Source organism: Salmonella sp. SAL4457 (genome assembly GCF_046548235.1).
In the GTDB taxonomy this organism is placed as follows: domain Bacteria; phylum Pseudomonadota; class Gammaproteobacteria; order Enterobacterales; family Enterobacteriaceae; genus Salmonella; species Salmonella enterica.
Window position 1 is genome coordinate 173,015 of record NZ_JBGDZO010000006.1, and the last position, 54,107, is coordinate 227,121.

The following is a 54,107-nucleotide window of genomic DNA, read 5'->3' on the forward strand; positions in this document are numbered from 1 at the left end:
TGGATGGGGTGAATTACCGGCAGGCGGTGGGCTATCGCCTGAGCTGTAACGGCAGAGTGAGCGATTACCTGAAGTTACAGATTCAGGGGAATGCGGTGACTATCAATGGCGAGTCGGTATTGCAAACCGATGTCGATGGATTGGGGATCCGTCTGCAAACCGCCACGGATGGCGCGCTGATTTCACCCGGCAATACGCAATGGTTGTCATTTCAATACAGCGGTGGCAGCGGTCCGGCCATCGAGGCGATTCCCGTCAAAAATAATGGCGTAACGTTAACAGGTGGCGCGTTTAACGCAGGCGCCACGTTGGTGGTGGATTACCAATGAAAAAAATAGTTTTGACGATGTTAATGGGGGGCAGCCTTGCCGCACAGGCAGCCGATAATCTTAAGTTTCACGGCACATTAATTTCACCGCCGAATTGTACGATTAACAATGATCAGACGATCGACGTTGAGTTCGGTAACCTGCTGATTAATAAAATAGATGGTACGCGTTATGCGCAGAATGTTCCGTATGAGATCACCTGTGATTCAACGGTGCGCGATGAGACGATGGCGATGACCCTGACGCTAAGCGGTTCCGTGAGTGATTTTAATCCGGCGGCGGTAAACACCAGCGTGGCGGGGCTGGGGATTGAACTCAGGCAGAACGACCAACCCTTTACGTTGGGGTCCACCATTACGGTGAATGAACAATCGATACCTGTTCTGAAAGCCATACCGGTTAAAAAGAGCGGTGCTTCGCTGAAAGAAGGCGGCTTCGATGCGACGGCAACATTACAGGTGGATTATCAGTAATGGCTAAAAGACAGGCGTTATTACACGGCGCGGCCTGCATCCTCTGTGGGGCGCTGATATTGCCGGTCTCAGCGGCAGATAACCTGCATTTTTCCGGTAGCCTGGTGGCCAGTCCTTGCACGCTCACGATGCAGGGGACGGGGATTGCCGAAGTCGATTTTTCGTCGCTTGACAGTTCTGATTTCACTCCCGACGGCCAGTCTGCTCGTAAGCCTTTGGTGTTTGAACTCACGGATTGCGATTCGGCGCTGAGTAACGGGGTGCAGGTGACTTTCACTGGAACCGAAGCGACCGGAATGCGCGGTATCCTGGCCATCGATAGCCATTCAGGTGCTTTTGGGATCGGGATTGGTATTGAAACGCTATCCGGCGTTCCCGTGGGCATGAACGATAAAGAGGGTGCGATATTCACGCTGGTGACGGGGAATAACGCGCTAAACCTGAATGCCTGGGTACAACGCCTTCCTGGCGAAGATCTGGTTCCGGGAACGTTCTTCGCAAGCGCACTAGTTACATTTGAGTATTTATGATGAAAATAATACGGACTTTATTTTTGCTGCTGATTGCCGTTTATGGCAGTTCGGTAGTGGCTAAACCCATGCTGAAAGCGACGTTTTCAAGTACCACGCTCTATTACGGCATAGGTCCGAGTACCTTCGATCGCTCGATTCTGCTGAATGTGATGGTGGATACGCATGACGGAGTATACTATGGCACCTGGCAGCTAGGAGGGGTTTTTAAAAATCGTCCGGTACCCTTACAATCCTGGTCGGGGCCAGAGCCCGCGCCGACGGTTGTGTTACGCGATTTCGATAACAGCGTTGCGCGCTCCAGTTGCCAGAATATGCCAGCGAGTTGGCACGATTGTGGCTCTTTTACCGTGGATATTACGGTACAAAGCGATGACTATGGTTGCCCCTGGCTGGCAACGAGTCGTGTCACTGCTGCTGATGGTATCTCTGGCGAAACGTATTCCCCGCCGGATACGCGCAGCTCAGTTTGCCCGAAAGTTCCCGTTGATACTTTTGATATCTCCTGGGATGCGAACGTTTCGAAACAGAAAACAACCCTCATGCTTGATGCCACCGGTGGCACGGTGAATCGCACGTTACATACCTATTTGATGGAGGGGGGGAAACTGTGCGATGGCAGCAAATTTGACAACCGTGGCGCTTATTGCCGTTTTGTCTCATCGGGTATTACGCTCAATGTGCTGGGCTGCGACCAGTCGAGCGTCACGACCAGCGCCGTTGATCATCCGATAACCGATGTTGAGCTTCATGACATTAATGTAGCGGTGAACACCCGCAACATTGGCTCCGGGCAGTTCACGTCGACCTGTAGCTTCCAGTATATTATTGATGAGCTTTAGGGGGGCTGGGTGTTTGGCGAAGATTCACGCTAACCTGGTATGAACCAAAAAAAAGCCGGGTGGCGGCTTCGCCTTACCCGGCCTACGTTGTTTCTGGACGTTCTCTTTTACAGTTTCGCAAACACCCGACGCGCGGCGTCGATGGTGTTATTGATATCTTCTTCACTGTGCGCCACGGACATAAAGCCTGCTTCGAACGCGGACGGCGCCAGATATACGCCTTCCTCCAGCATCAGGTGGAAGAAACGCTTAAAGCGTTCCACGTCGCACGCCATCACGTCCTGATAGCAGGTTACGCTCTCAGCGTCGGTGAAGAAAATCCCGAACATGCCGCCGACATGGTTAACCACCAGCGGAATATTCGCGTCTTCGGCAGCTTCCAGCAAACCTTCCGCCAGACGGGTGGTGAGCTCATCCAGCGTTTCATGAATGCCGGGCTGGGCGACTTCATTCAGGCAGGCGAAACCGGCCGCCATCGCAATCGGGTTGCCGGAAAGGGTGCCCGCCTGGTAAACCGGGCCCGTCGGCGCCAGCGCATCCATTACATCTCGACGACCGCCAAACGCGCCTACCGGCATCCCGCCGCCGATGATTTTACCCAGACAGGTCAGGTCAGGCACGACGCCGTAGTAATCCTGGGCTCCGGCCAGCGCTACGCGAAAACCGGTCATCACTTCGTCGATAATCAGCAGCGCGCCGAACTCATCGCACAAGGCGCGCAGACCTGGCAGAAATTCCGGCAGCGGCGGGACGCAGTTCATATTGCCCGCTACGGGTTCGACGATGATACAGGCGATTTCCTGCGGATATTGTTCAAACGCCGCGCGTACTGACGCCAGATCGTTATAAGTGCAGGTCAGCGTATGTTTCGCGAAATCTGCCGGCACGCCCGGCGAGTTCGGCTGACCAAGCGTCAGCGCGCCAGAACCGGCTTTGACCAGCAGACAGTCTGCGTGGCCGTGGTAGCAGCCTTCGAATTTGATAATCTTATCGCGGCCAGTAAAACCACGCGCCAGGCGAATAGCGCTCATCGTCGCTTCGGTGCCGGAGTTCACCATGCGCACCATGTCCATGGTCGGCACCAGGTTGGTGACCAGTTCCGCCATTTTCACTTCCATTTCGGTTGGCGCGCCGAAGCTTAAACCGCGCTCCGCAGCTTCGATCACCGCATTGCGGATAGCCGGATGGTTATGCCCCAGTACCATTGGTCCCCAGGAACCGACATAGTCGATATATGCTTTGCCATCGACATCGTACAGATACGCGCCGTCCGCTTTTTCGATAAACAGCGGGGTGCCGCCCACGCCAGTGAAGGCGCGAACAGGGGAGTTCACGCCACCGGGGATCAGCTCGCGGGCCGCGCTATAGAGATTTTCAGACTTACTCATGGAAAGATTCCTGGTTCGTAGAAAAAGTGAATACCCGCTATTCTAAGTTATTCAGAGAAGGTTATGAAAGTTTTACGCATTTGAAACAATACGATTTGCAGGGGATTTTCACGGCGTTGGCGAGTAGAATGCCGACTTTAGATTTGTATTACCAATTAATGATCTTCTGATGAAAACAGACACTTCCACCTTTTTAGCTCAGCAAATTGTGCGTTTACGGCGCAGAGATCAGATTCGCCGGTTAATGCAGCGGGATAAAACGCCGCTGGCCATCCTGTTAATGGCGGCCGTTGTCGGCACGCTTACCGGACTGGTTGGCGTCGCCTTTGAAAAGGCGGTTTCCTGGGTACAAAACATGCGCATTGGCGCGCTGGTTCAGGTCGCGGACCATGCGTTTTTGCTTTGGCCGCTGGCCTTTATCCTTTCGGCGTTACTGGCGATGGTCGGCTACTTTTTGGTGCGAAAATTTGCGCCGGAAGCTGGCGGCTCGGGTATCCCGGAAATTGAAGGCGCGCTGGAGGAGCTACGTCCGGTGCGCTGGTGGCGCGTGTTGCCGGTGAAGTTTATCGGCGGGATGGGAACGTTGGGCGCAGGAATGGTGTTAGGGCGCGAAGGGCCAACGGTGCAAATCGGGGGCAACCTGGGGCGCATGGTGCTGGATGTTTTTCGTATGCGCAGCGCCGAAGCGCGGCATACGTTGCTGGCGACCGGCGCGGCGGCGGGGCTCTCTGCGGCGTTTAACGCGCCGCTGGCGGGTATCCTGTTTATTATTGAAGAGATGCGCCCGCAGTTTCGCTACAACCTGATTTCGATTAAAGCGGTGTTTACCGGCGTCATCATGTCGAGCATTGTGTTCCGCATATTTAACGGCGAAGCGCCGATTATTGAAGTCGGCAAACTGTCTGATGCGCCGGTTAACACACTGTGGTTATACCTTATCCTCGGCATTATTTTTGGCTGCGTCGGGCCGGTATTTAATTCGTTGGTGCTACGTACCCAGGATATGTTTCAGCGCTTTCATGGCGGCGAAATTAAAAAATGGGTGCTTATGGGCGGCGCGATCGGCGGCCTGTGCGGTATTCTGGGGTTGATTGAGCCGGAAGCGGCAGGCGGCGGATTTAACCTTATTCCTATCGCCGCGGCAGGTAATTTTAGCGTCGGGCTACTGCTGTTCATCTTTATTGCCCGGGTTGTCACGACGCTGCTTTGCTTTTCTTCCGGCGCGCCGGGGGGCATTTTCGCCCCGATGCTGGCGCTGGGAACGCTGCTTGGTACGGCCTTCGGTATGGCGGCGGCAGTGCTTTTCCCGCAGTATCACCTGGAGGCCGGTACCTTTGCGATTGCCGGGATGGGGGCGCTGATGGCGGCGTCGGTGCGCGCCCCGCTGACGGGGATTGTGCTGGTGCTGGAGATGACCGATAACTACCAGCTCATTTTGCCAATGATTATCACCTGTCTTGGCGCGACACTATTAGCCCAGTTTTTGGGCGGGAAACCGTTATACTCAACCATCCTGGCGCGCACTCTGGCGAAGCAGGATGCGGAACAGGCGGCGAAAAGCCAGAATGCGCCTGCGGGCGAGAATACTTGAACGAATTACCAGGGTATTAGATAATGACTGCCAATATTGGGTGAAAATTTATCCAATTACCGATGTCGTTTGGAGCAAAATATGAGTGATGACGTAGCGCTGCCGCTGCAGTTTACCGACGCAGCAGCGAATAAAGTAAAAAGTCTTATCGCTGACGAAGATAACCCGAATCTGAAACTGCGCGTGTATATCACCGGCGGTGGTTGCAGCGGCTTCCAGTATGGTTTTACCTTTGACGATCAGGTTAACGAAGGGGATATGACCATCGAAAAACAGGGCGTTGGCCTGGTGGTTGACCCGATGAGTTTGCAGTATCTGGTGGGTGGTTCGGTAGATTATACCGAAGGTCTGGAAGGTTCCCGCTTCATTGTAACCAACCCGAATGCGAAAAGTACCTGCGGGTGTGGCTCTTCCTTCAGCATTTGATTGCTGTTCGTTGTGCCGGATGGCGACGCGAGCGTCTTATCCGGCCTACAGGAAAGATGTTCCAGGCCCGATAAGCGTAGCGCCATCGGGCAAAACAATATCAACGTCCGTTTTCATCCAGGGCAAACGTCGGCAATTTCAAATGCCAGCGAATGGCCGCCAGCCGAATGAACAGCGTGACCACCATACCCATCATGCTGGCGCTTTCCAGCGGTACTGAAAACGTATAAAACGCGGTGGCGTGAACAATCCCGCCGATAATACAGGCCGTGGCATAGATTTCGGTGCGTAGGATCATGGGGATCTCGCGTGCCAGAACATCGCGAATAATCCCGCCGCCGACGCCGGTAATCACGCCCATACAGACAGCCACTAATGGCCCCGTTTCAGCGAGGAAGGCTTTATTCACCCCAATGCCGACAAACACCGCCAGCCCGACCGCATCCAGTACCGGCAACATCCATTTCGGTAGACGTCTTGGCTGGCGAACCAGTAGGATGGTCAGCATACTGGTGACCATGGCGACGACCAGATCGGTAGGATCTTTAACCCAGAATACCGGGCCGTTATCCAGCGCCATATCGCGGATTGTCCCGCCGCCGACGGCAGTAACGACGCCGAGCACCAGGACGCCGAACGGGTCCATACGTAATTTCCCGGCCAGCAACACGCCAGAGATAGCAAATACAGCCGTGCCTACAATATCCAGCCAATAGACGAGCATTGTCGAATCCCCACTGGGAGCCTGGTAAGACAGGCTCTAATTCACCTGTGAAAGCGCATTACAGAGTTGTTTTGCGGCGAGGATAATACGCGGGCTTGCGCGTTCAAACCAGTCGCTGTTAAGCGGAATAACCGGAATTTTTAACAGGTTTCCCCAGTATTGTTCAATTTTGAGAATTTCGCCCGCTTTTCCGGCCACGATAATGGCCTGAGGATGCCTTGCCAGCACCTGCTCACGGCTGACTTGCGGCCACGGCACGCGGCTGTCAGCAAAGACGTTTTCTCCGCCGCAGGTCGTCAAAACCTGATGTTGAATAGACCCTTTACCACTGGTAAACAGAGGATTCATGCCAAACTGAAGAAAGACGCGCTTTTTAGCTTTACCGGCATACTCGGCGTTGAGCGCGGCGTACTCGTTTAGCAATGTCTGCGCTGCCTGCTGAGCCTTTTCCGGCTGCGGGCTCCAGGCGGCCAGTTGACGGAGCGTGTCGGCGATCTGTTCGATGGTTACCGCGTCTACCCACATGACCTTAATACCTAATGACGTCAGTTGGTTTACCTGGCGTTCCGCATTACCGCCGCGCCAGGCGACGACCAGATCCGGCTTCAGCGCCACAATGCGTTCCAGATTCATTCCCTGCCAGGTAGAGACTTGTTCTATTTTTTGCGCTTCGGGCGGGTAGTCGGAATAGCTGCTGACGCCAACGGGCGTAATCCCGGCGGCAAAAGCGAGCTCCGTATTGGCGGGAGAGAGGGTAATGACGCGCGGCGCAGCGTAAAGCCACACCGGGAGCGTAAGCAGCAGGGCGACCAGCGCCCTGAACATTTGCTTAGCCATGCGCCAGTTTCTGTACCAGCGTTTCGACCATCAGAGTCGACTGTTTCGCCGCCACCGCGAGGAATTCGTCAAAGCTGAGGTGCGATTGCTGATCGGCCACGTCAGAAATAGCGCGAACCACCACGAACGGCACGTTGAAGTTATAGCAGACGTGTGCGATAGCGGTGGCTTCCATCTCTACGGCGACCGCGTCGGGGAAGTTATGCCGGATTTTCGCCAGCCCGACGGAACCGTTAATAAACGCGTCGCCGCTAACAATAAGGCCGCGTACCGCGTTCAGATTCAGCTCTCTGATGCAGGATTCCGCGGCGGCGATCAGTTTGTCATCGGCCTTAAATCCGGCCGGACAGCCCGGTAATTGCCCGTATTCATAGCCGAAAGCGGTCACATCAGCGTCGTGGTAACGCGCTTCGTCAGAGACGACGATATCGCCGACCTTCAGCGTGGACGCCAGACCGCCTGCGGAACCGGTATTGATGATCACGTCCGGCTTGCAGTGCTCCAGAAGCAACGTTGCGCCCAGCGCCGCCGCGACTTTACCGATACCGGATTTCAGCAACGCCACTTCGGTGCCGTTCAACTGGCCAGTGTAAATTTCGCAGCCGCCCAGCGTAGTCGTCTGACGGTTGTCAATTTTGTCACGCAGCAGCGTAACTTCTTCTTCCATTGCGCCAATGATGCCGATTTTCATAGATTTACTCGCGATAAGTCAGTTTTGGGGGCATAGTTTATCATGCGCTTATGGGGAAGCGCATTTCTCAGGCGGGGAGAGGATATGGCATCGATCGATTTCCGAAATAAAATTAACTGGCATCGTCGTTATCGTTCACCGCAGGGCGTAAAGACGGAACATGAGATCCTGCGGATTTTTGAAAGCGATCGCGGGCGGATTATCAACTCTCCGGCTATACGCCGTTTGCAGCAAAAAACGCAGGTTTTCCCGCTGGAGCGCAATGCCGCGGTGCGTACTCGCCTGACGCATTCGATGGAGGTGCAGCAGGTAGGGCGTTATATCGCGAAAGAGATTTTAAGCCGTCTGAAAGAGCAAGACCGACTGGAGGAGTACGGCCTGGACGCGCTGACCGGTCCCTTTGAAAGTATTGTGGAAATGGCCTGCCTGATGCACGACATCGGTAATCCGCCGTTCGGTCATTTTGGCGAGGCGGCGATCAATGACTGGTTTCGTCAGCGGCTGCATCCGGAAGATGCGGAAAGTCAGCCGCTCACGCATGATCGCTGTGTGGTTTCCTCGCTACGGTTACAGGAAGGCGAAGAAAATCTGAACGATATTCGCCGCAAGGTACGTCAGGATATCTGCCATTTTGAAGGCAATGCACAGGGAATTCGTCTGGTACATACGCTCATGCGGATGAATCTTACCTGGGCGCAGGTCGGCGGAATTTTAAAATATACCCGTCCGGCATGGTGGCGAGGGCCGGTGCCGGATTCCCATCGCTATTTAATGAAGAAACCGGGCTATTATCTTTCTGAAGAGAAGTATATTGCGAGGTTACGTAAAGAACTGCAGTTAGCGCCTTACAGTCGCTTTCCATTAACGTGGATTATGGAAGCCGCAGATGATATTTCTTATTGTGTCGCCGATCTTGAAGACGCGGTAGAGAAAAGAATCTTTAGCGTTGAGCAGCTTTATCACCATTTATATCACGCGTGGGGCCACCATGAGAAGGATTCGCTGTTTGAGCTGGTGGTAGGAAATGCGTGGGAAAAATCACGCGCCAATACATTAAGCCGCAGTACCGAAGATCAGTTTTTTATGTATTTACGCGTAAATACATTAAATAAACTGGTGCCCTATGCCGCTCAGCGTTTTATTGATAATTTGCCGCAGATTTTTGCCGGTACCTTCAATCAGGCGTTACTGGAAGATGCCAGCGGTTTTAGCCGCCTGCTTGAACTCTATAAGAATGTGGCGGTTGAGCATGTGTTTAGCCATCCGGATGTAGAACAGCTTGAACTACAGGGATACCGGGTGATCAGCGGGTTATTAGATATCTATCAGCCGCTATTAAGCTTGTCGCTTAACGACTTTCGCGAGCTGGTGGAAAAAGAACGGTTGAAACGCTTCCCCATAGAATCGCGCTTATTTCAGAAACTTTCTACGCGCCATCGTTTGGCCTACGTGGAAGTCGTCAGTAAATTACCCACGGATTCGGCGGAGTACCCGGTACTGGAATATTATTATCGCTGTCGGTTGATTCAGGATTATATCAGCGGGATGACTGACCTTTACGCATGGGATGAATATCGGCGTTTGATGGCGGTCGAACAGTAAATGGACTTTTGTAAAGATGGACAATAAATTTTTACTTTTTCCAGAAACTTTATTCCGGAACTTCGCGTTATAAAATGAATCTGACGTACACAGCAATTTTGCGTTACCTGTTAATCGAGATTGAAACACATGAAAAAAACCACATTAGCAATGAGTGCACTGGCTCTGAGTTTAGGTTTGGCATTGTCGCCTCTGTCTGCCACGGCGGCTGAAACGTCCTCTTCAGCAATGACTGCCCAGCAGATGCCAAGCCTGGCACCGATGCTCGAAAAAGTGATGCCATCGGTGGTCAGTATTAATGTTGAAGGTAGCACCACGGTGAATACGCCGCGTATGCCGCGTAATTTCCAGCAGTTCTTTGGCGATGACTCCCCGTTCTGCCAGGACGGTTCTCCGTTCCAGAATTCTCCGTTCTGCCAGGGCGGCGGTAACGGCGGCAACGGCGGTCAACAACAGAAATTCATGGCGCTGGGCTCCGGCGTAATTATTGACGCCGCGAAGGGCTACGTCGTCACCAACAACCACGTGGTTGATAACGCCAGCGTGATTAAAGTACAGCTTAGCGATGGGCGTAAATTCGATGCTAAAGTGGTGGGCAAAGATCCGCGTTCTGATATCGCGCTGATTCAAATTCAGAATCCGAAGAACCTGACGGCGATTAAGCTGGCGGACTCCGACGCGCTGCGCGTGGGGGATTATACCGTCGCTATTGGTAACCCGTTTGGTCTGGGCGAAACGGTGACGTCAGGTATCGTTTCGGCGCTGGGGCGTAGCGGCCTGAACGTAGAAAATTACGAGAACTTTATTCAGACCGACGCCGCGATTAACCGTGGTAACTCCGGCGGCGCGCTGGTGAACCTGAACGGTGAGCTGATCGGTATTAACACCGCGATTCTGGCGCCGGACGGCGGCAACATCGGTATCGGCTTCGCTATCCCCAGTAACATGGTGAAAAACCTGACGTCGCAGATGGTGGAATACGGCCAGGTGAAACGCGGCGAACTGGGGATCATGGGGACTGAGCTGAATTCCGAATTGGCGAAAGCGATGAAAGTCGACGCCCAGCGAGGCGCGTTCGTCAGCCAGGTGATGCCGAATTCGTCCGCGGCGAAAGCGGGTATCAAAGCCGGGGATGTCATTACCTCGCTGAACGGTAAACCGATCAGCAGCTTTGCGGCGCTGCGCGCTCAGGTCGGCACTATGCCGGTCGGCAGCAAAATCAGCCTCGGTCTGCTGCGTGAAGGTAAAGCGATTACGGTGAATCTGGAACTGCAGCAGAGCAGCCAGAGTCAGGTTGATTCCAGCACCATCTTCAGCGGGATTGAAGGCGCTGAAATGAGCAATAAAGGCCAGGATAAAGGCGTTGTGGTGAGCAGCGTGAAAGCGAACTCACCCGCCGCGCAAATTGGCCTCAAAAAAGGCGATGTGATTATCGGCGCTAACCAGCAGCCGGTGAAAAATATCGCCGAGCTGCGTAAGATTCTCGACAGCAAGCCGTCGGTTCTGGCGCTGAATATTCAGCGTGGTGATAGTTCTATTTATTTGCTGATGCAGTAATCACCTTTGTCCCCCTTCCGCCATGGAAGGGGGCAACACTTTTCTGTGAAACCCCCCACAACTCCATACTTATTTGCACCGTTTTGTGCATTTGCACAATGTCGAGACCTGTCATCTTCCTTATGCTTGTGCTCTGCTCACAGGAGGGATTTATGGCTGGCTGGCATCTTGATACCAAAATGGCGCAGGATATCGTGGCGCGCACTATGCGCATCATCGATACCAATATCAACGTAATGGATGCCCGCGGGCGCATTATCGGCAGCGGCGATCGGGAACGTATTGGTGAATTGCACGAAGGCGCGCTGTTAGTGCTGTCGCAGGGCCGGGTTGTGGATATCGACGACGCCGTGGCGCGACACCTGCACGGGGTGCGTCAGGGGATTAATCTTCCCTTACGTCTTGAGGGCGAAATTGTCGGCGTGATCGGCCTCACCGGCGAACCAGAGCACCTGCGTAAATATGGCGAACTGGTGTGTATGACTGCCGAAATGATGCTGGAGCAGTCGCGGTTAATGCACCTTTTGGCGCAGGATAGCCGTTTGCGCGAAGAGCTGGTGATGAACCTGATTCAGGCCGAAGAAAATACGCCGGCGCTGGTGGAATGGGCGCAGCGTTTGGGGATCGATTTGAACCAGCCGCGTGTGGCGGCGGTGGTGGAAGTCGACAGCGGCCAGCTTGGCGTCGATAGCGCAATGGCGGAACTTCAGCAGTTGCAGAATGCGCTTACCACGCCGGAGCGTAACAACCTGATAGCCATTGTTTCTCTCACCGAGATGGTGGTGCTCAAACCCGCCTTAAACTCGTTTGGTCGTTGGGATGCTGAAGATCATCGTAAGCGCGTAGAGCAGCTTATCTCGCGCATGAAAGAGAATGGTCAGCTACGTTTTCGCGTGGCGCTGGGTAATTACTTTACCGGGCCGGGCAGTATTGCACGCTCATACCGCACGGCGCGCACCACGATGATGGTCGGCAAACAGCGGATGCCAGAAAGCCGCAGCTATTTTTATCAGGATTTGATGCTGCCGGTTCTGTTAGATAGCCTGCGTGGCGGCTGGCAGGCCAATGAGCTGGCGCGCCCGCTGGTAAAACTCAAAGCGATGGATAACAACGGGTTATTACGTCGGACGCTGACGGCGTGGTTTCGCCATAATGTCCAGCCGCTGGCGACTTCTAAGGCGCTGTTTATTCATCGTAACACGCTGGAATATCGGCTAAATCGTATTTCGGAACTGACCGGGCTGGATTTGGGAAATTTTGACGATCGGCTGTTGCTGTATGTGGCGCTACAACTGGATGAACAGCGTTAAGCCCGGCGGCGCTACGCTTATCAGGCCTACCGGGATATATCTGTAGGCCGGATAAGGCGTAACACGTCGCCATCCGGCAACACACAGCTTACTTACGGGTAAGCTTGTCCAGATCGGCTTCGATTTCACTGATCTTATTCGCGACGACGCTTTCCAGATGGCGCAAGTCGTCGAGGATCTTACGTTTGAGATCGAGTTCTGAGCGGTCGCGCTGGCAGATTTGGTCCAGCTCGTCAATCACATAGCGTAGGTTAGGGCTAATCTCCTGTACTTCTTTATAACCCTGACCGATGCCATCGGCCACCACCGTTTTACGCTGGCGTGGATACTTAAACTTCACGCTTTTAGCAAAGAATTCACCTCTATCCTTTTGAAAATAGATTTTCAGGATATCGTTATTGGCTTCTTGCCGCAGGCTGTAACGATCGATTTCCTCAGGATTGGTAATGCCCAGACTTTTTAGATTGTCATACATAGCGGTATCCTTCATCACACTATAACTTTTGAATAATTAACGAAAAATTGGTTTTTCGCCACCAATGTATACAAAAAAAGCGTAGTTGATCGCAGAAGACGTCTCGGCAACGTCATGAGCAAAAGGGCGGCGGTTATTGATAGCTTAAGTAATTCAACGCGATATTCCGTTTATAGAGAAAGCGTTTGAGGTCAGTGTGGGAAATTGACCGGAGGCAGTGGTCGATAACCTTGAGAGGCGGAATCTATGTCCGGAACGTATAATGCCACTATTCGCCGGGTGGTGATTTCCGCCTGGATAGGAAACTCCATTGAATATTATGATTTTCTATTATATGGCCTGGCAAGCGCGCTGGTATTTGGCCCGCTTTTTTTCCCTGGCGCCAGCCCATTGACTGCAACGTTATCTTCTTTTGCCAGTTTCGGCGTGGGATTTATTTCCCGACCGCTGGGCGCGCTATTTTTTGGCAACAGGGGGGATACGCTTGGGCGTAAAAACACGTTATTAATCACGTTAGGCGGGATGGGCGCGGTCACGTTTCTCATCGGTTGCCTGCCTTCTTACGCCAGTATCGGCGCGCTGGCGCCTGCTTTACTGGTTATTCTGCGTTTTCTACAGGGATTTATGGTTGGAGGTGAATGGGGAGGCGCCATGTTGATGGTCGTGGAATATGCTGCTGGAAAGCACCGGGGGCGGTTAAGCGCGCTATCGCAAACAGGAGGACTCACGGGACAATTATTGGCGACAGGCGTATTTATAGTCGTGACCCAATTACCGAAGGAGGCGTTGTTATCGTGGGGATGGCGTATTCCTTTTCTGCTCAGTGCGCTTTTGGTGTTGCCGGGATTATATATGCGTCATCGTCTGGATGAGACGCCTGTCTTCCGTGCGTTTAAAAAGCAGCAGGCCATTAATCATAGGCAGCAAAGAGAAGAAAGGCCGGTGGTCAAAGTAGTACGAGAACAATGGCGCAGCATTTTGCTGATTATAATTCTGCGTTTTGCGGAAAGCGTTCCCTTTTTTCTTGCTACCGTCTTCGCGGTTTCCTGGGCGACGACGCAGCTTGGGATTGCCAGCCTGACTATTCTGTACATTGTAATGTTCACCTGTCTGCTGGCGTATCCCATGCACGTGCTATTTGGCATCATGTCGGATCGGCGTGGCTGCCGTCAGGTGTATATTTTCGGCGCGCTTTTTGTCGCGGCAATGGCTTTTCCCTTTTTCTGGCTGCTGGAAAGCCGTTCGCTCATACTGATGACAATGGGCTACGTTCTGCTTATTAACATTGGTCATAATTCACTGAATGCCGTGCAACCTTCTTTTTTCGCCGGACTGTTTCATCCGCCTGTACGCTACAGCGGTTCATCAATTGGCGCTCAGTTGGGGGCGGTTGTGGCAGGGGGATTCACGCCGTTTATCGCTAAAGCGTTAAGCGCAGTCTATGATAACAGTTGGACGTTGGTTGCCGGTTATGTCGTTTTGACTGCGCTGGCTTCGGCGTTTGCGGCAAAGATTGCGCCGGAAACCGTGTTACCGCATTCGCCGTAATGCAAAGGGGGGCTGTCGCCCCCGCTTTTCACTCGCTTAATCAATAGTGCGCAATAATTCGTTAATGCCCACTTTACCACGCGTTTTGGCGTCGACTTTTTTCACGATCACCGCGCAGTACAAACTGTACTTACCGTCTTTTGACGGCAGGTTGCCGGAAACGACCACGGAGCCCGCCGGTACGCGGCCATAGTGAACTTCACCGGTTTCGCGATCGTAGATTTTGGTGCTCTGGCCGAGGTATACCCCCATGGAAATGACGGAACCTTCTTCGACAATGACGCCTTCCACGACCTCAGAACGCGCGCCAATAAAGCAGTTGTCTTCAATGATGGTTGGGTTAGCCTGCAGCGGCTCCAGTACGCCGCCGATACCCACGCCGCCGGAAAGGTGAACATTTTTACCAATCTGCGCGCAGGAACCCACCGTCGCCCAGGTGTCAACCATGGTGCCTTCGTCAACGTAGGCGCCGATGTTAACGTAAGACGGCATCAGCACGGTGTTGCGGGCGATAAATGCGCCCTGACGAACGGCCGCAGGCGGAACGACGCGGAAGCCTTCTTTCTGAAAACGCGCTTCGTCGTAATCAGCGAATTTCATCGGGACTTTATCGAAGTAGCGGCTTTCCGCACCGTCGATAACCTGGTTATCGTTAATACGGAAAGAGAGCAGAACCGCTTTCTTCAACCACTGGTGAGTGACCCACTGACCGTCGATTTTTTCTGCGACACGCAGCGCGCCGGAATCAAGTAGAGAAATGACCTGTTTTACCGCCTCTCGGGTCACGGTATCTACATTAGCCGGCGTAATATCGGCGCGGCGCTCAAAAGCGGTCTCAATAACGTTCTGTAACTGCTGCATTGTTAAACTCTTTCATATAAATAAACACACTACCCTTTATCGTTTGGATTGAGGGCCGCTGTCAACCGTTGTTGCACCTCAAGTTGCAGCACATTATTAAGTGCGCGCCGATCCGCTGTGGCGATTATGAATAAATCTTCTACTCGTTCACCAATGGTTGTAATTCGGGCGCCATGAAGCGAAATTCCCAGATCGGCAAAAATTTGTCCGACCCTGGCCAGCAGACCAGGCTGATCGAGCGCGATCAATTCCATGAATGATTTTCTGTCGGTATGGGTGGGCAGAAAATTGACTTCCGTTTCGACCGTAAAGTGCCGTAACTTTGCCGGTTGCCGACGCGGCTGCGGCGGCTGCCAGCTACGCTGCGTAATGGTTTGTTCAAGACCGGTGCGAATAACGTCATGGCGATCCGCCGCCAGCGGGCTGCCGTCTGGTTCCAGAACGATAAACGTATCCATTGCCATGCCGTCGCGAGTGGTAAAGATCTGCGCGTCATGGACGCTTAAATTACGCCTGTCCAGCTCGGCGCAGACGGCGGCAAACAGATAGGGTCTGTCCGGACTCCAGATAAAAATTTCGGTTCCGCCGCGCGTGGCCTGCGGACTGAGCAACACTAACGGTTGGCGCAGATCGTGCTGCAATAAATGGCGTGCGTGCCAGGCGAGCTGATTTGGACTATGACGAACAAAATAGTTAGCGCGACAGCGGGTCCAGATTTTGTGCAGCGCGGCTTCATCAATATTGTCCATTCGCAGCAGCGCCAGCGCCTGAAGCTGATGGTGACGCACGCGCTCACGCATATCCGGCGTATTTTGCATTCCACGCCTGAGCTGTTTTTCAGTGGCGAAGTACAGCTCGCGCAGCAGGCTCTGTTTCCAGCTATTCCACAAGGTTTCGTTGGTCGCGCAGATGTCCGCGACGGTCAGGCAGACCAGAAAACGCAGCCGTGTTTCGGTTTGCACCTCTTCGGCAAACTGCTTGATGACTTCCGGATCCTGGATGTCGCGGCGCTGGGCGGTGACTGACATTAGCAGGTGTTGGCGCACCAGCCACGCGACCAGTTGCGTTTCGCGTGAGTTCAAACCGTGCAGTTCGGCGAAGGTGAGTACATCCTGCGCGCCCAGTACGGAATGGTCGCCGCCGCGTCCTTTCGCAATATCGTGGAACAGTGCGGCGATCAGGATCAGTTCCGGATGGGGAAGCCGCGGCCAGAGATCGACGCATAGCGGATGGCGTTGGCGCGTCTCTTCTTTCGCAAAGCTCTCCAGTTTGAGCATTACGCGGATGGTGTGTTCATCCACCGTGTATGCGTGGAACAGGTCAAACTGCATTTGTCCGACGATGTGCGACCACTGCGGCATATAAGCCCACAGTACGCTGTGGCGATGCATGGGCAGCAGGCCGCGGCTGACCGCGCCGGGATGGCGCAGCATACTAAGAAACAGAGTGCGCGCCTCCGGGATGTAACATAGCGGTTGGCTCAGGTGGCGGCGGGCGTGGCGCAAGTGGCGTAATGTCGTAGAGTAAATGCCGGTGATCGCGCTATTGCGCACCATCATATAAAACATGCGCAGGATCGCTTGCGGTTCGCGGATAAACAGCGTGTCGTCACGCAGATCAATAAGCGTGCCGCGCAGTTGAAACTCATCGTCAACAGGACGTGGTTTTTCATCCGCAGGTAGCGCCAGAATCGCCTCGTCAAATAGCTGAAGCAGCATCTGATTAAGTTCGCTCACCCGACGCGTAACCCGGAAGTAGTCTTTCATCATCCGCTCAACCGGATCATTGCCCTCGCCGCTGTAGTTAAGGCGTTGAGCGACGCTTAACTGGCGGTCGAACAGCAGGCGGTTATCGTAGCGGCTGACCACCAGATGTAGCGCAAAGCGAATGCGCCACAGGATATGCAGGCATTCGTTGAGCTCCGCGCGCTCAGCCGGGGTTAAAAAGCCGAATCCCACCATCTCATCGAGCGAGGTAGCGCCGAAGTGACGTCGGGCGACCCACTGTAACGTATGGATATCGCGCAGGCCGCCGGGGCTGCTTTTAATATCCGGCTCCAGATTATAGCTGGTACCGTGATAGCGCTGGTGGCGCTGGTTCTGCTCTTCTACTTTGGCGGCGTAAAATTTGTCGGACGGCCAAAAACCTTCGCTGAAAATATGTTTTTGCAGTGCCAGAAACAGAGCGACATCACCGATCAGCAGGCGCGTTTCGATGAGGTTTGTCGCAACGGTTAAATCAGACAGACCTTCCAGCAGACACTCTTCCAGCGTACGTACGCTATGCCCGACATCCAGCTTGACGTCCCATAATAAAGTCAGCAGCTCGCCGACCTTTTGCGCCTGTTCATCGGGTAGCTTTTTGCGGCTTAAAATGAGCAGATCAATATCGGAAAGCGGATGCAGTTCGCCGCGTCCATAGCCGCCGACGGCGACCAGCGCCAGATCGGCAATCTGACCGAAACCGGCCTCAATCCACAGGCGTTGCAACAACTGGTCGATAAATTCGGTTCGGGCTTCAATAAGCTGTTCAGCACAAATGCCGCTGTCAAATGCCTCTCCCAGCCAGTGTTGAAAGATGTCGATGCGGGCTTTGATACCGGCGACGGTCAGTTCAGCGCGCGGCCAGACGCCAGGGTTTTGCGGCTGGTCAGGGAGGGTGGGGAGTGCGGTATTCGCGTGCTGTTCAGGAAGAGTATTCATATGCGCCACCCATTAAAAAGCCGGATAATGGCGTGAACGCCTTATCCGGCCTACGTATTTACTCTTCATCCTTCAAGTTGCTTCTACGTTGGCTGCGCTCGTTCACTCCAGTCACGTACTTATGTACGCTCCTGAAGATTCACTCTCTTGCCGCCTTGAGGCAACTCGAATGATTTTGAGTAAAGGTGTAATTTGTAGGCCTGATAAGATGCGAAGGCATCGCCATCAGGCAAAACATTATTCGTCGTGTGTGATGATCGCCGGGATGGTGTCATCTTTACGCAGCGTCAGAATTTCACAGCCGTTTTCCGTTACCACAATAGTATGCTCGTACTGAGCAGACAAGCTGCGGTCTTTGGTTTTTACCGTCCAGCCGTCTTTCATGGTGCGGATACGGTAATCCCCGGCGTTCAGCATCGGTTCAATGGTAAAGGTCATGCCAGGCTGCAACACGACGCCGCCATCGTCTGCATCATAATGCAGCACCTGCGGTTCTTCATGGAAGCCGCGACCAATACCGTGTCCGCAGTATTCACGTACCACGGAGAAACCTTCGCCTTCGGCATATTTCTGGATGGCGGCGCCAATGGTGCGCAGGCGGATGCCCGGTTTCACCATTTTGATGCCCAGATACAGGCTCTCTTGCGTGACGCGGCACAGACGCTCGCCGAGAATGGTCGGTTTGCCGACGATAAACATCTTCGAGGTATCGCCGTGGAATTCATCTTTAATCACGGTCACGTCGATGTTGACGATATCACCATCTTTCAGATGTTTAGCGTCATCCGGAATGCCGTGGCACACCACTTCATTAATAGAGATACAGACGGATTTCGGATAGCCGTGGTAGCCGAGGCAGGCGGAGATCGCGTGTTGTTCGTTAACGATGTAATCGTTACAGATACGGTCCAGTTCGCCGGTGGTGACGCCCGGTTTGATATACGGTTCGATCATTTCCAGCACTTCGGCTGCCAGACGGCCCGCGACGCGCATTTTTTCGATGTCTTCAGATGTCTTGATAGAGATAGCCATGAATTCTGTCCATCAGTGCCGATGATTTCGGCAATAATTGTGTAAGTGCTGACAATGGTATCAGTCAGGGGTGTACCCTGCCAAATTGAGAATCATTCTGAACTTCGCCTTTCGTGCCACAGGTGCGTTGGCGACATTTTTTCACCCCAGTCACTTACTGGCCGTAAGCTCCCGGGGATGCAAAAATTTGCCGCCTGCCTGTAACACGAAATTCATCGTTCAGTTCAGCACTGAGTGCCAACAATTATTGGTGTCGGTGGCGTATTTGTGGTATAAAGCGCGCCGGACTTCCGATCCATTCGAAGACTACACACGATGGACGGGAGCGACAAATCTCACTTTGTGTAACAACACACACGTATCGGCACATATTCCGGGGTGCCCTTTGGGGTCGGTAATATGGGATACGTGGAGGCATAACCCCAACTTAATCTATAGAGGTTTTAAATCATGGCAACTGTTTCCATGCGCGACATGCTCAAGGCTGGTGTTCACTTTGGTCACCAGACCCGTTACTGGAACCCGAAAATGAAGCCTTTCATCTTCGGCGCGCGTAACAAAGTTCACATCATCAACCTTGAGAAAACTGTACCGATGTTCAACGAAGCTCTGGCTGAACTGAACAAGATCTCTGCTCGTAAAGGTAAAATCCTTTTCGTTGGTACTAAACGCGCTGCAAGCGAAGCGGTGAAAGAAGCTGCTAACAGCTGCGACCAGTTCTTCGTGAACCATCGCTGGCTGGGCGGTATGCTGACTAACTGGAAAACAGTTCGTCAGTCCATCAAACGTCTGAAAGACCTGGAAACTCAGTCTCAGGACGGTACTTTCGAAAAGCTGACCAAGAAAGAAGCGCTGATGCGTACTCGTGAGCTTGAGAAACTGGAAAACAGCCTGGGCGGTATCAAAGACATGGGCGGTCTGCCGGACGCTCTGTTCGTTATCGATGCTGACCACGAGCACATTGCTATCAAAGAAGCGAACAACCTGGGTATCCCGGTATTTGCTATCGTTGATACCAACTCTGATCCGGACGGCGTTGACTTCGTTATCCCGGGTAACGATGACGCAATCCGTGCTGTTAGCCTGTACCTGGGCGCTGTCGCTGCAACCGTTCGTGAAGGCCGTTCTCAGGATCTGGCTTCCCAGGCGGAAGAAAGCTTCGTAGAAGCCGAGTAATAAGGCTTGATAACTCCCTAAAATAGTTCGAGTTGCAGGAAGGCGGCAAGCTCGAGAATTCCCGGGAGCTTACATCAGTAAGTGACCGGGATGAGCGAGTGAAGGCAACGCGCCTGCGGCTCGAAATATGAAGGGGAGAGCCCTTATAGACCAGGTAGTATCACGTTTGGTTAGGGGGCCTGTATATGGCCCCCTTTTTCACTTTTATATCTGTGCGGTTTGATGCCGGGCAGATCAAATCTTTCGAGGATTTTAGAATGGCTGAAATTACCGCATCCCTGGTAAAAGAGCTGCGTGAGCGTACCGGCGCAGGCATGATGGATTGCAAAAAAGCGCTGACTGAAGCGAATGGCGACATTGAGCTGGCAATCGAAAACATGCGTAAGTCTGGCGCTATCAAAGCGGCGAAAAAAGCAGGCAACGTGGCTGCTGACGGCGTAATCAAAACCAAAATCGACGGCAACGTCGCTTTCATTCTGGAAGTTAACTGCCAGACTGACTTCGTGGCTAAAGATGCTGGCTTCCAGGCATTTGCTGACAAAGTGCTGGACGCCGCTGTTGCTGGCAAAATCACTGACGTAGAAGTTCTGAAAGCACAGTTCGAAGAAGAGCGCGTTGCTCTGGTAGCGAAAATTGGCGAGAACATCAACATTCGTCGCGTCGCTTCCCTGGAAGGCGACGTTCTGGGTTCTTACCAGCACGGTGCGCGCATCGGCGTTCTGGTTGCCGCTAAAGGCGCTGACGAAGAGCTGGTTAAGCAGCTGGCGATGCACGTTGCGGCAAGCAAGCCGGAATTCGTTAAGCCGGAAGATGTGTCTGCTGACGTGGTAGAGAAAGAGTACCAGGTACAGCTGGACATCGCGATGCAGTCCGGTAAGCCGAAAGAAATCGCAGAGAAAATGGTTGAAGGCCGCATGAAGAAATTCACCGGCGAAGTTTCTCTGACTGGTCAGCCTTTCGTCATGGAACCGAGCAAATCTGTTGGCCAACTGCTGAAAGAGCACAACGCTGACGTGACTGGCTTCATCCGCTTTGAAGTGGGCGAAGGCATTGAGAAAGTCGAGACTGACTTTGCAGCAGAAGTTGCTGCGATGTCTAAGCAGTCCTGATTTTCCTGAGGAGCCGCCTGAGGGCGGCTTCTTTTTGCGCCTCTCTTGTAAAATCAGCCGACGCCTGGCGTCTGCGCTGAAATGCGACGTACAATGTCGCCGGAATTAACTCATATCAATCGTTGACAGTCTCAGGAAAGAAACATGGCTACCAATGCAAAACCCGTCTATAAACGCATTCTGCTTAAATTAAGCGGCGAAGCTCTGCAGGGTACGGAAGGCTTCGGTATTGATGCAAGCATACTGGATCGTATGGCTCAGGAGATCAAAGAACTGGTTGAACTGGGTATTCAGGTTGGTGTGGTGATTGGCGGTGGTAACCTGTTCCGTGGCGCGGGTCTGGCAAAAGCGGGGATGAACCGCGTTGTGGGCGACCACATGGGCATGTTGGCCACCGTCATGAACGGCCTGGCAATGCGTGATGCGCTTCACCGCGCCTATGTGAACGCCCGCCTGATGTCGGCAATTCCTTTAAACGGCGTGTGCGACAACTACAGTTGGGCCGAGGCGATTAGCCTGCTGCGTAATAACCGTGTTGTGATTCTGTCTGCAGGTACGGGTAACCCGTTCTTCACTACCGACTCTGCGGCCTGTCTGCGCGGGATCGAAATTGAAGCGGATGTCGTACTGAAAGCGACCAAAGTGGATGGTGTATTCACTGCCGATCCGGCAAAAGATCCTTCCGCGACCATGTACGATCAGCTGACCTACAGCGAAGTGCTGGATAAAGAGCTGAAAGTGATGGATCTGGCGGCGTTCACGCTGGCTCGTGACCACAAACTGCCGATTCGTGTTTTCAACATGAACAAACCGGGCGCGCTGCGTCGTGTGGTGATGGGCGAAAAAGAAGGGACGTTAATCACGGAATAATTCCCGTGAGCGCCAAATACGGGTAAGATTCTGTTCTATTGACGGGTCTTATTACCTGGCAGAAATTAAACGAGACTATACTTAGCACATCTTTATATTGTGTGACCGTCTGGTCTGACTGAGACTAGTTTTCAAGGATTCGTAACGTGATTAGCGATATCAGAAAAGATGCTGAAGTACGCATGGAAAAATGCGTTGAAGCGTTCAAAACCCAAATCAGCAAAGTGCGCACGGGTCGTGCTTCTCCCAGCCTGCTGGATGGTATTGTCGTAGAATACTATGGCACTCCGACCCCGCTGCGCCAGTTGGCAAGCGTAACGGTAGAAGACTCCCGTACCTTAAAAATTAACGTGTTTGACCGTTCTATGGGGCCAGCCGTTGAAAAAGCGATCATGGCGTCAGACCTCGGTTTGAATCCAAGCTCTGCGGGCACCGACATTCGCGTTCCGCTGCCGCCGCTGACCGAAGAACGTCGTAAAGATCTGACGAAAATTGTCCGTGGCGAAGCGGAGCAGGCGCGTGTCGCCGTTCGTAACGTCCGCCGTGATGCGAACGATAAAGTAAAAGCTCTGCTGAAAGATAAAGCGATCAGTGAAGATGACGATCGTCGCTCTCAGGAAGAAGTACAGAAAATGACCGACGCGGCAATTAAGAAAGTGGATGCGGCGTTGGCAGATAAAGAAGCAGAACTGATGCAGTTCTGATTGATCTGTACGCAGATATAAACTCATTCCACCGCTAAACCTGGCGGATGAGTGGTGTACAAAGCGCCGCGCAGAAGACATTATCAGGTCTCCTGTGCGGCGTTTTGCTTTTTATTCCGTTTCAACACTTCTGGACGTTTCATGAAGCAATTAACCATTCTGGGCTCGACCGGCTCTATTGGTTGCAGCACACTGGACGTGGTGCGCCATAATCCTGATAGCTTCCGCGTTATCGCGCTGGTGGCGGGTAAAAATGTCGCCCGCATGGCGGAGCAGTGCCTGGAGTTCTCGCCGCGTTATGCCGTGATGGACGATACGTCGAGCGCAGAACAGCTCAAAATAATGCTTCAGCAGCATGGCAGCCGCACCGAGGTTCTGAGCGGTCAGCAGGCTGCCTGTGAGATGGCGGCGCTTGATGAGGTCGGGCATGTGATGGCGGCCATTGTGGGCGCGGCTGGTTTACTGCCGACCCTGGCGGCGATTCGCGCAGGGAAGACGATTCTGCTGGCGAATAAAGAATCGCTGGTGACCTGCGGGCGGCTGTTTATGGACGAAGTAAAACGCAGCAACGCCCGGCTTTTACCCGTCGATAGCGAACATAACGCGATTTTTCAGAGTTTGCCGCAATCTATTCAGCATAATCTGGGATACGCTGACCTTGAGCAAAATGGCGTAACGTCGATTTTGCTTACCGGGTCTGGTGGCCCGTTTCGTGAAACGCCAATGTGCGATCTGGCAGCGATGACGCCGGATCAGGCATGTCGTCATCCGAACTGGTCGATGGGGCGAAAAATCTCCGTCGACTCCGCCACCATGATGAATAAAGGTCTGGAATACATTGAAGCGCGTTGGTTATTTAATGCCAGCGCACGTCAGATGGAAGTGTTGATCCATCCGCAATCGGTCATTCATTCGATGGTGCGTTATCAGGACGGCAGCGTCCTGGCGCAGCTTGGAGAACCTGACATGCGTACGCCTATTGCGCATACGATGGCATGGCCGAATCGCGTCACGTCCGGCGCGCAGCCGCTTGATTTTTGCAAACTCAGCGCGCTGACGTTTAGCGCGCCAGATTATCAGCGTTATCCGTGCCTGAAGCTGGCGATGGAGGCGTTTGAGCAAGGTCAGGCGGCAACGACGGCGCTCAATGCGGCAAACGAAATCACCGTTGCCGCGTTTCTGGCGCAACAGATTCGTTTTACCGATATCGCCGGGCTCAATTTAGCGGTGCTGGAGAGGATGGATTTACAGGAACCGGCAAGCGTTGAGGACGTATTGCAGGTTGACGCCATCGCGCGTGAAGTAGCCAGAAAACAAGTGATACGGCTCTCACGCTGACGATTATCCCGCGACAGAAGATCGTGCTATTTGTTAGCGTTGGGCTTCGGTGATATAGTCTGCGCCACCTGATCGCAGGTTTTTGGCTTTTTTCGGTCAGGTTAGCCGTGGTTTTACACGGCTTTTTTGTGGATACACAAAATCATTCAGGACGCATCGGGACGGCAGGCGAATACGTTCCCGGCGTGCGCAGACAGCGCACGACAGGGGCGATGACGCGCAGCCATCCGCGAAGCGGACCGAAGAGAATGTGTATAAAGGCTTCAGTATTCCTGAGTACCGCTAAATCCTTTCAGGGACAAAAAACGCGTTATGTTGTCTGCAACTCAACCAGTAAGCGAAAATTTGCCAGCGCATGGCTGCCGTCATGTTGCAATAATTATGGATGGCAATGGTCGCTGGGCGAAAAAGCAAGGGAAGATCCGGGCCTTTGGGCATAAAGCCGGGGCGAAGTCCGTCCGGCGAGCGGTCTCTTTTGCTGCCAATAACGGTATTGATGCGTTAACGCTGTATGCCTTTAGTAGTGAAAACTGGAACCGACCGGCGCAGGAAGTGAGCGCGTTAATGGAGCTGTTTGTGTGGGCGCTGGATAGCGAAGTCAAAAGCCTGCACCGCCATAACGTTCGCCTGCGTATTATCGGCGATATCAGCCGATTCAACTCACGTTTACAAGAACGTATTCGCAAATCAGAAGCGCTTACCGCCCATAATACGGGTCTAACGCTGAATATCGCTGCGAATTACGGCGGACGTTGGGATATTGTCCAGGGAGTCCGACAACTGGCGGAACAGGTGCAGGCTGGAGTGCTGCGCCCCGATCAGATTGATGAAGAGAGACTAGGCCAGCAAATCTGTATGCATGAGCTGGCGCCTGTGGATTTAGTAATTAGGACTGGGGGAGAGCATCGCATTAGTAACTTTTTGCTTTGGCAAATTGCCTATGCCGAACTTTACTTTACGGATGTTCTTTGGCCCGATTTCGATGAACAAGACTTTGAAGGTGCGCTGCATGCCTTTGCTAATCGAGAGCGTCGTTTCGGCGGTACCGAGCTTGGTGATGACAAAGCCTGATGGGGGTTGCTTTTGCTGAAGTATCGCCTGATTTCTGCTTTTGTGTTAATACCCGCGGTCATCGCTGCGCTTTTTTTATTGCCGCCGGTGGGGTTCGCCATTATTACGCTGGTTGTCTGTATGCTGGCCGCGTGGGAATGGGGACAGTTAAGCGGTTTCGCCGCGCGTTCACAGCGGGTTTGGCTGGCGGTGCTGTGTGGTCTGTTATTGGCGCTGATGCTATTTTTGTTGCCTGAGTATCATCACAACATTCGTCAACCGCTGGTTGAGATGTCGCTTTGGGCATCGTTAGGATGGTGGGTTGTCGCGCTACTGCTGGTGCTATTTTATCCCGGTTCGGCGGCAATCTGGCGCAACTCAAAAACATTGCGTCTCATTTTCGGTTTGTTAACTATTGTGCCATTTTTCTGGGGAATGCTGGCGCTGCGCGCCTGGCACTATGACGAGAATCATTACAGTGGCGCAATATGGCTACTCTATGTCATGATCCTGGTCTGGGGAGCGGACTCTGGCGCGTATATGTTTGGTAAATTATTTGGCAAACATAAGCTGGCGCCGAAGGTTTCCCCGGGTAAAACCTGGCAAGGGTTTATCGGCGGGCTTGCTACGGCTGCCGTGATCTCATGGGGTTACGGTATGTGGGCGAATCTGAATGTTGCGCCTGTTATCTTGCTGATTTGCTCTGTGGTGGCGGCTCTGGCTTCTGTACTGGGCGACCTCACCGAGAGTATGTTTAAGCGCGAAGCAGGAATTAAGGATAGCGGCCACTTGATTCCAGGCCATGGCGGCATTCTGGACCGAATTGACAGCCTGACGGCTGCCGTACCGGTCTTTGCTTGCCTGTTGTTACTGGTGTTCAGGACGCTCTAACGGAAGGTTTTATGCTGAGTATTCTCTGGAATCTGGCTGCATTCATCATCGCACTGGGCGTGCTGATCACTGTGCATGAATTTGGTCATTTCTGGGTTGCCCGGCGCTGCGGTGTGCGAGTTGAGCGCTTTTCCATCGGTTTTGGCAAAGCGCTCTGGCGTCGTACCGATCGGTACGGCACCGAGTATGTCATCGCCCTGATCCCGCTGGGCGGCTACGTCAAAATGCTGGATGAACGCGCCGAACCGGTAGCGCCGGAATTGCGTCGTCACGCCTTCAATAACAAAACGGTGGGCCAGCGCGCCGCAATTATTGCCGCAGGTCCGGTTGCGAACTTCATTTTTGCTATCTTTGCTTACTGGCTGGTCTTTATCATCGGCGTCCCAGGCGTTCGTCCGGTCATTGGCGAAATAACGCCCAACTCGATTGCTGCGCAGGCGCAAATTGCGCCTGGTACGGAACTTAAAGCTGTTGATGGTATCGAAACCCCTGATTGGGATGCCGTGCGTTTACAACTGGTGTCCAAAATTGGCGATCAGCAGACGACGGTGAGCGTCGCGCCGTTTGGTAGCGACCAGCGGCAGGACAAAACGCTTGATTTACGTCACTGGGCATTTGAGCCTGATAAGCAAGATCCTGTATCTTCTTTAGGGATTCGGCCCCGCGGGCCACAGATTGAACCGGTACTGTCAGAAGTGCAGGCGAATTCCGCAGCCAGTAAAGCGGGTTTGCAAGCGGGCGACAGGATCGTTAAAGTCGATGGTCAGCCGTTAACGCAGTGGATGAAATTCGTGACGTTTGTACGCGATAATCCCGGTAAGCCGTTAGCGTTAGAGATTGAAAGGCAGGGGAGCGCCTTGTCGTTGACGTTAACGCCGGATACGAAATCGGTTAACGGAAAGGCGGAAGGGTTTGCAGGCGTGGTGCCTAAAATTATTCCTCTGCCGGAAGAGTACAAGACTATACGCCAGTATGGGCCTTTTAGCGCCATCCTCGAAGCCACGGATAAGACGTGGCAGTTGATGAAGCTGACGGTCAGTATGCTGGGTAAATTGATAACCGGTGATGTGAAACTGAACAACCTCAGTGGGCCGATTTCTATCGCTCAGGGGGCTGGGATGTCAGCGGAGTTCGGGGTGATTTATTACCTGATGTTCCTTGCGCTAATCAGCGTGAACTTAGGGATAATCAACCTGTTTCCGCTGCCCGTTCTTGACGGGGGTCATCTGCTGTTCCTGGCGATTGAAAAGCTTAAGGGCGGGCCGGTATCCGAGCGGGTTCAAGACTTTAGTTATCGCATTGGCTCGATTTTGCTGGTGTTGTTAATGGGGCTTGCACTTTTCAATGATTTCTCTCGGTTGTAAGAGAGTTAGTTAGGAAGAACGCATAATAACGATGGCGATGAAAAAGTTGCTCATAGCGTCGCTGCTGTTCAGCAGCGCCACCGTATACGGTGCTGAAGGGTTCGTAGTGAAGGACATTCATTTCGAAGGCCTGCAGCGAGTCGCCGTTGGTGCGGCTCTCCTCAGTATGCCGGTGCGCACAGGCGACACGGTTAATGATGAAGATATCAGTAACACCATTCGCGCTCTGTTCGCCACCGGCAACTTTGAGGACGTCCGCGTCCTGCGCGATGGTAATACCCTTCTGGTTCAGGTAAAAGAACGTCCGACCATTGCCAGCATCACTTTCTCCGGGAACAAGTCGGTGAAAGATGACATGCTCAAGCAAAACCTCGAAGCGTCTGGCGTACGTGTTGGCGAGTCTCTGGATCGCACCACGCTGTCTGATATCGAAAAAGGTCTGGAAGACTTTTACTATAGCGTAGGTAAATACAGCGCCAGCGTTAAGGCGGTCGTCACGCCGCTGCCGCGCAACCGTGTTGATCTTAAACTGGTGTTCCAGGAGGGCGTATCGGCGAAGATCCAACAGATCAACATCGTCGGTAACCATGCCTTTAGCACCGAAGAACTCATTTCTCATTTCCAGTTGCGTGACGAAGTGCCGTGGTGGAACGTCGTCGGCGATCGTAAATACCAGAAACAGAAGCTGGCGGGCGACCTTGAAACCTTGCGCAGCTACTATCTGGATCGCGGCTACGCGCGTTTCAATATTGACTCCACGCAAGTGAGTCTGACGCCGGATAAGAAAGGGATCTACATCACCGTCAATATCACCGAAGGCGATCAGTACAAGCTTTCCGGGGTTCAGGTGAGCGGTAACCTGGCCGGACATTCCGCTGAAATTGAGAAACTGACGAAAATTGAACCGGGCGAGCTCTATAACGGCACCAAAGTGACCAAAATGGAAGATGACATCAAAAAGCTTCTGGGTCGCTATGGTTACGCCTATCCGCGCGTGCAGTCACAGCCTGAAATTAACGATGCTGACAAAACCGTAAAACTGCGCGTGAACGTCGATGCGGGCAACCGTTTCTACGTGCGTAAGATCCGCTTTGAAGGCAACGATACCTCAAAAGATTCCGTTCTGCGCCGTGAAATGCGCCAGATGGAAGGGGCGTGGCTGGGCAGCGACCTGGTTGACCAGGGTAAAGAGCGTCTGAACCGTCTCGGCTTCTTTGAAACCGTCGACACCGACACGCAGCGCGTTCCGGGTAGCCCGGATCAGGTTGATGTGGTGTACAAGGTGAAAGAGCGTAATACCGGTAGCTTCAACTTCGGTATCGGTTACGGTACAGAAAGCGGCGTGAGCTTCCAGGCCGGCGTTCAGCAGGACAACTGGTTAGGTACCGGTTATTCCGTGGGGATTAACGGCACCAAAAACGACTACCAGACCTACAGCGAACTGTCCGTTACTAACCCATACTTTACCGTTGACGGCGTGAGCCTCGGTGGTCGTATCTTCTATAACGACTTCCAGGCGGACGATGCCGACCTGTCCGACTATACCAACAAGAGTTACGGTACGGACGTGACGCTTGGCTTCCCCATCAACGAGTACAACACGTTGCGTGCTGGTCTGGGTTATGTCCATAACAAACTGTCCAACATGCAGCCGCAGATCGCGATGGATCGTTATCTTGAGTCGATGGGACAATCTGCTGATACCAGCAGTTTTGCCGCTGATGACTTCACCTTTAACTACGGCTGGACCTATAACAAGCTTGACCGTGGTTATTTCCCGACGGACGGCTCGCGAGTCAACCTGACGGGTAAGGTGACGATTCCAGGTTCCGACAACGAATACTACAAAGTGTCGCTGGATACCGCGACCTATGTGCCTATTGATAACGATCACAAGTGGGTGGTTCTGGGGCGTACTCGTTGGGGTTATGGCGATGGTTTAGGCGGCAAGGAAATGCCGTTCTATGAGAACTTCTATGCCGGTGGTTCCAGTACCGTGCGTGGTTTCCAGTCGAATACTATCGGCCCGAAAGCGGTCTATAAAAATGGCGCCCACACTAGTGGGGACGATAATGATGATTACGAAGACTGTACTCAGGAATCAGGCTGTAAATCAGATGATGCGGTAGGTGGTAATGCCATGGCTGTCGCCAGCCTGGAATTTATTACCCCGACGCCGTTCATCAGCGACAAGTATGCCAACTCGGTTCGTACCTCCTTCTTCTGGGATATGGGTACCGTTTGGGATACGAACTGGGATCCGTCATCTGCGCCGTCAGATGTACCGGATTACAGCGATCCAGGCAACATCCGTATGTCCGCGGGTATCGCATTACAATGGATGTCCCCATTGGGGCCGTTGGTCTTCTCCTACGCCCAGCCGTTTAAAAAGTACGATGGAGACAAAGCCGAGCAGTTCCAGTTTAACATTGGTAAAACCTGGTAATTGTTCACTGCAAAGGAATGCATTGGTAGTGTAGCGATGACTTTTGGCGATGCCCCCAGGGATCGCCAGGCCACGCAAAGAGCTGTACCTTCGGGTGCAAATGGGATGGTAAGGAGTTTATTGTGAAAAAGTGGTTATTAGCTGCAGGTCTTGGTTTGGCGATGGTAACGTCCGCACAGGCTGCTGACAAAATTGCAATCGTCAACATGGGTAATCTGTTCCAACAGGTTGCGCAGAAGACGGGTGTATCCAATACACTGGAAAACGAATTTAAAGGCCGTGCGGCTGAACTGCAAAAAATGGAAACCGATCTGCAATCTAAAATGCAGCGTCTGCAATCCATGAAAGCAGGTAGCGATCGTACTAAGCTGGAAAAAGACGTGATGTCTCAGCGCCAGACTTTCGCGCAAAAAGCGCAGGCTTTTGAGAAAGATCGCGCTCGTCGTTCCAACGAAGAACGCAACAAACTGGTGACTCGTATCCAGACTGCAGTGAAAAAAGTGGCTAACGACCAGAGTATCGATCTGGTGGTAGACGCAAACACCGTTGCTTACAACAGCAGCGATGTGAAAGACATCACCGCTGACGTACTGAAACAGGTTAAATAAGTAATGCCTTCAATTCGACTGGCTGACTTAGCAGAACAGTTGGATGCAGAATTACACGGTGATGGCGATATCGTCATCACCGGCGTTGCGTCCATGCAATCTGCAACAACAGGCCACATTACGTTTATGGTAAATCCTAAGTACCGTGAACACTTAGGTTTATGCCAGGCTTCTGCGGTTGTCATGACGCAGGACGATCTTCCTTTTGCTAAGAGCGCGGCGCTGGTAGTTAAAAATCCCTACCTGACCTACGCGCGCATGGCGCAAATTTTAGATACTACGCCGCAGCCCGCGCAGAATATCGCGCCAAGCGCCGTGATTGATGCGACGGCAACGCTGGGTAGCAATGTTTCAGTCGGCGCGAATGCGGTGATTGAATCTGGCGTACAACTGGGCGATAACGTGGTTATCGGCGCAGGGTGTTTCGTCGGAAAAAATAGCAAAATCGGGGCGGGTTCACGCTTGTGGGCGAACGTAACGATTTACCACGACATTCAGATCGGTGAGAATTGCCTGATCCAGTCCAGTACGGTGATCGGCGCGGACGGTTTTGGCTACGCTAACGATCGTGGCAACTGGGTGAAGATCCCACAACTGGGCCGGGTCATTATTGGCGATCGTGTCGAGATCGGCGCCTGTACCACCATTGACCGTGGCGCGTTGGATGATACTGTTATTGGCAATGGCGTGATTATTGATAATCAGTGCCAGATTGCACATAACGTCGTGATTGGCGACAATACGGCAGTTGCCGGTGGCGTCATTATGGCGGGTAGCCTGAAGATTGGCCGTTACTGCATGATTGGCGGCGCCAGCGTGATCAATGGGCATATGGAAATATGCGACAAAGTCACGGTAACTGGCATGGGTATGGTGATGCGTCCCATCACGGAGCCGGGCGTCTACTCCTCAGGCATTCCGCTGCAACCTAACAAAGTATGGCGTAAAACTGCTGCACTGGTGATGAACATTGATGATATGAGCAAGCGTCTCAAAGCGATTGAGCGCAAGGTTAATCAACAAGACTAACGTTCCGCCTTGTAGTTGCCATTCTTTTCCGGCCTGTCACATTCATACGATTGCGGCAGGCCGTGTTATTATTGCCTTTTTGTATATTTGGACAGGAAGAGTATTTTGACTACTAACACTCATACTCTGCAGATTGAAGAGATTTTAGAGCTTCTGCCGCACCGTTTTCCGTTTTTACTGGTCGATCGCGTGCTGGACTTTGAAGAAGGTCGTTTTCTGCGTGCGGTGAAAAATGTCTCCGTCAACGAGCCGTTTTTCCAGGGACACTTCCCGGGCAAACCGATTTTGCCAGGCGTGCTGATTCTGGAAGCGATGGCGCAGGCAACCGGTATTCTGGCGTTTAAAAGCGTTGGTAAACTGGAACCTGGCGAACTGTATTATTTCGCGGGTATTGATGAAGCGCGCTTTAAGCGTCCGGTGGTGCCAGGCGATCAGATGATCATGGAAGTCACTTTCGAGAAAACGCGCCGTGGCCTGACCCGCTTTAAAGGGGTTGCGCTGGTCGACGGTAAAGTTGTGTGCGAAGCAACCATGATGTGTGCTCGTAGCCGGGAGGCCTGATTCGTGATTGATAAATCCGCCTTTATTCATCCTACCGCCATTGTGGAAGACGGCGCTGTAATTGGCGCTAATGCCCACATTGGTCCCTTTTGTATTGTTGGGCCGCAGGTCGAAATTGGTGAGGGAACCGTACTGAAGTCTCATGTGGTCGTGAATGGTCAAACCAAAATCGGCCGCGACAACGAGATTTATCAGTTTGCCTCTATCGGTGAAGTGAACCAGGATCTGAAATATGCGGGTGAGCCGACCCGTGTGGAAATTGGCGATCGTAACCGCATCCGCGAAAGCGTCACCATTCATCGTGGTACAGTGCAGGGCGGTGGGTTGACGAAGGTGGGTAGCGATAACCTGCTGATGATCAATGCGCATGTCGCACATGATTGTACGGTAGGTAATCGCTGTATCCTCGCCAACAACGCCACGCTGGCGGGGCACGTATCAGTCGATGATTTTGCGATCATCGGCGGTATGACGGCAGTTCATCAATTCTGCATTATCGGTGCGCATGTGATGGTCGGCGGCTGCTCCGGCGTGGCGCAGGATGTCCCTCCGTATGTGATTGCGCAGGGTAACCATGCGACGCCGTTCGGGGTAAATATCGAAGGGCTGAAGCGTCGCGGCTTTAGCCGTGAAGGGCTGGTGGCGATTCGTAATGCCTACAAACTGTTGTACCGCAGTGGTAAAACGCTCGACGAAGCGAAGCTGGAAATCGCTGAACTTGCTGAAAAGCATCCGGAAGTGAAGGCGTTTACCGAGTTCTTTGAGCGTTCAACGCGCGGTCCGATTCGTTAATGGCGGCACAGCGTCCTTTAACGATTGCCCTGGTCGCCGGTGAAACGTCCGGCGATATTCTTGGCGCAGGCTTAATTCGTGCGCTGAAAGCGCGCGTACCCAACGCCCGCTTTGTGGGCGTTGCGGGGCCGCGTATGCAGGCCGAAGGGTGTGAAGCCTGGTACGAAATGGAAGAGCTGGCGGTCATGGGCATTGTTGAAGTGCTCGGTCGTTTACGCCGTTTGTTGCATATCCGCGCCGATCTGACCCGCCGTTTTACCGAACTCAAGCCCGATGTTTTTGTCGGGATTGATGCCCCTGACTTCAACATTACCCTCGAAGGTAATCTGAAAAAACAAGGGATTAAGACCATTCATTATGTCAGCCCGTCCGTTTGGGCCTGGCGACAGAAACGCGTTTTCAAAATAGGCAGATCCACTCATATGGTGTTGGCTTTTCTGCCTTTCGAAAAAGCGTTTTACGATAAATTTAACGTCCCGTGCCGCTTTATCGGTCACACCATGGCGGATGCCATGCCGCTGGACCCGGATAAAAATGCGGCGCGCGACGTGCTGGGTATCCCGCATGACGCCCATTGTCTGGCGCTACTGCCAGGCAGCCGTGGCGCGGAAGTGGAAATGCTCAGCGCCGACTTCCTGAAAACCGCACAATTGCTGCGACAGCGCTATCCCGATCTGGAAGTGGTAGTGCCGCTGGTGAACGCGAAACGCCGCGAGCAGTTTGAAAAAATTAAAGCGGAGGTTGCACCGGATCTCGCCGTTCATTTGCTGGACGGCATGGCGCGCGAGGCGATGATCGCCAGCGACGCGGCTCTGCTGGCCTCAGGCACGGCGGCGCTGGAGTGTATGCTGGCAAAATGCCCGATGGTAGTGGGATATCGTATGAAGCCCTTCACTTTCTGGCTGGCGAAACGTCTGGTAAAAACGGAGTATGTGTCTTTGCCTAACCTGCTGGCGGGAAGAGAATTAGTCAAAGAGCTGTTGCAGGAAGAGTGCGAACCGCAAAAACTCGCCGAAGCGCTGTTGCCGCTACTGGCGAACGGTAAAACCAGCCATGCGATGCACGATACCTTCCGTGAATTGCATCAGCAGATCCGCTGTAATGCCGATGAGCAGGCGGCAGATGCCGTCCTGGAGTTAGCACAATGATCGAATTTGTTTATCCACACACCCATTTAGTGGCGGGTGTGGATGAAGTGGGCCGTGGCCCGCTGGTGGGCGCCGTAGTGACCGCCGCCGTGATCCTCGATCCGGCTCGTCCGATCGTCGGTCTGAATGATTCCAAAAAATTGTCTGAAAAGCGTCGTCTGTCATTGTATGACGAGATTAAAGAAAAGGCGTTAAGCTGGAGTCTGGGACGCGCGGAAGCGCATGAAATTGATGAGCTGAATATTTTGCACGCCACCATGCTCGCCATGCAGCGCGCTGTCGCTGGTCTGCATATTGCGCCAGAATATGTGCTGATCGACGGCAATCGCTGTCCGGCGCTGCCTGTGCCGTCAATGGCCGTGGTGAAAGGCGACAGCCGCGTGGCGGAGATTAGCGCGGCGTCTATTCTGGCGAAAGTCACCCGCGACGCAGAAATGGCGGCGCTGGATATCGTTTTTCCTCAGTATGGCTTTGCGCAGCACAAAGGCTATCCAACCGCTTTTCATCTGGAAAAGTTGGCACAGTATGGCGCGACGGCGCACCACCGACGCAGTTTTGCGCCTGTTAAACGCGCTCTGGGACTTGTGTCCTGATTCTTGTATCGAGAAATCTGAAGATGTCTGAACCACGTTTCGTTCACCTGCGGGTGCACAGCGACTACTCTATGATCGATGGGCTGGCGAAGACCGGGCCGCTGGTGAAAAAGGCGGCCTCATTAGGTATGCCTGCGCTGGCGATCACCGATTTTACCAACCTCTGCGGTCTGGTGAAGTTCTACGGAGCGGGTCATGGCGCGGGCATTAAACCCATCGTCGGGGCGGACTTTAACGTTCACAACGAACTGCTGGGAGATGAGCTGACTCATCTGACGGTACTGGCGGCGAATAATACGGGATACCAGAACCTGACGTTGCTGATCTCGAAAGCGTATCAGCGCGGCTACGGCGCGGCAGGCCCGATTATCGAGCGCGACTGGCTGGTAGAGCTTAAAGAAGGTTTGATCCTGCTTTCCGGCGGGCGCATGGGCGACGTAGGCCGCTGTCTGCTACGCGGCAACCAGGCGCTGGTGGAGGAGTGCGTTGCTTTCTATGAAGCGCATTTTCCCGATCGCTACTTTCTGGAACTGATCCGTACCGGCAGACAGGATGAAGAGACCTATCTCCATGCTGCGGTTGAATTGGCTGAGGCACGTGGTTTGCCGGTTGTCGCGACAAACGATGTCCGTTTTCTTGAAAGCGATGATTTTGACGCCCATGAAATTCGTGTCGCGATCCACGACGGTTTCACGCTTGACGATCCTAAGCGTCCGCGCAATTACTCGCCGCAGCAATATATGCGCAGCATCGATGAGATGTGCGAACTGTTCGCCGATATTCCGGAGGCGCTGGAAAATACGGTGGAGATTGCCAAACGCTGCAACGTAACGGTGCGTCTGGGTGAATATTTCCTGCCGCAGTTCCCGACCGGCGATATGACCACCGAAGATTATCTGGTCAAAAAATCGAAAGAGGGGCTCGAAGAACGTCTGGCTTTCCTGTTTCCGGACGAAGAAGAGCGCAAAAAGCGTCGCCCGGAATATGACGAGCGTCTGGATATTGAACTACAAGTTATCAACCAGATGGGGTTCCCTGGCTACTTCCTCATCGTGATGGAGTTTATCCAGTGGTCAAAAGATAACGGCGTGCCGGTAGGGCCGGGACGTGGCTCCGGGGCCGGTTCGCTGGTGGCCTACGCGCTGAAAATTACCGACCTTGATCCGCTGGAATTTGACCTGCTGTTCGAACGTTTCCTGAACCCGGAACGTGTCTCGATGCCTGACTTCGACGTTGACTTCTGTATGGAGAAACGCGACCAGGTGATTGAGCACGTCGCAGACATGTACGGGCGTGATGCGGTATCGCAAATTATCACCTTCGGTACGATGGCGGCGAAAGCCGTTATCCGCGATGTGGGCCGCGTGCTGGGGCATCCGTACGGTTTTGTCGATCGTATCTCGAAGCTGGTGCCGCCCGATCCGGGCATGACGCTGGCAAAAGCCTTTGAAGCGGAACCGCAACTGCCGGAAATTTACGAGGCGGACGAAGAGGTCAGAGCGCTGATCGATATGGCGCGTAAGCTTGAAGGCGTCACGCGTAACGCCGGTAAACACGCTGGCGGCGTGGTCATTGCGCCGACCAAAATTACCGACTTTGCGCCGCTGTACTGCGATGAAGAGGGCAAGCATCCGGTTACCCAGTTTGATAAAAGCGACGTGGAATATGCCGGGCTGGTGAAGTTCGACTTCCTCGGTTTGCGTACGCTGACCATCATCAACTGGGCGCTGGAGATGATCAACAAGCGGCGCGAGAAAAACGGCGAGCCGCCGCTGGATATCGCCGCCATTCCGCTGGACGATAAAAAAAGCTTCGACATGCTGCAGCGCTCGGAAACCACGGCGGTCTTCCAGCTTGAATCGCGCGGCATGAAAGATCTGATCAAACGTCTGCAGCCGGACTGCTTTGAAGATATGATCGCACTGGTGGCCCTGTTCCGTCCCGGCCCGTTGCAGTCAGGGATGGTAGATAACTTTATCGACCGTAAGCACGGTCGTGAAGAACTCTCTTACCCGGACGTTCAGTGGCAGCATGAAAGCCTGAAGCCGGTACTGGAGCCGACTTACGGCATCATTCTGTATCAGGAACAGGTGATGCAGATTGCCCAGGTACTTTCCGGGTATACTCTCGGCGGCGCGGATATGCTGCGTCGTGCGATGGGTAAGAAAAAGCCGGAAGAGATGGCCAAACAGCGTTCCGTTTTTGAAGAGGGCGCGAAAAAGAACGGTATCGACGGCGAACTGGCGATGAAAATCTTTGACCTGGTGGAGAAATTCGCCGGTTACGGGTTTAACAAATCGCACTCCGCCGCTTATGCGCTGGTTTCTTACCAGACGCTATGGCTAAAGGCGCACTATCCGGCTGAATTTATGGCGGCGGTGATGACTGCCGATATGGACAACACCGAGAAGGTCGTCGGCCTGGTGGACGAGTGCTGGCGGATGGGACTGAAAATTCTGCCGCCGGATATTAACTCCGGATTGTACCATTTCCACGTTAACGATGAGGGCGAGATCGTCTACGGCATCGGCGCGATCAAAGGCGTCGGCGAAGGGCCGATCGAAGCGATCATCGACGCGCGTAATCAGGGCGGCTATTTCCGCGAGCTGTTTGATCTGTGCGCGCGGACCGACACCAAAAAGCTCAACCGCCGGGTGCTGGAAAAGCTGATCATGTCCGGGGCGTTCGACCGCCTGGGGCCGCACCGCGCCGCGCTGATGAACTCATTGGGCGATGCGCTGAAAGCCGCCGACCAGCACGCCAAAGCGGAAGCTATCGGTCAGGCGGATATGTTCGGCGTACTGGCGGAAGAGCCGGAGCAAATCGAGCAATCCTATGCCAGCTGCCAGCCGTGGCCGGAGCAGGTGGTGTTAGATGGGGAACGTGAAACGTTGGGGCTGTACCTGACGGGCCACCCTATCAATCAGTATTTAAAAGAAATTGAGCGCTATGTCGGCGGGGTAAGGCTCAAAGACATGCATCCGACAGAACGTGGTAAAGTCACCACGGCTGCGGGGCTCGTGATTGCCGCAAGGGTTATGGTCACCAAGCGCGGCAATCGTATCGGCATCTGTACGCTGGATGACCGTTCCGGGCGTCTGGAAGTGATGTTATTTACCGACGCGCTGGATAAATACCAGCAGTTGCTGGAAAAAGACCGCATACTTATCGTCAGCGGACAGGTCAGCTTTGATGACTTCAGCGGGGGGCTTAAAATGACCGCCCGCGAAGTGATGGATATTGACGAAGCTCGCGAAAAATACGCTCGCGGGCTTGCTATCTCGCTGACGGACAGGCAAATTGATGACCAGCTTTTAAACCGACTCCGTCAGTCTCTGGAACCCCACCGCTCGGGGACCATTCCAGTACATCTCTACTATCAGAGGGCGGATGCGCGTGCGCGGCTGCGTTTTGGCGCAACGTGGCGTGTCTCTCCGAGCGATCGTTTACTTAACGATCTGCGTGGCCTCATTGGTTCGGAGCAGGTGGAACTGGAGTTTGACTAATACAGGAATACTATGAGTCTGAATTTCCTTGATTTTGAACAGCCGATAGCAGAGCTGGAAGCGAAAATCGATTCTCTGACTGCGGTAAGCCGCCAGGATGAGAAACTGGATATTAATATCGATGAAGAAGTCCATCGCCTGCGCGAAAAAAGCGTAGAACTGACGCGCAAAATCTTCGCCGATCTCGGCGCATGGCAGGTAGCCCAACTGGCGCGCCATCCGCAGCGTCCGTACACCCTGGATTATGTCCGTCTGGCGTTTGATGAGTTTGATGAGCTGGCGGGCGATCGCGCCTATGCGGATGACAAAGCCATCGTCGGCGGTATCGCGCGTCTGGAAGGGCGACCGGTGATGATCATTGGTCATCAGAAGGGTCGTGAAACCAAAGAAAAAATTCGTCGTAACTTTGGCATGCCTGCGCCGGAAGGCTACCGCAAAGCGCTGCGCCTGATGGAAATGGCTGAACGCTTCAACATGCCGATTATCACCTTCATCGACACCCCGGGCGCTTACCCTGGCGTGGGCGCGGAAGAGCGTGGTCAGTCTGAAGCCATCGCCCGCAACCTGCGTGAGATGTCTCGTCTGAACGTACCGGTCATCTGCACCGTGATTGGCGAAGGCGGCTCCGGCGGCGCATTGGCGATTGGCGTGGGTGATAAAGTGAATATGCTGCAATACAGCACCTATTCCGTTATCTCCCCGGAAGGTTGCGCCTCTATTTTGTGGAAGAGCGCCGACAAAGCGCCATTGGCTGCTGAAGCGATGGGCATCATCGCGCCGCGTCTGAAAGAGCTGAAGCTAATCGATTCCATCATTCCGGAGCCGCTGGGCGGCGCGCACCGTAATCCGGAAGCGATGGCGGCATCGCTAAAAGCGCAGCTGCTGGAAGATTTAGCCGATCTCGATGTGTTAAGCACCGATGATTTAAAAAACCGTCGTTACCAGCGTTTGATGAGCTACGGTTACGCCTAATCATTTACCTCATTTTTCTCAGGAGGCCGGATAATCCGGCCTCTTTTTTTTGGACGAGGAAAAATGAGACGCCGATGAGTTGATGTGATTAAACGCAACGGCATGTTCTCCCTGACACTGTATCAACTGCCAGGCGTGTGGCCAGGGCAGGCAGTGAACTACCCTTCAAGGAGAAAATTATGGGATTGCAAAAAACACTGGCGCTCAGCGCCGTAGCGGCAGGGATCATGTTGAGCTTATCCGGTGCGCAGGCCGCGCCGCTGCTTAGCAGTAGTGAGCCAATGACCATTAACGCCAGCGATCTGGCGGCGAAAGAGAAAGCGCTGACGGATTTTCCGTTAATGGAGGCAGTGAAATCCTCTATCCAGACGTTAGATAACAGCGCGGTCGAACAAATCGAACCGGGGCGCGCCGCTAACCCGGCAAACGTAAAACGCGTTGAAAGTATTCTGAAAGAGGCCGACTGGGATTATCTGTTCCCGATGCGCGCACCGGAATACACTTACTCTAACTTACTGAAAGCGATAGGTAAATTCCCGGCGGTTTGTGGTACCTACACCGATGGACGCGATAGCGACGCTATCTGCCGTAAAACCCTGGCTACTATGTTTGCGCATTTTGCCCAGGAGACGGGCGGTCACGAAAGCTGGCGTGACATTCCGGAATGGCGTCAGGCGCTGGTCTATCTGCGCGAAGTCGGCTGGACAGAAGGGCAGAAAGGCGGCTACAACGGCGAATGTAACCCGGATGTATGGCAGGGCCAGACCTGGCCGTGCGGTAAAGATAAGGACGGCGATTTCCTCAGCTATTTTGGTCGCGGGGCAAAACAGCTTTCTTATAACTACAACTATGGGCCTTTCTCTGACGCGATGTATGGTGACGTTCGCCCTCTGCTGGATAAACCCGAGCTGGTGGCGGATACCTGGATGAACCTGGCGAGCGCCGTCTTCTTCTTTGTGTATCCGCAGCCGCCGAAGCCGTCTATGCTACATGTGATTGACGGTACCTGGCAGCCAAACGATCGCGATAAAGCAAACGGCCTGGTATCAGGTTTCGGCGTCACCATTCAAATCATCAATGGCGGCGTGGAGTGCGGCGGCGCAGATGAGAATGCGCAGTCGCTTAACCGTATCGCCTACTACAAAGAGTTTGCCAACTACCTGAAAGTGCCGGTGCCGGCGGACGAAGTGTTGGGCTGTAAAAAGATGAAGCAGTTCGATGAAGGCGGCGCTGGCGCGTTACCGATCTATTGGGAACAAGACTGGGGCTGGAGCGCCGATACTGCGGACGGTAAAACCTATTCCTGCCAGTTAGTGGGATATCAGACGCCGTATACCGCCTTTAAAGAGGGTGACTACACGAAATGTGTACAGCATTATTTCAACGTTAATGTCGTCGATGATAACGGAACCACTGAACCGGATGTCACGCCAACTCCGGCGCCAGTGACGGATGAAAACGTGGCGCCAGTCGCGCGTATTGCCGGGCCGGTCGGGGCGGTGGAAGCCGGTAGCCCGGTTTCACTCAGCGCGGAAGGATCGACCGACGCGAATGGCGACAAGCTCACCTATACCTGGATGTCGCAGGATGGCAAAACGCTGAGCGGCCAGGATAAAGCCGTTGTGATTTTCAACGCGCCGGATGTCACTCAGAACATCCAGTATGTGGTGAATCTGACCGTTAGCGACGGTACGCTCTCCAGCACTGCGGTTTATACGCTGAATGTGAAAGCGAAGGCCGCCGCTGCGGATGACGAAGATAAGACCACCAGCTACCCTGCCTGGAGCAGCAGCCAGAAATGGAATCCGGGCGACATCGTCAACAATAATGGCGCATTGTACCAGTGCAAACCGTTCCCGGAAGGCTCATGGTGTAATGTTGCGCCTGCCTACTATGAGCCCGGCGTAGGGATTGCCTGGGCCGATGCATGGAACGCATTGTAATAAGATAAATCCTGTCGGTGCTTTGCATCGGCAGGATTGTTACTATGCTTATCTCAGGTTTTTTCAGGAGAAAGCATGAACATCATCGCCATTATGGGGCCGCACGGGGTTTATTATAAAGATGAACCCATCAAGGAGCTTGAGCGTGCATTACAATCCCTGGGATTTCAAATTATCTGGCCGCAAAATAGCGTTGACTTGTTGAAGTTTATTGAACATAACCCGCGCATCTGCGGCGTTATTTTTGACTGGGATGAATACAGTCTCGACCTTTGTAGCGAAATCAACCAGCTAAATGAATACCTTCCTCTCTACGCCTTTATCAATACCAACTCCACGCTGGACGTTAGCGTTCACGATATGCGCATGGCGCTGTGGTTTTTTGAGTATGCATTGGGGCTGGCTGAAGATATCGCGACGCGCATTCATCAATATACAAACGAATATCTCGATAATATTACGCCGCCGTTTACCAAAGCGCTGTTTACCTACGCCAAAGAAGGAAAATATACCTTTTGTACGCCGGGTCATATGGCAGGAACGGCGTATCAGAAAAGCCCGCCAGGCTGTCTGTTTTATGACTTTTTTGGCGGCAATACCTTAAAAGCTGATGTGTCGATTTCGGTGACTGAACTGGGATCGCTGCTGGATCACACCGGGCCGCATCTGGAAGCGGAAGAGTATATCGCCCGTACTTTTGGCGCCGAGCAGAGTTATATGGTGACGAACGGTACGTCGACCTCGAATAAAATTGTCGGTATGTATGCCGCGCCTGCGGGAAGTACGCTACTTATTGATCGTAATTGCCATAAATCGCTGGCGCATTTGCTGATGATGAGCGATGTGGTGCCTCTCTGGTTGAAGCCGACGCGCAATGCGCTCGGTATTCTCGGCGGTATTCCTAAGCGTGAATTTACCCGCGACAGCATTGCGCGTAAGGTGGCGGAAACCTCGCAGGCGCAATGGCCGGTTCATGCGGTTATCACCAATTCTACTTACGATGGTCTGCTGTATAACACTAACTGGATCAAGCAGATGCTGGACGTTCCCTCGATCCATTTTGATTCCGCCTGGGTACCCTATACCCATTTCCATCCGATCTACCAGGGGAAAAGCGGGATGAGCGGCGATCGGGTGCCCGGAAAAGTGATTTTCGAAACGCAATCCACCCATAAAATGCTGGCGGCTTTTTCGCAGGCGTCGCTTATTCATATCAAAGGGGAATATGACGAAGAGACGTTTAACGAAGCGTTTATGATGCACACTTCCACATCGCCGAGCTATCCCATTGTCGCCTCTATCGAGACCGCGGCGGCGATGCTGCGCGGCAATCCAGGGAAAAGATTGATTAATCGTTCGGTGGAGCGGGCGCTCCATTTTCGTAAAGAGGTACAGCGGTTACGTGAAGAGTCCGATAGCTGGTTCTTTGATATCTGGCAGCCGGAAGAGGTTGATGAGGCCGAATGCTGGCCGGTCACGCCGGGAGAAACCTGGCATGGCTTCACCGATGCTGATGACGATCATATGTTTCTCGATCCGGTTAAGGTGACAATCCTGACGCCGGGGATGGATGAACAGGGCAACATGAGCGAAGAGGGGATACCCGCCGCGCTGGTGGCGAAGTTCCTCGATGAGCGAGGCGTAGTGGTGGAAAAAACCGGGCCGTATAATCTGCTGTTTTTGTTCAGCATAGGGATTGATAAGACCCGTGCGATGGGGCTGCTGCGCGGACTGACGGAATTTAAACGCGCCTACGATCTTAACCTGCGCGTCAAAAATATGTTGCCGGATCTGTATGCGGAAGATCCGGATTTTTATCGCAATATGCGCATTCAGGATCTGGCGCAGGGGATCCATAAACTGATCCGCCAGCACGATCTTCCGGGGCTGATGCTGCGGGCGTTCGAGGTTTTACCGGAGATGATCATGACCCCGCACCAGGCCTGGCAGCGTCAGATCAAAGGCGAGGTGGAAACCGTGGCGCTCGATCAACTGCCAGGGCGCGTTTCCGCGAATATGCTCCTGCCTTATCCGCCAGGCGTTCCGCTGTTGATGCCCGGCGAGAGGATCACGCAACAGAGTCGGGCCGTGCTCGATTTTCTGCTGATGCTCTGCTCGATTGGCCAGCATTATCCCGGTTTTGAAACGGATATTCACGGCGCGAAACGGAATGAAGACGGGGTTTACCAGGTACGAGTCTTAAAACACGCCTGTTAGCTTGCCTGACGGGAATGTGACGAGTAACGTACTGATAATCAATAAAGGAGACGCTATGCTGGGATTAAAACAGGTTCATCACATCGCGATCATTGCGACAGACTATGCGGTGAGCAAGGCGTTTTATTGCGATATTCTGGGGTTCGATCTGCTAAGCGAAGCCTGGCGGGAAGAGCGTGACTCATGGAAGGGCGATTTGGCGCTAAACGGGCAGTATGTGATTGAGCTTTTCTCTTTTCCCTTCCCTCCGGCGCGTCCAAGCCGACCTGAAGCCTGCGGCCTGCGCCATCTGGCTTTCAGCGTGGAAAATGTGGAAAACGCCGTTGCGCATCTGGAAAAGCATCAGGTTAAGTGCGAACCGATACGCATCGATCCGTATACCGGGAAGCGCTTTACTTTTTTCAACGATCCGGACGGTTTACCGCTTGAGCTGTATGAGCAGTAAGGCTTGTCATTAAGACGCTCGCCAGGTAACGTTGCCGGGCTAAGTCACTATAAGCATGGATCATGACCACTCTCACGTTGAATACCTCGTTACTCTCTTCTCGCCGTATTCTGGCTGCCTTTAGCGGTGGCCTGGATTCTACGGTGCTTCTGCATCAACTGGTGTTGTGGCGAGAACGCCACCCTGACGTTACGCTGCGTGCTATCCATATTCATCACGGTTTAAGCCCTCATGCTGATAGCTGGGTGCGGCATTGCGAAACCGTATGCGCACGCTGGCAGGTTCCGCTGGTAGTGGAGCGGGTGACGCTGGCAGATAATGGCCTGGGTATCGAGGCCCATGCGCGTGAAGCGCGCTACCGGGCGTTCGCACAGACGCTATTGCCTGGCGAAGTGCTGGCAACCGCGCAGCACCTTGACGATCAGTGTGAAACATTCCTGCTGGCGTTAAAGCGCGGCAGCGGTCCGGCCGGACTTTCCGCGATGGGAGAATGCTCGCCTTTTGCCGGAACTCTGCTTCTTCGCCCGCTGTTGAGAGAAACGCGGAAGACGCTGGAACAGTGGGCTGTGCGGCATGGCTTATGCTGGATTGAAGATGAAAGCAATCAGGATGACGCCTACGATCGCAATTTTTTACGCCTGCGCGCGCTTCCGCTCTTACAGCAGCGCTGGCCGCATTTTCCTGCGGCGGTAGCCCGTAGCGCGACGCTCTGCGCCGAGCAAGAAAGGCTGCTGGACGAGCTTCTGGCCAGCGATCTTACGGACTGTATCACGACGGAGGGAACATTGCGGCTCTCTCCATTAATGTCGATGAGCGATGTGCGGCGGGCGGCGATTTTGCGTCGCTGGCTGGCGATGCGTAATGCGCCGATGCCCTCTCGCGACGCGCTGGAACGTATCTGGCAGGAGGTGGCGCTGGCGCGCGACGATGCCTCTCCCTGTTTACGTTTTGGCGATCACGAGATTCGCCGTTATCAGTCGCAACTGTGGTGGATTAAATCCGTGGCCGGACAACACGAAACGACGGTCGCCTGGCCCGTCTGGCAAACACCGCTGGCGCTGCCTGCCGGCTTAGGGACGGTACAGCTCGTTCCTGGCGGCGAACTGCGCCGACCGCGAGAGGAAGAATCCGTCAGCATTCGTTTTAAAGCGCCAGGCGTGTTACATATTGTCGGGCGTAACGGTGGACGTAAATTAAAGAAAATCTGGCAGGAGCAGGGGATCCCGCCCTGGCGACGAGACACCACGCCGCTGTTGTTTTACGGCGAAACGCTGATTGCGGCTGCGGGTGTTTTTGTGACGCGTGAGGGAGCAGCAGAAGATAAAGAAGGGGTGAGTCTGGTTTGGCATGCCTGATGGCGCTGCGCTTATCAGGCCTACGTATCGCATGGAACGTAGGCCGGATAAGGTGCTTGCACCACCATCCGGCAACAAAATACTCAGGATTCGCTAACTACCACGGTACCAATTTCCGGGTGGCTGAAACTGGCGATTTTATCGAGACGAAGCTCACAAGACTCGCCGGAAACTTCGGCAAGCAGATATTCTACGTTTTTACGTAAGATCAAATCGTTCGCTTTTGCCTGCAAAACCTCGCCATCTTTTAACGTTAGCGTCAGTATTAAATGATGCATGCAGGCAAGCTCAAGACTATCGTAGTCATCGCAATTAATGGGTTGATACGTTTCATTCATTGACATAATCGCTCACCAGTAAGTTCGCGGCAGCATAAGCTGCCTTTTCCCTGACCGACTCTGAAAGGGCGCTATCTGCCGCCACTTCATTAAGCACTTTCAATACACAACCCAGCGCATCCGGGACATACCCTAAGTCTCCGCTGGCGATTTCCGCATACCGCTTGCGTACTAACTCACAATATTTTTCCACATGCCCTCCTGTCAGCATTCTGACTTAACCGTGGATGCAAGTCTAAGCCTACGAAGTTAAATCTTGTTTAGCAAGGTGACTATACCATACTCATTTGCGCAATATCAGCGCCTGACGCGAGTGGGTAAAAGATTCGTTAACAGCCTTTTAGCGCGGTTTTCGCTACAATGGGCGCCTGATTCGAAAGGAGTTTTCTCATGGCGCTTAAAGCGACAATTTATAAAGCCGTCGTCAATGTGGCTGACCTTGATCGCAACCGGTTTCTGGATGCGGCATTGACGCTGGCGCGTCACCCTTCTGAAACGCAGGAGCGCATGATGCTGCGCCTGTTGGCATGGATAAAATATGCTGATGAACGGTTGCAGTTTACACGTGGGCTCAGCGCGGAAGATGAGCCGGAGGCCTGGCTGCGCAACGATCATCTGGGCATCGATCTCTGGATAGAGCTGGGGCTGCCGGATGAGCGCCGTATTAAGAAAGCCTGTACTCAGGCGAGCGATGTCGCGCTCTTTGCTTATAACTCCCGGGCGGCGCAAATCTGGTGGCAGCAGCATCAAAGCAAGTGCGCGCAGTTCGCTAACCTGTCCGTCTGGTATCTGGATGACGGGCAGCTGGCGCAGCTCAGTGAATTTGCCGATCGTACCATGACGCTACAGGCGACGATTCAGGACGGCGCAATCTGGCTTTCTGATGCTCGGAATAATCTGGAAATACAGCTAACCGCCTGGCAACAGCCCTCATGATTGCCATCTCCCGGACGGTCTCCATAGCCGATAATGAGCTGGAAATTACGGCCATTCGCGCGCAGGGCGCGGGTGGTCAGCACGTAAATAAGACCTCTAGCGCGATTCATTTGCGCTTTGACATTCGGGCCTCTGGCCTGCCAGAGTATTATAAACAGCGTTTGCTGACGGCCAGCCACCATCTGATAAGCGATGATGGCGTCATTATCATTAAGGCGCAGGAGTTCCGGAGCCAGGAGCTCAACCGGGAAGCGGCTATCGCCAGGCTGGTTGCCGTCATAAAAGAATTAACCGCGGAGCAAAAAAGCCGTCGCGCAACACGTCCGACGCGTGCCTCGAAAGAGCGCCGCTTGTCCTCAAAGGCGCAAAAATCTTCTGTAAAGGCGCTTCGCGGCAAAGTTCGTCGTCCACTGGATTGACGGGCAGGAATAGCAATTTCATAAGGATTTTATGGTGAGAACAGCAATATTGTCAGTAGCGGCAGCCTGTACGCTATTTGCATTGATAGGGTGTAATAACCGTGCGGAAGTTGACGCCCTGCAACCTGCGCAGGCGGCGGAATTAAAACCCATGCAGCAAAGCTGGCGCGGCGTGCTGCCCTGTGCGGATTGTGAAGGTATTGAAACGTCACTGTTTCTGGAAAAAGACGGCACATGGGTGATGAACGAGCGCTATCAGGGCGTGCGCGAAGAACCTTCCTCTTTTGCGTCATACGGTACCTGGGCGCGGACGGCGGATAAACTGGTGTTAACCGACAGCAATGGCGAGAAATCGTATTATCGCGCGAAAGGCAATGCGCTGGAGATGCTCGACAGAGAAGGCAATCCGGTGGCTTCGCAGCTTAATTATACGCTGGTGCCTGTTACCGCCAGCCTGCCGGTAACGCCAATGCCGTTGCGTGGTATGTATGTATACAGGGCCGATGCGGCGACCTTTACCGATTGCGCGACCGGAAAACGGCTGCCGGTCGCCAGTAACGCCCAGCTTGAGCGCGGCTATCTGGCGGCGAAAGGTGAAGCGGAAAAACCGGTGCTGCTGACGGTAGAAGGGCATTTTGTGTTAGCCGCGAATCCGGACACGGGCGAGCCGGTAAAAACGCTAATAGCTGATAAAAATGTGAAGTTTGCGCCGGGTAAAGATTGCACTCACTAATAAAAGGCCTCGCAGGGTGCGAGGCCTTTACATATCTGCCGGATGGCGCCGGGCAATCCCAACAAAATGTCGTTTAGCCTTTAATCGCCTTGACCAGATAATCAACGATATCGCCGGTTTTAATCAGCGATTTTTCACCGCTACGACGGTATTTATACTCAATATCGTCGTTATCCAGGTTGCGATCGCCAATCACGATAGTATGTGGAATACCAATCAGCTCCATATCGGCAAACATCACGCCCGGGCGCTCTTTACGGTCGTCCATCAGCACTTCAATGCCTTGCGCGCGCAATTCGCTGTACAGCTTTTCCGCCAGCTCCTGCACACGGAAGGATTTGTGCATATTCATCGGCAGAATAGCGACCTGGAAAGGCGCAATGGCGTCAGGCCATACAATGCCGCGCTCGTCAAAGTTCTGCTCGATAGCCGCGGCAACGACACGTGTTACGCCGATACCGTAGCAGCCCATTGTCAGGATCTGGTTACGGCCATCTTCACCCTGAACGGAGGCTTTCAGCGCTTCTGAGTACTTGGTACCTAACTGGAAGATGTGACCCACTTCGATACCGCGTTTGATAAGCAACGTTCCCTGACCGTCCGGACTCGGATCGCCGGCGACTACGTTACGGATGTCGGCAACAACAGGCGTCGCCACATCGCGATCCCAGTTAATACCAAAGTAGTGTTTACCGTCGATGTTAGCGCCAGCGGCAAAATCGCTCATGGCGGCAACGGTACGATCGATGATGACCGGAATCGGCATATTGACCGGGCCGAGGGAGCCAGGGCCGGCATTAATCACGGCGCGAATCTCTTCTTCAGTAGCGAAGGTCAGCGGGCTGGCAACGTGCGGCAGTTTTTCCGCTTTAACTTCATTCAGTTCATGATCGCCGCGAACCAGCAGAGCCACCAGCGGAGACTTGCTGTCTTTCACCGCTTTCACCAGCAGCGTTTTTACCGTTTTTTCAATTGGCAGGTTGAATTGTTCCACCAGCTCCGCGATGGTTTTGGCATTTGGCGTATCGACCAGAGTCATTTCCTGCGTCGCCGCTGCGCGCGGCGTTTGCGGCGCGATAGCTTCTGCCAGTTCAATGTTAGCCGCGTAATCAGAAACATCAGAGAAAACGATATCGTCTTCGCCGCTTTGCGCCAGCACCTGGAATTCATGCGAGGCGTTGCCGCCGATAGAACCGGTATCGGCCTGTACCGCGCGGAAATCCAGCCCCATACGGCTGAAGATACGGCTATACGCGGCGTACATGGCGTCATAGGTTTCCTGCAACGACTCCTGAGAGGTGTGGAAAGAGTAAGCATCTTTCATCAGGAATTCGCGCGAACGCATCACGCCAAAGCGCGGACGCACTTCATCACGGAATTTGGTCTGGATTTGGAAGAAGTTCAGCGGCAACTGCTTATAAGAGCTGAGTTCATTACGCACCAGATCAGTGATAACTTCTTCGTGGGTCGGGCCGAGTACGAACGGACGCTCGCCACGGTCGACAAAACGCAGCAGTTCCGGACCGTACTGTTCCCAACGACCACTCTCTTGCCACAGGTCGGCTGGCTGAACGACTGGCATCGACACCTCGATAGCACCGGCGTTGTTCATCTCTTCACGCACGATGTTTTCGACTTTTTTCAGGACGCGCAGGCCGGTCGGCAGCCAGGTATATAACCCGGAGGCGAGCTTGCGGATCATCCCGGCGCGCAGCATCAGCTGGTGGCTGATAACCTCGGCGTCGGCAGGTGTCTCCTTCAGAGTGGAGAGCAGGTATTGGCTAGTACGCATGTTGTTACGGTTCCAGTTGAACGATCGAACAGGCTCAATGTGAGCCTGATACAAAAAAAGTGATTTAGTTTACCAGCGTGCAAGAGATGTCAAAAGAGAAGGGCGTGAAATTACCGTGGTTCCAGCGCAAACACTTCAAATCCCGAGTTAACCACACGCCAGCGCACGTTAAAATCATGCAGCCAGACGGCATAGGTTTTGCCCGTCTCTTCACCCTTACGATAAGCCGGGCGAGGATCTTGCGCCAGCACATCGCAAATAAATGTCCGTAGCTGCGGATAACGCCTTTCCAGCGTCGTAAGCTGTTGAGCCACCTCAGCGGTAAAACTCACGGGCATTTCAGCTATCGGCGCCTGTTGCGCATAGCTGGCGGCGGCGTCCGGTAAGGCCTCGGCAAACGGTAAATACGGTTTGATATCCACCACCGGCGTGCCATCCACCAGATCCAGACTGCCTAATTTCAGAATTACGCTCTCTTTCCGGCACTCGATACCTTTTAGCGCAACGAGCGACATGCCAATCGGATTGGGGCGGAACGTGGAGCGCGTGGCAAAAACGCCCATTCTGGCGTTACCGCCAAGACGGGGCGGACGAACTGTCGGCCGCCAGCCGCCGTCCATCGTCTGATGAAAAACGAAAAGCACCCACAAATGGCTGAAAGCTTCCAGGCCGCGAACGGCATCGGCCTGGTTGTAAGGCGCTATCAGATGCAGTTCGCCGCAGGCGCTTTTGACCAGACCAGGCTGGCGCGGAACGGCGAATTTTTCTTTATAGGGGGAGCGAATAACGCCGATTTGTTCAAACTGAAAGCTGCTCATTTCGCCGAAATATTCAGGGCGGACCCGATACAAACCGCCTGACGGTAGCAGCCTGGCGTGCCGCTGGTAATTTCACAGCTGTGCAGCAGGACGGCGTTGGCTTTCATTTTAGAGGCATTAATCTGCATACGCTTGCGCGCAGTTGGAATGTTAGGCGGAGAGTCTTGATTTGTTGCCTGGCAGGATTCGCCGCTAACCTCGCCAAGATCGCGGAAAGGTTTGCCGACTAAGTCTTCAGCATTGGTGTAAATCCTGACGGGAGCGGCACGCGACGCTTTAGGTTTCTCCGGCTCCGCTTTTGGCGGGGTTGCGGTGCTTTGAACGGGTTCAACAGGGGATCTGCTTAGCATGGAACAACCGCCCAGCATGAGTGCCAATAAACAGATCGGTAAAGCACGCATAATATTTCCTCAATGAATGTTCTAATTGCCAGATATTGAATCAGGAGCTTGCATAAATGACAAGACGGGCAATAGCCCGTCCTGAATAATATTACAGATTGTGGAATCAGCCTAAAACTTACCAGCCTTTCACCGCACCGCCATTAAAAACTTTATTTGCGGCTTCGTACACTTCATCAGACTGGTAAGCCTGAACGAATTTTTTCACATTCTCGGCGTCTTTGTTATCTTCACGCGTCACGATCAGGTTAACGTACGGAGAATCTTTATCTTCAACGAAGATACCGTCTTTCGCTGGCGTCAGGCCAATCTGGCTGGCGTATGTCGTATTGATGACCGCTAACGCGATCTGCGCGTCATCCAGCGAACGCGGCAACTGCGGCGCTTCCAGCTCAACAATTTTCAGATTTTTCGGGTTTTCCACGATATCCAGCGAGGTAGGAAGCAGACCGACGCCGTCTTTCAGTTTAATTAGCCCTACTTTTTGCAGCAGCAGCAGGGAACGACCAAGGTTGGTCGGGTCGTTAGGCACAGCGACCTGGGAACCGTCCTTGAGCTCATCCAGAGATTTGATTTTTTTGGAATATCCTGCAATGGGATAGACAAAAGTCTTACCAACAGAAACCAGTTTGTAGCCGCGATCTTTGATTTGCTGATCCAGATACGGTTTGTGCTGGAAGGCATTGGCATCGATATCGCCTTTGCTCAGCGCTTCATTAGGCAGAACATAATCATTAAAGGTCACCAATTCCACGTCCAGGCCGTATTTTTCTTTCGCGACTTTCTGCGCGACTTCGGCAACTTGCTGCTCTGCGCCAACGATTACGCCGACTTTAATATGATTCGGATCTTTTTCATCCTGACCGCAACCCGCAAGTGCCAGAGAACCAATCAGAGCACCCACTGCCGCAAAGGTTTTGAATTTGAACGCCATGCTTATTTCCTTAATGAGTATTTGTGTTGTGTTTAACGTTACTTATGCGTGACAGCCCTGACGATGCGATCGCCGGATAACTGAATTAAATAAACCAGAACGACAAGTAATACCAGCACCGTATTCATCACGGTAGCATTGTATCCAATATAACCGTACTGATAGCCGATTTGACCGAGGCCGCCTGCGCCGACAGCGCCGCCCATTGCGGAGTAACCGACCAGGGTGATCAGTGTAATGGTTGCCGCATTCACCAGACCAGGCAGCGCTTCCGGTAAAAGGATTTTACGTACAATTTGCAGCGGCGTGGCGCCCATCGCTCGCGAGGCTTCAATCAGCCCGGCAGGGATCTCTAACAACGCATTTTCCACCATACGGGCGATAAAAGGCGCGGCGCCAACGGTCAGCGGTACAATCGCGGCCTGCAAACCAATGGAGGTGCCGACAATTATTCGGGTAAAAGGAATCATCCACACCAGCAGGATGATAAAGGGAATTGAGCGGAAAATATTGACCACCGCAGAGAGGGAGCGATACAGCCTGGCGTTCTCCATAATCTGCCCCGGGCGCGTAACATACAGCAATACGCCGACCGGCAGGCCAATCACGAAACCGAAGAAACCGGAGACAAAGGTCATCGCCAGCGTTTCCCAGACGCCACGAACCAGTAACCACATCATTGCCTCAGACATAACCCAGTACCTCTACTTTCACATGGTGATCCTGCAGCCAGGCAATTGCGGCTTGCGTCTCTTCTTGTGTGCCGTGCATTTCCGTTAGCATAATGCCGAACTTCACACCGCCCGCGTAATCCATCTGCGCGCTGATAATATTATTGTTCACGTTGAAACGACGCGCGGTTTCAGAAAGCAGCGGGGCATCCACAGACTGTCCGGTGAATTCCATGCGCAGCATCGGCACGCTGTCAGTTTCCGGCGACGCTTTCAAACGCGCCTGGTAATCTTCCGGAATGTCCAGGTGCAGAGTGGACTGAATAAACTTCTGCGCCAGCGGCGTTTTAGGATGCGAGAAGACTTCGCTGACCGTATCCTGCTCAATAAGCTCGCCATTACTGATAACGGCAACGCAGTCGCAGATACGTTTCACGACATCCATTTCATGAGTGATAAGCAGAATCGTCAACCCCAGACGACGGTTGATATCTTTCAGCAATTCCAGAATCGAACGGGTCGTTGCGGGATCAAGCGCGCTGGTGGCTTCATCGCACAGCAACACTTTTGGATTACTGGCTAACGCGCGGGCAATCGCGACACGCTGTTTCTGACCGCCGGAAAGATTTGCCGGATAGCTGTCGTGCTTGTCGCCAAGACCGACTAAATCCAGCAGCTCTGTGACACGGCGTTTGATCTCTTCCTTTGGTGTGTTATCCAGTTCCAGCGGCAACGCGACGTTGCCAAACACGGTACGGGAAGAGAGCAGGTTAAAATGTTGGAAAATCATGCCGATTTGACGGCGAGCTTTGGTCAACTCAGACTCTGAAAGCGTTGTCAGCTCCTGACCGCCGACCATTACGCTTCCTTCAGTAGGACGTTCAAGTAAGTTAACGCAGCGGATAAGCGTACTTTTACCGGCGCCGGAGGCGCCAATGACGCCATAAATCTGCCCGGCAGGCACGTGCAGGCTGACATTATTTAGCGCCTGAATGGTGCGCGTCCCCTGCTGGAACACTTTGGTAATATTCGAAAGTTTAATCATTGATTCTTTATTATCGTAATGAAATGAGCGGAGGCATTTTCGTCTGCCTAATACGGTCAACGCCGTCAACAGAATGGATGTTAAGGCATCCAGACGTCTAAATCAATCAGGCTTTATACGATGAGCACTTTCTTGCCTGCTGAAACATGCGATACTAGCGCCACTTGCTTTACTCAGGAGCTATAAAAGGTGGCAAAGTCTGTACCCGCAATTTTTCTCGACCGTGACGGCACCATTAATGTGGATCACGGCTACGTACATGAAATCGATGCATTTGAGTTTATAGACGGCGTTATTGACGCGATGCGCGAGCTAAAAAAAATGGGCTATGCGTTGGTGGTGGTGACGAACCAGTCCGGAATCGCGCGCGGCAAATTCACTGAGGCGCAGTTTGAAACGTTAACCGAATGGATGGACTGGTCGTTGGCGGATCGCGATGTTGATTTGGACGGCATCTATTATTGTCCTCACCATCCGCAGGGCAGCATAGAAGAGTTCCGTCAGGTATGTGATTGCCGCAAGCCGCATCCAGGAATGCTTATCTCGGCGCGTGATTTCCTGCATATCGATATGGCGGCTTCTTATATGGTGGGAGACAAGCTGGAAGATATGCAGGCGGCAGCGGCGGCAAATGTCGGGACAAAAGTGCTGGTGCGTACGGGCAAACCGGTCACGGCAGAAGCAGAAAACGCGGCGGACTGGGTGTTAAACAGCCTTGCTGACCTGCCATCGGCGATAAAAAAGCAGCAAAAATAAGCGTTATGGATAAAAGATGAGCGGTTAAAACAAAAATGCATTTTTCCGCTTGTCTTCCTGAACCGACTCCCTATAATGCGCCTCCATCGACACGGCGGATGTGAATCACTTCACACAAACAGTCGGTCGGTTGAAGAGAAAAATCCTGAAATTCAGGGTTGACTCTGAAAGAGGAAAGCGTAATATACGCCACCTCGCGACGGTGAGCTGAAAGCCGCGTCGCACCTGC

The 54,107-nt window shown here is 53.3% G+C and carries 51 protein-coding genes (1 of these 51 cut by a window edge); 35 read left to right on the forward strand and 16 right to left on the reverse strand.

Annotated elements, in window-relative coordinates; all coding sequences use genetic code 11:
- The 4 genes in view from ACLJNW_RS18965 to stfH are tightly spaced (each overlapping or abutting the next) and all read left to right on the forward strand, a layout consistent with a single transcriptional unit that may run on beyond the window.
- Positions 1-329: the 3' portion of a fimbrial protein gene (locus ACLJNW_RS18965; protein ID WP_001250313.1), read on the forward strand. Its footprint begins 184 nt before the window's first position; only the last 329 of its 513 coding nucleotides appear in the window; the start codon falls outside the window, past its left edge; its stop codon occupies positions 327-329.
- Positions 326-802 (forward strand): fimbrial minor subunit StfF, encoded by a 477-nt coding sequence (gene stfF / locus ACLJNW_RS18970; protein ID WP_000725074.1) that lies wholly within the window; start codon positions 326-328, stop codon positions 800-802. The genes ACLJNW_RS18965 and stfF overlap by 4 nt, the downstream gene beginning before the upstream one ends.
- Entirely contained in the window at positions 802-1,332 is a 531-nt protein-coding gene (locus ACLJNW_RS18975) for a fimbrial protein (RefSeq protein ID WP_001129315.1), read from the forward strand. Before stfF ends, ACLJNW_RS18975 begins: the two co-directional genes overlap by 1 nt.
- Entirely contained in the window at positions 1,332-2,174 is an 843-nt protein-coding gene (gene stfH / locus ACLJNW_RS18980; RefSeq protein WP_001750269.1) for a fimbrial adhesin StfH, read from the forward strand. The genes ACLJNW_RS18975 and stfH overlap by 1 nt, the downstream gene beginning before the upstream one ends.
- Positions 2,175-2,281: 107 nt before the next feature.
- On the opposite strand, the gene hemL is transcribed toward stfH, so the two are convergent.
- Positions 2,282-3,562 carry a glutamate-1-semialdehyde 2,1-aminomutase gene (gene hemL, locus ACLJNW_RS18985; RefSeq protein WP_000045247.1) on the reverse strand — a complete coding sequence of 427 codons (1,281 nt, stop codon included), beginning with the start codon at positions 3,560-3,562 and terminating at the stop codon, positions 2,282-2,284.
- 169 nt (positions 3,563-3,731) lie between these two features.
- Between hemL and clcA the strand changes: the two genes are divergently transcribed.
- Both clcA and erpA read left to right on the forward strand, forming a co-directional pair.
- Positions 3,732-5,153, forward strand: coding sequence for a H(+)/Cl(-) exchange transporter ClcA (clcA, locus tag ACLJNW_RS18990; RefSeq protein ID WP_000845437.1), 1,422 nt, complete (start codon positions 3,732-3,734; stop codon positions 5,151-5,153).
- Positions 5,154-5,234: 81 nt separating this feature from the next.
- The gene (gene erpA, locus ACLJNW_RS18995) at positions 5,235-5,579 is read left to right on the forward strand and encodes an iron-sulfur cluster insertion protein ErpA (RefSeq protein ID WP_001278668.1); all 345 of its coding nucleotides are present in this window, start codon (positions 5,235-5,237) and stop codon (positions 5,577-5,579) included.
- 100 nt (positions 5,580-5,679) lie between these two features.
- On the opposite strand, the gene ACLJNW_RS19000 is transcribed toward erpA, so the two are convergent.
- Genes ACLJNW_RS19000 through mtnN form a run of 3 tightly spaced genes read right to left on the reverse strand, consistent with a single transcriptional unit; the run spans position 5,680 to position 7,831 of the window.
- Positions 5,680-6,303 carry a TRIC cation channel family protein gene (locus ACLJNW_RS19000; RefSeq protein ID WP_000964234.1) on the reverse strand — a complete coding sequence of 208 codons (624 nt, stop codon included), beginning with the start codon at positions 6,301-6,303 and terminating at the stop codon, positions 5,680-5,682.
- 36 nt (positions 6,304-6,339) lie between these two features.
- Entirely contained in the window at positions 6,340-7,140 is an 801-nt protein-coding gene (gene btuF / locus ACLJNW_RS19005) for a vitamin B12 ABC transporter substrate-binding protein BtuF (protein WP_001118843.1), read from the reverse strand.
- Positions 7,133-7,831: a 5'-methylthioadenosine/S-adenosylhomocysteine nucleosidase gene (gene mtnN, locus ACLJNW_RS19010; protein ID WP_024154496.1), complete on the reverse strand. Its 699-nt coding sequence runs from the start codon at positions 7,829-7,831 to the stop codon at positions 7,133-7,135. Before mtnN ends, btuF begins: the two co-directional genes overlap by 8 nt.
- An 84-nt stretch (positions 7,832-7,915) precedes the next feature.
- On the opposite strand from mtnN, the gene dgt reads away from it, so the two are divergent.
- The 3 genes from dgt to cdaR all read left to right on the forward strand — a co-directional run bounded on the left by dgt (position 7,916) and on the right by cdaR (position 12,300).
- Positions 7,916-9,433, forward strand: coding sequence for a dGTPase (dgt, locus tag ACLJNW_RS19015; protein ID WP_000146444.1), 1,518 nt, complete (start codon positions 7,916-7,918; stop codon positions 9,431-9,433).
- Positions 9,434-9,562: 129 nt separating this feature from the next.
- A complete protein-coding gene (gene degP, locus ACLJNW_RS19020; RefSeq protein WP_000753958.1) occupies positions 9,563-10,990 on the forward strand; it encodes a serine endoprotease DegP in 1,428 nt (475 codons plus the stop codon).
- A gap of 152 nt (positions 10,991-11,142) precedes the next feature.
- Positions 11,143-12,300: a DNA-binding transcriptional regulator CdaR gene (cdaR, locus tag ACLJNW_RS19025; RefSeq protein ID WP_000929420.1), complete on the forward strand. Its 1,158-nt coding sequence runs from the start codon at positions 11,143-11,145 to the stop codon at positions 12,298-12,300.
- 88 nt (positions 12,301-12,388) lie between these two features.
- Here cdaR and ACLJNW_RS19030 read toward each other — a convergent pair whose 3' ends face one another.
- Complete coding sequence (locus tag ACLJNW_RS19030; protein ID WP_000272193.1) at positions 12,389-12,775, reverse strand: DUF3461 family protein; 387 nt, start codon at positions 12,773-12,775, stop codon at positions 12,389-12,391.
- Positions 12,776-13,021: 246 nt separating this feature from the next.
- Between ACLJNW_RS19030 and ACLJNW_RS19035 the strand changes: the two genes are divergently transcribed.
- Positions 13,022-14,323 (forward strand): MFS transporter, encoded by a 1,302-nt coding sequence (locus ACLJNW_RS19035; protein ID WP_000017181.1) that lies wholly within the window; start codon positions 13,022-13,024, stop codon positions 14,321-14,323.
- Between the two features lie 36 nt (positions 14,324-14,359).
- Here the strand turns inward: ACLJNW_RS19035 and dapD are convergent, their stop codons facing one another.
- From dapD to map, 3 genes are all read right to left on the reverse strand, one after another.
- Complete coding sequence (gene dapD / locus ACLJNW_RS19040) at positions 14,360-15,184, reverse strand: 2,3,4,5-tetrahydropyridine-2,6-dicarboxylate N-succinyltransferase (RefSeq protein WP_001186670.1); 825 nt, start codon at positions 15,182-15,184, stop codon at positions 14,360-14,362.
- A gap of 29 nt (positions 15,185-15,213) precedes the next feature.
- Positions 15,214-17,886: a bifunctional uridylyltransferase/uridylyl-removing protein GlnD gene (gene glnD / locus ACLJNW_RS19045; RefSeq protein WP_001094519.1), complete on the reverse strand. Its 2,673-nt coding sequence runs from the start codon at positions 17,884-17,886 to the stop codon at positions 15,214-15,216.
- 237 nt (positions 17,887-18,123) lie between these two features.
- A complete protein-coding gene (gene map / locus ACLJNW_RS19050) occupies positions 18,124-18,918 on the reverse strand; it encodes a type I methionyl aminopeptidase (protein WP_001018214.1) in 795 nt (264 codons plus the stop codon).
- 450 nt (positions 18,919-19,368) lie between these two features.
- On the opposite strand from map, the gene rpsB reads away from it, so the two are divergent.
- The 21 genes from rpsB (at position 19,369) to tilS (ending at position 45,035) form a co-directional block, all read left to right on the forward strand.
- On the forward strand, positions 19,369-20,094 hold the full coding sequence (gene rpsB / locus ACLJNW_RS19055; RefSeq protein WP_000246886.1) for a 30S ribosomal protein S2: 726 nt from the start codon (positions 19,369-19,371) through the stop codon (positions 20,092-20,094).
- A 257-nt stretch (positions 20,095-20,351) separates the two neighbouring features.
- A complete protein-coding gene (gene tsf, locus ACLJNW_RS19060) occupies positions 20,352-21,203 on the forward strand; it encodes a translation elongation factor Ts (protein ID WP_000808106.1) in 852 nt (283 codons plus the stop codon).
- A 144-nt stretch (positions 21,204-21,347) separates the two neighbouring features.
- Positions 21,348-22,073, forward strand: a complete 726-nt coding sequence (gene pyrH / locus ACLJNW_RS19065) for a UMP kinase (protein ID WP_000224567.1) — start codon at positions 21,348-21,350, stop codon at positions 22,071-22,073.
- Between the two features lie 146 nt (positions 22,074-22,219).
- A complete protein-coding gene (frr, locus tag ACLJNW_RS19070; RefSeq protein WP_000622423.1) occupies positions 22,220-22,777 on the forward strand; it encodes a ribosome recycling factor in 558 nt (185 codons plus the stop codon).
- Positions 22,778-22,918: 141 nt separating this feature from the next.
- The gene (gene ispC, locus ACLJNW_RS19075) at positions 22,919-24,115 is read left to right on the forward strand and encodes a 1-deoxy-D-xylulose-5-phosphate reductoisomerase (protein WP_000811905.1); all 1,197 of its coding nucleotides are present in this window, start codon (positions 22,919-22,921) and stop codon (positions 24,113-24,115) included.
- Between the two features lie 312 nt (positions 24,116-24,427).
- Positions 24,428-25,186, forward strand: coding sequence for a (2E,6E)-farnesyl-diphosphate-specific ditrans,polycis-undecaprenyl-diphosphate synthase (gene ispU / locus ACLJNW_RS19080; protein ID WP_000947412.1), 759 nt, complete (start codon positions 24,428-24,430; stop codon positions 25,184-25,186).
- A gap of 12 nt (positions 25,187-25,198) precedes the next feature.
- Complete coding sequence (gene cdsA, locus ACLJNW_RS19085; protein ID WP_000922422.1) at positions 25,199-26,056, forward strand: phosphatidate cytidylyltransferase; 858 nt, start codon at positions 25,199-25,201, stop codon at positions 26,054-26,056.
- 11 nt (positions 26,057-26,067) lie between these two features.
- Complete coding sequence (rseP, locus tag ACLJNW_RS19090; protein ID WP_000949017.1) at positions 26,068-27,420, forward strand: sigma E protease regulator RseP; 1,353 nt, start codon at positions 26,068-26,070, stop codon at positions 27,418-27,420.
- 31 nt (positions 27,421-27,451) lie between these two features.
- A complete protein-coding gene (bamA, locus tag ACLJNW_RS19095; RefSeq protein ID WP_001240928.1) occupies positions 27,452-29,866 on the forward strand; it encodes an outer membrane protein assembly factor BamA in 2,415 nt (804 codons plus the stop codon).
- Positions 29,867-29,988: 122 nt separating this feature from the next.
- Positions 29,989-30,474: a molecular chaperone Skp gene (gene skp / locus ACLJNW_RS19100; protein WP_000758966.1), complete on the forward strand. Its 486-nt coding sequence runs from the start codon at positions 29,989-29,991 to the stop codon at positions 30,472-30,474.
- A gap of 3 nt (positions 30,475-30,477) precedes the next feature.
- Positions 30,478-31,503 carry a UDP-3-O-(3-hydroxymyristoyl)glucosamine N-acyltransferase gene (gene lpxD, locus ACLJNW_RS19105; RefSeq protein WP_001139265.1) on the forward strand — a complete coding sequence of 342 codons (1,026 nt, stop codon included), beginning with the start codon at positions 30,478-30,480 and terminating at the stop codon, positions 31,501-31,503.
- A gap of 105 nt (positions 31,504-31,608) precedes the next feature.
- On the forward strand, positions 31,609-32,064 hold the full coding sequence (gene fabZ / locus ACLJNW_RS19110) for a 3-hydroxyacyl-ACP dehydratase FabZ (RefSeq protein WP_000210741.1): 456 nt from the start codon (positions 31,609-31,611) through the stop codon (positions 32,062-32,064).
- Positions 32,065-32,067: 3 nt separating this feature from the next.
- Complete coding sequence (gene lpxA, locus ACLJNW_RS19115; protein WP_000565950.1) at positions 32,068-32,856, forward strand: acyl-ACP--UDP-N-acetylglucosamine O-acyltransferase; 789 nt, start codon at positions 32,068-32,070, stop codon at positions 32,854-32,856.
- Positions 32,856-34,004, forward strand: coding sequence for a lipid-A-disaccharide synthase (gene lpxB / locus ACLJNW_RS19120; protein WP_000741216.1), 1,149 nt, complete (start codon positions 32,856-32,858; stop codon positions 34,002-34,004). The genes lpxA and lpxB overlap by 1 nt, the downstream gene beginning before the upstream one ends.
- Positions 34,001-34,597, forward strand: a complete 597-nt coding sequence (gene rnhB / locus ACLJNW_RS19125) for a ribonuclease HII (protein WP_000569411.1) — start codon at positions 34,001-34,003, stop codon at positions 34,595-34,597. Before lpxB ends, rnhB begins: the two co-directional genes overlap by 4 nt.
- A gap of 23 nt (positions 34,598-34,620) precedes the next feature.
- Entirely contained in the window at positions 34,621-38,103 is a 3,483-nt protein-coding gene (gene dnaE, locus ACLJNW_RS19130; protein ID WP_001294832.1) for a DNA polymerase III subunit alpha, read from the forward strand.
- A 12-nt stretch (positions 38,104-38,115) separates the two neighbouring features.
- Positions 38,116-39,075: an acetyl-CoA carboxylase carboxyl transferase subunit alpha gene (gene accA / locus ACLJNW_RS19135; RefSeq protein WP_000055753.1), complete on the forward strand. Its 960-nt coding sequence runs from the start codon at positions 38,116-38,118 to the stop codon at positions 39,073-39,075.
- A gap of 179 nt (positions 39,076-39,254) precedes the next feature.
- A complete protein-coding gene (locus ACLJNW_RS19140) occupies positions 39,255-41,018 on the forward strand; it encodes a glycoside hydrolase family 19 protein (protein WP_410961057.1) in 1,764 nt (587 codons plus the stop codon).
- A gap of 75 nt (positions 41,019-41,093) precedes the next feature.
- The gene (ldcC, locus tag ACLJNW_RS19145) at positions 41,094-43,235 is read left to right on the forward strand and encodes a lysine decarboxylase LdcC (protein WP_001021049.1); all 2,142 of its coding nucleotides are present in this window, start codon (positions 41,094-41,096) and stop codon (positions 43,233-43,235) included.
- 55 nt (positions 43,236-43,290) lie between these two features.
- On the forward strand, positions 43,291-43,680 hold the full coding sequence (locus ACLJNW_RS19150; RefSeq protein WP_000901086.1) for a VOC family protein: 390 nt from the start codon (positions 43,291-43,293) through the stop codon (positions 43,678-43,680).
- Positions 43,681-43,742: 62 nt separating this feature from the next.
- Positions 43,743-45,035 carry a tRNA lysidine(34) synthetase TilS gene (gene tilS, locus ACLJNW_RS19155; protein WP_000210045.1) on the forward strand — a complete coding sequence of 431 codons (1,293 nt, stop codon included), beginning with the start codon at positions 43,743-43,745 and terminating at the stop codon, positions 45,033-45,035.
- Between the two features lie 83 nt (positions 45,036-45,118).
- Here the strand turns inward: tilS and rof are convergent, their stop codons facing one another.
- Positions 45,119-45,379 carry a Rho-binding antiterminator gene (gene rof / locus ACLJNW_RS19160; RefSeq protein ID WP_000062330.1) on the reverse strand — a complete coding sequence of 87 codons (261 nt, stop codon included), beginning with the start codon at positions 45,377-45,379 and terminating at the stop codon, positions 45,119-45,121.
- On the reverse strand, positions 45,366-45,566 hold the full coding sequence (locus tag ACLJNW_RS19165; protein ID WP_001518678.1) for a YaeP family protein: 201 nt from the start codon (positions 45,564-45,566) through the stop codon (positions 45,366-45,368). The genes rof and ACLJNW_RS19165 overlap by 14 nt, the downstream gene beginning before the upstream one ends.
- A gap of 197 nt (positions 45,567-45,763) precedes the next feature.
- On the opposite strand from ACLJNW_RS19165, the gene ACLJNW_RS19170 reads away from it, so the two are divergent.
- The 3 genes from ACLJNW_RS19170 to nlpE are packed head-to-tail and all read left to right on the forward strand — an operon-like array spanning position 45,764 to position 47,461.
- A complete protein-coding gene (locus tag ACLJNW_RS19170; protein WP_001185319.1) occupies positions 45,764-46,309 on the forward strand; it encodes a YaeQ family protein in 546 nt (181 codons plus the stop codon).
- Positions 46,306-46,728, forward strand: coding sequence for an alternative ribosome rescue aminoacyl-tRNA hydrolase ArfB (gene arfB / locus ACLJNW_RS19175; RefSeq protein ID WP_000560527.1), 423 nt, complete (start codon positions 46,306-46,308; stop codon positions 46,726-46,728). Before ACLJNW_RS19170 ends, arfB begins: the two co-directional genes overlap by 4 nt.
- 31 nt (positions 46,729-46,759) lie before the next feature.
- Positions 46,760-47,461 (forward strand): envelope stress response activation lipoprotein NlpE, encoded by a 702-nt coding sequence (gene nlpE, locus ACLJNW_RS19180; protein ID WP_000252575.1) that lies wholly within the window; start codon positions 46,760-46,762, stop codon positions 47,459-47,461.
- Positions 47,462-47,534: 73 nt separating this feature from the next.
- Here the strand turns inward: nlpE and proS are convergent, their stop codons facing one another.
- The 6 genes from proS to metN all read right to left on the reverse strand — a co-directional run bounded on the left by proS (position 47,535) and on the right by metN (position 53,122).
- On the reverse strand, positions 47,535-49,253 hold the full coding sequence (gene proS, locus ACLJNW_RS19185; protein ID WP_001260683.1) for a proline--tRNA ligase: 1,719 nt from the start codon (positions 49,251-49,253) through the stop codon (positions 47,535-47,537).
- A 110-nt stretch (positions 49,254-49,363) separates the two neighbouring features.
- Positions 49,364-50,071: a tRNA (N6-threonylcarbamoyladenosine(37)-N6)-methyltransferase TrmO gene (gene tsaA, locus ACLJNW_RS19190; RefSeq protein ID WP_000093986.1), complete on the reverse strand. Its 708-nt coding sequence runs from the start codon at positions 50,069-50,071 to the stop codon at positions 49,364-49,366.
- A complete protein-coding gene (gene rcsF, locus ACLJNW_RS19195; protein ID WP_001202317.1) occupies positions 50,068-50,472 on the reverse strand; it encodes an Rcs stress response system protein RcsF in 405 nt (134 codons plus the stop codon). Before rcsF ends, tsaA begins: the two co-directional genes overlap by 4 nt.
- A gap of 118 nt (positions 50,473-50,590) precedes the next feature.
- The gene (gene metQ / locus ACLJNW_RS19200; RefSeq protein ID WP_000874215.1) at positions 50,591-51,406 is read right to left on the reverse strand and encodes a methionine ABC transporter substrate-binding lipoprotein MetQ; all 816 of its coding nucleotides are present in this window, start codon (positions 51,404-51,406) and stop codon (positions 50,591-50,593) included.
- 38 nt (positions 51,407-51,444) lie between these two features.
- The gene (locus ACLJNW_RS19205) at positions 51,445-52,098 is read right to left on the reverse strand and encodes a methionine ABC transporter permease MetI (protein WP_001287486.1); all 654 of its coding nucleotides are present in this window, start codon (positions 52,096-52,098) and stop codon (positions 51,445-51,447) included.
- On the reverse strand, positions 52,091-53,122 hold the full coding sequence (gene metN / locus ACLJNW_RS19210) for a methionine ABC transporter ATP-binding protein MetN (RefSeq protein ID WP_000594018.1): 1,032 nt from the start codon (positions 53,120-53,122) through the stop codon (positions 52,091-52,093). The genes ACLJNW_RS19205 and metN overlap by 8 nt, the downstream gene beginning before the upstream one ends.
- 189 nt (positions 53,123-53,311) lie before the next feature.
- Here metN and gmhB point away from each other — a divergent pair, with 189 nt between their 5' ends.
- The gene (gene gmhB / locus ACLJNW_RS19215; RefSeq protein ID WP_001140158.1) at positions 53,312-53,878 is read left to right on the forward strand and encodes a D-glycero-beta-D-manno-heptose 1,7-bisphosphate 7-phosphatase; all 567 of its coding nucleotides are present in this window, start codon (positions 53,312-53,314) and stop codon (positions 53,876-53,878) included.
- Positions 53,879-54,107: the final 229 nt, after the last annotated feature.

Coding starts and splice junctions, on each gene's coding strand:
- accA (WP_000055753.1), top strand. CDS start 38,116: ATGAGTCTGAATTTCCTTGATTTTGAACAGCCGATAGCAGAGCTGGAA.
- proS (WP_001260683.1), bottom strand. CDS start 49,253: ATGCGTACTAGCCAATACCTGCTCTCCACTCTGAAGGAGACACCTGCC.
- btuF (WP_001118843.1), bottom strand. CDS start 7,140: ATGGCTAAGCAAATGTTCAGGGCGCTGGTCGCCCTGCTGCTTACGCTC.
- ACLJNW_RS19000 (WP_000964234.1), bottom strand. CDS start 6,303: ATGCTCGTCTATTGGCTGGATATTGTAGGCACGGCTGTATTTGCTATC.
- clcA (WP_000845437.1), top strand. CDS start 3,732: ATGAAAACAGACACTTCCACCTTTTTAGCTCAGCAAATTGTGCGTTTA.
- ACLJNW_RS19150 (WP_000901086.1), top strand. CDS start 43,291: ATGCTGGGATTAAAACAGGTTCATCACATCGCGATCATTGCGACAGAC.
- erpA (WP_001278668.1), top strand. CDS start 5,235: ATGAGTGATGACGTAGCGCTGCCGCTGCAGTTTACCGACGCAGCAGCG.
- ACLJNW_RS18975 (WP_001129315.1), top strand. CDS start 802: ATGGCTAAAAGACAGGCGTTATTACACGGCGCGGCCTGCATCCTCTGT.
- mtnN (WP_024154496.1), bottom strand. CDS start 7,831: ATGAAAATCGGCATCATTGGCGCAATGGAAGAAGAAGTTACGCTGCTG.
- rcsF (WP_001202317.1), bottom strand. CDS start 50,472: ATGCGTGCTTTACCGATCTGTTTATTGGCACTCATGCTGGGCGGTTGT.
- lpxB (WP_000741216.1), top strand. CDS start 32,856: ATGGCGGCACAGCGTCCTTTAACGATTGCCCTGGTCGCCGGTGAAACG.
- ACLJNW_RS19170 (WP_001185319.1), top strand. CDS start 45,764: ATGGCGCTTAAAGCGACAATTTATAAAGCCGTCGTCAATGTGGCTGAC.
- ispC (WP_000811905.1), top strand. CDS start 22,919: ATGAAGCAATTAACCATTCTGGGCTCGACCGGCTCTATTGGTTGCAGC.
- rseP (WP_000949017.1), top strand. CDS start 26,068: ATGCTGAGTATTCTCTGGAATCTGGCTGCATTCATCATCGCACTGGGC.
- arfB (WP_000560527.1), top strand. CDS start 46,306: ATGATTGCCATCTCCCGGACGGTCTCCATAGCCGATAATGAGCTGGAA.
- nlpE (WP_000252575.1), top strand. CDS start 46,760: ATGGTGAGAACAGCAATATTGTCAGTAGCGGCAGCCTGTACGCTATTT.
- rof (WP_000062330.1), bottom strand. CDS start 45,379: ATGTCAATGAATGAAACGTATCAACCCATTAATTGCGATGACTACGAT.
- ACLJNW_RS19030 (WP_000272193.1), bottom strand. CDS start 12,775: ATGTATGACAATCTAAAAAGTCTGGGCATTACCAATCCTGAGGAAATC.
- cdaR (WP_000929420.1), top strand. CDS start 11,143: ATGGCTGGCTGGCATCTTGATACCAAAATGGCGCAGGATATCGTGGCG.
- ACLJNW_RS19140 (WP_410961057.1), top strand. CDS start 39,255: ATGGGATTGCAAAAAACACTGGCGCTCAGCGCCGTAGCGGCAGGGATC.
- ldcC (WP_001021049.1), top strand. CDS start 41,094: ATGAACATCATCGCCATTATGGGGCCGCACGGGGTTTATTATAAAGAT.
- map (WP_001018214.1), bottom strand. CDS start 18,918: ATGGCTATCTCTATCAAGACATCTGAAGACATCGAAAAAATGCGCGTC.
- metN (WP_000594018.1), bottom strand. CDS start 53,122: ATGATTAAACTTTCGAATATTACCAAAGTGTTCCAGCAGGGGACGCGC.
- ACLJNW_RS19205 (WP_001287486.1), bottom strand. CDS start 52,098: ATGTCTGAGGCAATGATGTGGTTACTGGTTCGTGGCGTCTGGGAAACG.
- metQ (WP_000874215.1), bottom strand. CDS start 51,406: ATGGCGTTCAAATTCAAAACCTTTGCGGCAGTGGGTGCTCTGATTGGT.
- rpsB (WP_000246886.1), top strand. CDS start 19,369: ATGGCAACTGTTTCCATGCGCGACATGCTCAAGGCTGGTGTTCACTTT.
- tsaA (WP_000093986.1), bottom strand. CDS start 50,071: ATGAGCAGCTTTCAGTTTGAACAAATCGGCGTTATTCGCTCCCCCTAT.
- tilS (WP_000210045.1), top strand. CDS start 43,743: ATGACCACTCTCACGTTGAATACCTCGTTACTCTCTTCTCGCCGTATT.
- bamA (WP_001240928.1), top strand. CDS start 27,452: ATGGCGATGAAAAAGTTGCTCATAGCGTCGCTGCTGTTCAGCAGCGCC.
- lpxD (WP_001139265.1), top strand. CDS start 30,478: ATGCCTTCAATTCGACTGGCTGACTTAGCAGAACAGTTGGATGCAGAA.
- pyrH (WP_000224567.1), top strand. CDS start 21,348: ATGGCTACCAATGCAAAACCCGTCTATAAACGCATTCTGCTTAAATTA.
- dapD (WP_001186670.1), bottom strand. CDS start 15,184: ATGCAGCAGTTACAGAACGTTATTGAGACCGCTTTTGAGCGCCGCGCC.
- hemL (WP_000045247.1), bottom strand. CDS start 3,562: ATGAGTAAGTCTGAAAATCTCTATAGCGCGGCCCGCGAGCTGATCCCC.
- rnhB (WP_000569411.1), top strand. CDS start 34,001: ATGATCGAATTTGTTTATCCACACACCCATTTAGTGGCGGGTGTGGAT.
- stfH (WP_001750269.1), top strand. CDS start 1,332: ATGAAAATAATACGGACTTTATTTTTGCTGCTGATTGCCGTTTATGGC.
- ispU (WP_000947412.1), top strand. CDS start 24,428: ATGTTGTCTGCAACTCAACCAGTAAGCGAAAATTTGCCAGCGCATGGC.
- glnD (WP_001094519.1), bottom strand. CDS start 17,886: ATGAATACTCTTCCTGAACAGCACGCGAATACCGCACTCCCCACCCTC.
- ACLJNW_RS19035 (WP_000017181.1), top strand. CDS start 13,022: ATGTCCGGAACGTATAATGCCACTATTCGCCGGGTGGTGATTTCCGCC.
- dgt (WP_000146444.1), top strand. CDS start 7,916: ATGGCATCGATCGATTTCCGAAATAAAATTAACTGGCATCGTCGTTAT.
- stfF (WP_000725074.1), top strand. CDS start 326: ATGAAAAAAATAGTTTTGACGATGTTAATGGGGGGCAGCCTTGCCGCA.
- dnaE (WP_001294832.1), top strand. CDS start 34,621: ATGTCTGAACCACGTTTCGTTCACCTGCGGGTGCACAGCGACTACTCT.
- degP (WP_000753958.1), top strand. CDS start 9,563: ATGAAAAAAACCACATTAGCAATGAGTGCACTGGCTCTGAGTTTAGGT.
- tsf (WP_000808106.1), top strand. CDS start 20,352: ATGGCTGAAATTACCGCATCCCTGGTAAAAGAGCTGCGTGAGCGTACC.